This window comes from Nonomuraea sp. NPDC001636 (assembly GCF_040298265.1).
Classification (GTDB): Bacteria; Actinomycetota; Actinomycetes; order Streptosporangiales; family Streptosporangiaceae; genus Nonomuraea.
Genome location: NZ_JBEOZT010000003.1, coordinates 281,103 through 338,606 on the forward strand (window position 1 = coordinate 281,103; position 57,504 = coordinate 338,606).

48 protein-coding genes (2 of these 48 running past the window's edge) are annotated in these 57,504 nt (G+C 72.3%); 16 read left to right on the forward strand and 32 right to left on the reverse strand.

What is annotated here, in order from left to right:
- Positions 1 to 403, reverse strand: partial view of a LacI family DNA-binding transcriptional regulator gene (locus ABT158_RS08385; protein WP_352352106.1) — the start only. 581 nt of this gene lie to the left of the window's left edge; the window shows 403 of its 984 coding nt (coding positions 1-403); its start codon is at positions 401 to 403; its stop codon lies beyond the left edge, outside the window.
- A 241-nt stretch (positions 404 to 644) separates the two neighbouring features.
- Here ABT158_RS08385 and ABT158_RS08390 point away from each other — a divergent pair, with 241 nt between their 5' ends.
- Positions 645 to 1,505: an amidohydrolase family protein gene (locus tag ABT158_RS08390; protein WP_352352107.1), complete on the forward strand. Its 861-nt coding sequence runs from the start codon at positions 645 to 647 to the stop codon at positions 1,503 to 1,505.
- Between the two features lie 276 nt (positions 1,506 to 1,781).
- Positions 1,782 to 2,318, forward strand: coding sequence for a cysteine dioxygenase (locus ABT158_RS08395; protein ID WP_352323951.1), 537 nt, complete (start codon positions 1,782 to 1,784; stop codon positions 2,316 to 2,318).
- Here ABT158_RS08395 and ABT158_RS08400 read toward each other — a convergent pair.
- Together ABT158_RS08400 and ABT158_RS08405 are read right to left on the reverse strand one after the other, a co-directional pair.
- Positions 2,290 to 2,955: a hypothetical protein gene (locus tag ABT158_RS08400; protein WP_352352108.1), complete on the reverse strand. Its 666-nt coding sequence runs from the start codon at positions 2,953 to 2,955 to the stop codon at positions 2,290 to 2,292. The two genes, ABT158_RS08395 and ABT158_RS08400, sit on opposite strands and share 29 nt — an antisense overlap.
- Before the next feature lie 14 nt (positions 2,956 to 2,969).
- The gene (locus ABT158_RS08405) at positions 2,970 to 4,142 is read right to left on the reverse strand and encodes a CynX/NimT family MFS transporter (protein WP_352352109.1); all 1,173 of its coding nucleotides are present in this window, start codon (positions 4,140 to 4,142) and stop codon (positions 2,970 to 2,972) included.
- 69 nt (positions 4,143 to 4,211) lie between these two features.
- Between ABT158_RS08405 and ABT158_RS08410 the strand changes: the two genes are divergently transcribed.
- On the forward strand, positions 4,212 to 5,195 hold the full coding sequence (locus ABT158_RS08410; protein ID WP_482943765.1) for a LacI family DNA-binding transcriptional regulator: 984 nt from the start codon (positions 4,212 to 4,214) through the stop codon (positions 5,193 to 5,195).
- Here ABT158_RS08410 and ABT158_RS08415 read toward each other — a convergent pair.
- Positions 5,158 to 6,420, reverse strand: a complete 1,263-nt coding sequence (locus ABT158_RS08415) for an MFS transporter (RefSeq protein WP_352352110.1) — start codon at positions 6,418 to 6,420, stop codon at positions 5,158 to 5,160. The two genes, ABT158_RS08410 and ABT158_RS08415, sit on opposite strands and share 38 nt — an antisense overlap.
- 59 nt (positions 6,421 to 6,479) lie before the next feature.
- Between ABT158_RS08415 and ABT158_RS08420 the strand changes: the two genes are divergently transcribed.
- The gene (locus ABT158_RS08420; protein ID WP_352352111.1) at positions 6,480 to 7,466 is read left to right on the forward strand and encodes an ArsR/SmtB family transcription factor; all 987 of its coding nucleotides are present in this window, start codon (positions 6,480 to 6,482) and stop codon (positions 7,464 to 7,466) included.
- Positions 7,467 to 7,480: 14 nt separating this feature from the next.
- On the opposite strand, the gene ABT158_RS08425 is transcribed toward ABT158_RS08420, so the two are convergent.
- The 7 genes from ABT158_RS08425 to ABT158_RS08455 all read right to left on the reverse strand — a co-directional run bounded on the left by ABT158_RS08425 (position 7,481) and on the right by ABT158_RS08455 (position 16,069).
- Positions 7,481 to 8,344, reverse strand: coding sequence for a carbohydrate ABC transporter permease (locus ABT158_RS08425; RefSeq protein ID WP_352352112.1), 864 nt, complete (start codon positions 8,342 to 8,344; stop codon positions 7,481 to 7,483).
- Positions 8,341 to 9,222 (reverse strand): carbohydrate ABC transporter permease, encoded by an 882-nt coding sequence (locus tag ABT158_RS08430; protein WP_352352113.1) that lies wholly within the window; start codon positions 9,220 to 9,222, stop codon positions 8,341 to 8,343. The genes ABT158_RS08425 and ABT158_RS08430 overlap by 4 nt, the downstream gene beginning before the upstream one ends.
- 54 nt (positions 9,223 to 9,276) lie before the next feature.
- Entirely contained in the window at positions 9,277 to 10,569 is a 1,293-nt protein-coding gene (locus ABT158_RS08435; RefSeq protein WP_352352114.1) for an ABC transporter substrate-binding protein, read from the reverse strand.
- A gap of 123 nt (positions 10,570 to 10,692) precedes the next feature.
- On the reverse strand, positions 10,693 to 11,466 hold the full coding sequence (locus ABT158_RS08440) for an AMP-binding protein (protein WP_352352115.1): 774 nt from the start codon (positions 11,464 to 11,466) through the stop codon (positions 10,693 to 10,695).
- A 358-nt stretch (positions 11,467 to 11,824) separates the two neighbouring features.
- Positions 11,825 to 14,179 (reverse strand): ATP-binding protein, encoded by a 2,355-nt coding sequence (locus ABT158_RS08445; protein ID WP_352352116.1) that lies wholly within the window; start codon positions 14,177 to 14,179, stop codon positions 11,825 to 11,827.
- Between the two features lie 69 nt (positions 14,180 to 14,248).
- Complete coding sequence (locus tag ABT158_RS08450; protein ID WP_352352117.1) at positions 14,249 to 15,673, reverse strand: penicillin-binding transpeptidase domain-containing protein; 1,425 nt, start codon at positions 15,671 to 15,673, stop codon at positions 14,249 to 14,251.
- A 36-nt stretch (positions 15,674 to 15,709) separates the two neighbouring features.
- A complete protein-coding gene (locus ABT158_RS08455) occupies positions 15,710 to 16,069 on the reverse strand; it encodes a MerR family transcriptional regulator (RefSeq protein WP_352352118.1) in 360 nt (119 codons plus the stop codon).
- Between the two features lie 79 nt (positions 16,070 to 16,148).
- On the opposite strand from ABT158_RS08455, the gene ABT158_RS08460 reads away from it, so the two are divergent.
- Positions 16,149 to 17,072: an aldo/keto reductase gene (locus ABT158_RS08460; RefSeq protein ID WP_352352119.1), complete on the forward strand. Its 924-nt coding sequence runs from the start codon at positions 16,149 to 16,151 to the stop codon at positions 17,070 to 17,072.
- Between the two features lie 3 nt (positions 17,073 to 17,075).
- On the opposite strand, the gene ABT158_RS08465 is transcribed toward ABT158_RS08460, so the two are convergent.
- Positions 17,076 to 17,714 (reverse strand): TetR/AcrR family transcriptional regulator, encoded by a 639-nt coding sequence (locus ABT158_RS08465; RefSeq protein ID WP_352352120.1) that lies wholly within the window; start codon positions 17,712 to 17,714, stop codon positions 17,076 to 17,078.
- Positions 17,715 to 17,802: 88 nt separating this feature from the next.
- On the opposite strand from ABT158_RS08465, the gene ABT158_RS08470 reads away from it, so the two are divergent.
- Positions 17,803 to 19,116, forward strand: a complete 1,314-nt coding sequence (locus tag ABT158_RS08470) for a GH1 family beta-glucosidase (protein ID WP_352352121.1) — start codon at positions 17,803 to 17,805, stop codon at positions 19,114 to 19,116.
- Here the strand turns inward: ABT158_RS08470 and ABT158_RS08475 are convergent.
- Positions 19,098 to 19,994, reverse strand: a complete 897-nt coding sequence (locus ABT158_RS08475; RefSeq protein WP_352352122.1) for a coiled-coil domain-containing protein — start codon at positions 19,992 to 19,994, stop codon at positions 19,098 to 19,100. The genes ABT158_RS08470 and ABT158_RS08475 overlap by 19 nt on opposite strands.
- Positions 19,995 to 20,197: 203 nt before the next feature.
- Between ABT158_RS08475 and ABT158_RS08480 the strand changes: the two genes are divergently transcribed.
- On the forward strand, positions 20,198 to 23,221 hold the full coding sequence (locus ABT158_RS08480; RefSeq protein WP_352352123.1) for a M14 family metallopeptidase: 3,024 nt from the start codon (positions 20,198 to 20,200) through the stop codon (positions 23,219 to 23,221).
- 126 nt (positions 23,222 to 23,347) lie between these two features.
- Positions 23,348 to 24,781, forward strand: coding sequence for an aldehyde dehydrogenase (locus tag ABT158_RS08485; RefSeq protein ID WP_352352124.1), 1,434 nt, complete (start codon positions 23,348 to 23,350; stop codon positions 24,779 to 24,781).
- 222 nt (positions 24,782 to 25,003) lie between these two features.
- On the opposite strand, the gene ABT158_RS08490 is transcribed toward ABT158_RS08485, so the two are convergent.
- From ABT158_RS08490 to ABT158_RS08525, 8 genes are read right to left on the reverse strand one after another with little or no spacing between them, the layout of a single operon-like run.
- A complete protein-coding gene (locus tag ABT158_RS08490) occupies positions 25,004 to 25,729 on the reverse strand; it encodes an alpha/beta hydrolase (protein WP_352352125.1) in 726 nt (241 codons plus the stop codon).
- Between the two features lie 37 nt (positions 25,730 to 25,766).
- Entirely contained in the window at positions 25,767 to 28,190 is a 2,424-nt protein-coding gene (locus ABT158_RS08495; RefSeq protein WP_352352126.1) for a LuxR C-terminal-related transcriptional regulator, read from the reverse strand.
- 37 nt (positions 28,191 to 28,227) lie between these two features.
- Positions 28,228 to 28,656, reverse strand: coding sequence for an AMP-binding protein (locus ABT158_RS08500; protein WP_352352127.1), 429 nt, complete (start codon positions 28,654 to 28,656; stop codon positions 28,228 to 28,230).
- Positions 28,657 to 28,712: 56 nt separating this feature from the next.
- Complete coding sequence (locus ABT158_RS08505) at positions 28,713 to 31,127, reverse strand: LuxR C-terminal-related transcriptional regulator (protein ID WP_352352128.1); 2,415 nt, start codon at positions 31,125 to 31,127, stop codon at positions 28,713 to 28,715.
- 52 nt (positions 31,128 to 31,179) lie between these two features.
- Complete coding sequence (locus tag ABT158_RS08510) at positions 31,180 to 31,926, reverse strand: AMP-binding protein (protein ID WP_352352129.1); 747 nt, start codon at positions 31,924 to 31,926, stop codon at positions 31,180 to 31,182.
- A gap of 55 nt (positions 31,927 to 31,981) precedes the next feature.
- The gene (locus tag ABT158_RS08515; RefSeq protein WP_352352130.1) at positions 31,982 to 32,776 is read right to left on the reverse strand and encodes a hypothetical protein; all 795 of its coding nucleotides are present in this window, start codon (positions 32,774 to 32,776) and stop codon (positions 31,982 to 31,984) included.
- Positions 32,773 to 33,996, reverse strand: a complete 1,224-nt coding sequence (locus ABT158_RS08520; RefSeq protein WP_352352131.1) for an NRAMP family divalent metal transporter — start codon at positions 33,994 to 33,996, stop codon at positions 32,773 to 32,775. Before ABT158_RS08520 ends, ABT158_RS08515 begins: the two co-directional genes overlap by 4 nt.
- Complete coding sequence (locus ABT158_RS08525; protein ID WP_352352132.1) at positions 33,993 to 34,400, reverse strand: hypothetical protein; 408 nt, start codon at positions 34,398 to 34,400, stop codon at positions 33,993 to 33,995. The genes ABT158_RS08520 and ABT158_RS08525 overlap by 4 nt, the downstream gene beginning before the upstream one ends.
- Positions 34,401 to 34,678: 278 nt before the next feature.
- On the opposite strand from ABT158_RS08525, the gene typA reads away from it, so the two are divergent.
- A complete protein-coding gene (gene typA, locus ABT158_RS08530) occupies positions 34,679 to 36,529 on the forward strand; it encodes a translational GTPase TypA (RefSeq protein WP_352352133.1) in 1,851 nt (616 codons plus the stop codon).
- A 299-nt stretch (positions 36,530 to 36,828) separates the two neighbouring features.
- Entirely contained in the window at positions 36,829 to 39,267 is a 2,439-nt protein-coding gene (locus ABT158_RS08535; RefSeq protein WP_352352134.1) for a hypothetical protein, read from the forward strand.
- A 3-nt stretch (positions 39,268 to 39,270) separates the two neighbouring features.
- On the opposite strand, the gene ABT158_RS08540 is transcribed toward ABT158_RS08535, so the two are convergent.
- From ABT158_RS08540 to ABT158_RS08550, 3 genes are all read right to left on the reverse strand, one after another.
- Positions 39,271 to 39,921: a DUF2461 domain-containing protein gene (locus ABT158_RS08540; protein ID WP_352352135.1), complete on the reverse strand. Its 651-nt coding sequence runs from the start codon at positions 39,919 to 39,921 to the stop codon at positions 39,271 to 39,273.
- A 21-nt stretch (positions 39,922 to 39,942) separates the two neighbouring features.
- Positions 39,943 to 40,635: a polysaccharide deacetylase family protein gene (locus tag ABT158_RS08545; RefSeq protein WP_352352136.1), complete on the reverse strand. Its 693-nt coding sequence runs from the start codon at positions 40,633 to 40,635 to the stop codon at positions 39,943 to 39,945.
- 112 nt (positions 40,636 to 40,747) lie between these two features.
- The gene (locus ABT158_RS08550; RefSeq protein ID WP_352324847.1) at positions 40,748 to 41,053 is read right to left on the reverse strand and encodes a hypothetical protein; all 306 of its coding nucleotides are present in this window, start codon (positions 41,051 to 41,053) and stop codon (positions 40,748 to 40,750) included.
- Between the two features lie 172 nt (positions 41,054 to 41,225).
- On the opposite strand from ABT158_RS08550, the gene ABT158_RS08555 reads away from it, so the two are divergent.
- Complete coding sequence (locus tag ABT158_RS08555; protein WP_352352137.1) at positions 41,226 to 42,161, forward strand: anti-sigma factor RsbA family regulatory protein; 936 nt, start codon at positions 41,226 to 41,228, stop codon at positions 42,159 to 42,161.
- Here ABT158_RS08555 and ABT158_RS08560 read toward each other — a convergent pair.
- A complete protein-coding gene (locus ABT158_RS08560) occupies positions 42,158 to 42,745 on the reverse strand; it encodes a sigma-70 family RNA polymerase sigma factor (RefSeq protein WP_352324845.1) in 588 nt (195 codons plus the stop codon). The genes ABT158_RS08555 and ABT158_RS08560 overlap by 4 nt on opposite strands.
- Before the next feature lie 248 nt (positions 42,746 to 42,993).
- Here ABT158_RS08560 and ABT158_RS08565 point away from each other — a divergent pair, with 248 nt between their 5' ends.
- Positions 42,994 to 44,067, forward strand: coding sequence for a PLP-dependent cysteine synthase family protein (locus tag ABT158_RS08565; RefSeq protein ID WP_352352138.1), 1,074 nt, complete (start codon positions 42,994 to 42,996; stop codon positions 44,065 to 44,067).
- Between the two features lie 10 nt (positions 44,068 to 44,077).
- Here the strand turns inward: ABT158_RS08565 and ABT158_RS08570 are convergent, their stop codons facing one another.
- The gene (locus tag ABT158_RS08570; protein ID WP_352352139.1) at positions 44,078 to 45,046 is read right to left on the reverse strand and encodes an ABC transporter substrate-binding protein; all 969 of its coding nucleotides are present in this window, start codon (positions 45,044 to 45,046) and stop codon (positions 44,078 to 44,080) included.
- Between the two features lie 97 nt (positions 45,047 to 45,143).
- Between ABT158_RS08570 and ABT158_RS08575 the strand changes: the two genes are divergently transcribed.
- From ABT158_RS08575 to ABT158_RS08585, 3 genes are read left to right on the forward strand one after another with little or no spacing between them, the layout of a single operon-like run.
- A complete protein-coding gene (locus tag ABT158_RS08575) occupies positions 45,144 to 46,172 on the forward strand; it encodes a FecCD family ABC transporter permease (RefSeq protein WP_352352140.1) in 1,029 nt (342 codons plus the stop codon).
- Positions 46,169 to 47,212, forward strand: coding sequence for a FecCD family ABC transporter permease (locus tag ABT158_RS08580; protein WP_352352141.1), 1,044 nt, complete (start codon positions 46,169 to 46,171; stop codon positions 47,210 to 47,212). Before ABT158_RS08575 ends, ABT158_RS08580 begins: the two co-directional genes overlap by 4 nt.
- A complete protein-coding gene (locus ABT158_RS08585; protein ID WP_352352142.1) occupies positions 47,209 to 48,003 on the forward strand; it encodes an ABC transporter ATP-binding protein in 795 nt (264 codons plus the stop codon). The genes ABT158_RS08580 and ABT158_RS08585 overlap by 4 nt, the downstream gene beginning before the upstream one ends.
- Before the next feature lie 42 nt (positions 48,004 to 48,045).
- On the opposite strand, the gene ABT158_RS08590 is transcribed toward ABT158_RS08585, so the two are convergent.
- From ABT158_RS08590 to ABT158_RS08615, 6 genes are all read right to left on the reverse strand, one after another.
- Entirely contained in the window at positions 48,046 to 49,722 is a 1,677-nt protein-coding gene (locus tag ABT158_RS08590; protein ID WP_352352143.1) for a tetratricopeptide repeat protein, read from the reverse strand.
- Positions 49,723 to 49,975: 253 nt separating this feature from the next.
- Entirely contained in the window at positions 49,976 to 51,151 is a 1,176-nt protein-coding gene (ftsY, locus tag ABT158_RS08595; protein ID WP_352352144.1) for a signal recognition particle-docking protein FtsY, read from the reverse strand.
- A gap of 67 nt (positions 51,152 to 51,218) precedes the next feature.
- Complete coding sequence (gene smc / locus ABT158_RS08600; protein WP_352352145.1) at positions 51,219 to 54,920, reverse strand: chromosome segregation protein SMC; 3,702 nt, start codon at positions 54,918 to 54,920, stop codon at positions 51,219 to 51,221.
- Between the two features lie 161 nt (positions 54,921 to 55,081).
- The gene (locus ABT158_RS08605) at positions 55,082 to 55,276 is read right to left on the reverse strand and encodes a hypothetical protein (protein ID WP_026214481.1); all 195 of its coding nucleotides are present in this window, start codon (positions 55,274 to 55,276) and stop codon (positions 55,082 to 55,084) included.
- Between the two features lie 190 nt (positions 55,277 to 55,466).
- Positions 55,467 to 55,775, reverse strand: coding sequence for an acylphosphatase (locus ABT158_RS08610; RefSeq protein ID WP_352324815.1), 309 nt, complete (start codon positions 55,773 to 55,775; stop codon positions 55,467 to 55,469).
- A complete protein-coding gene (locus ABT158_RS08615) occupies positions 55,772 to 56,674 on the reverse strand; it encodes a LysR family transcriptional regulator (protein WP_352352146.1) in 903 nt (300 codons plus the stop codon). The genes ABT158_RS08610 and ABT158_RS08615 overlap by 4 nt, the downstream gene beginning before the upstream one ends.
- A gap of 93 nt (positions 56,675 to 56,767) precedes the next feature.
- Between ABT158_RS08615 and ABT158_RS08620 the strand changes: the two genes are divergently transcribed.
- A protein-coding gene (locus ABT158_RS08620; protein ID WP_352352147.1) for an MFS transporter crosses the window boundary here: on the forward strand, positions 56,768 to 57,504 show its 5' portion. Its footprint extends 418 nt past the window's final position; only the first 737 of its 1,155 coding nucleotides appear in the window; it begins with the start codon at positions 56,768 to 56,770; the stop codon falls past the right edge of the window.

The window sequence follows — 57,504 nt, forward strand, 5'->3', positions numbered from 1 at the left end:
CGACGACGGGCAGCGACTCGCACAGCTCGGCCCAGAACGGCGCGGCCGGGTCGACCGGCTGCACGATCATGCCGTCGACGCGCTGGTCGCGGAGCTGCTGGGCGAGCACGCGCTCGCGGTCGGGGTCGCCGACCGCGTCGAGGATCAGGGCATAGCGGTCTTTCTCCCGCAGGCCCCTGCTGATGCCGACCGCCAGCGACTGCTGCCACAGGTCTTCGAGCGAGCCGCAGAGCAGGCCGATCATGCCCGTGCGGCCGCTGGCCAGGGCCCTGGCGATGGGGTCGGCCTCGTAGCCGAGCTCGGCCGCGGCGGCGCGCACGCGCTCCATGGTCTCCTCCGAGACCTGCATGCCGCGCAGCGCATAGGAGACGGCCGCCGGAGACAGACCGGTCGCGCGGGCCACTTCCCGAATCGTCGCTCTCTTCCGCGGCATCCCGCCAGCCTATTGCCTGCCACCGACAGAAGCCGGATTCCCGCACGGGCTCGCGGGCTTCTTCGCGAACCGCCCCAGACTTGCCAACCGTTGACAAATAGGGCAGTGAAGCGTTTCACTGAACCGTATCAGTGAAACGGTTCACCTGCTTGATTTCGCAGTACAGTTCGTTTACCTGTAATCTCAGTAGGAAATAGAGGGAGGTGTGATCGTGAGCATCGACGTGCACCAGCACCTGTGGACGGGTTCGTTCGTCGCCGCGCTGCGCGCTCGCACCGTCCCGCCCCGGCTTGACGGCTGGACGCTGCTGCTCGACGGCGAGCCGCCGTACGAGGTGAACCCGGCCGACCACGAGCACCGGGACACGACCGGGCTCGACCTGGCGCTGGTGTCGATGTCGAGCCCGCTGGGCGTGGAGTTCCTGCCGCCGGAGGAGGCGTGGCCGCTGATCGACGCCTACCACGAGGGCGCGCTCGGGCTGGGCGAGCCGTTCGGGGTGTGGGCGGCGACCTGTCACAGCGAGCCCGATCCGGAGCGGCTGGCCAAGGACCTCGACCGGGGGCTGGCCGGGCTGCAGATCCCGGCCACCGCCGTCCCCGACGACCGGCTGCTCGACGTGCTCACCGAGCGGGACCTGCCGCTGTTCGTGCATCCGGGGCCGGCCGCCGTGCCGCCGCCGCCGGGGACGCCGCCGTGGTGGCCTGCGCTGGTGCCGTACGTGCAGCAGATGCACGCGGCCTGGCACCACTTCCACGCCGTGGTCCGGCCCCGGCATCCTCGGCTGCGGGTGTGCTTCGCGCTGCTGGCGGGGCTGGCGCCGCTGCACTCCGAACGGCTCATCGCCCGTGGCGGCACCGGGCGCGGCCTGGTCGATCCCGGTTTCTACGTGGAGACGTCCTCGTACGGGCCGCGTGCCATCGACGCGATCGTCCGCGAGCTGGGCGTGGACGTCGTCGTCAACGGCTCCGACGCGCCGTACGCCACGGCCCCCGACCCCGGCCTCGGCACCGCCGCCCACCACGCCATCCACTCCACCAACCCCCGCCGCCTCCTGGGCCTCCCCGCCCCATGACCCCGCGAGGGAGCGCCGGCGTCTGGAGGAGCGGCGGGAGCGCAGCGACCAGAGCGGAGGAAGACGCCGGCATATGGCGACCGAGCCCGCCTCACGCAGTGAGGCCATTAGACGCGCGAGGGAGCGCCGGCGTCTGGAGGAGCGGCGGGAGCGCAGCGACCAGAGCGGGGGAAGACGTCGGCATATGGCGACCGAGCCGCCTCACGCAGTGAGGCATTCAGATAGAGCGCCCGCCTCACGGAGTGAGGCCATGAGATACAGAAAGGAGACTCGTACGTGAGTGACATCCAGATCCAGGGCGGGGGCGTGTGTGCCGGGCTGCCGGAGCGGACGCTTGACCGGCGTGAGCTGCGCGACCTGGTCGACGAGCTGGCCGCCAACCCGCAGGAGTGGCGTGACATGGTCGACTTCCCGGCCGACGGCGGACGGCACTACGCCTCCCTGTACCGGGACGCCTATGTGGACGTCTGGGTGCTGTGCTGGCGTCCTGAGGACGACACGGGCTGGCACGACCACGACATCTCCTCGGGCGCGGTGCACGTCGTGCAGGGGGCGTTGCAGGAGTGCAACCCGCGCATCGGCGGCGAGCACCTGGAGACCGTGGTGCCGGCCGGGCAGTCGTTCTCGTTCGGGCCGGACCACATCCACCGGCTCGGCGGCGCGGAGGGCGAGAGCGTCTCGATCCACGCGTACTCGCCGCCGTTGTGGCGGCTCGGCCAGTACTCGATCGACGACAGCGGCGTCATGCGCCGGGTGTCGGTGAGCTACGCCGACGAGCTGCGTCCTATGGACGAGCCGGTGGCTGTGGCCTGAGCACGCAGCAGCTCCCGCACGCCTCGACGTCGGGCAGGGTGATCCAAAGGCAGCACGTCCTGCGGAAGTAGCCGTCGTCGGCGGGCTCGACCAGCCCGTCGACCGGGCTGCCGAGCTCGGCGAGCAGGGCCATGTAGTCGCCCTTGACGATGCAGGTCAGCGGGTGGGCGAACGCCTCGGCGGTCGAGCCCCACAAGGTGCGCTCGCCGACCTTGGCGAGCGCGCTGATGGCCTTGACCAGCGGCTGCTGCGCCTCGGCCAGCGACTCGCGGATGGGTTCGACGCCGGTGCCCCAGCTCACGCGGCTGGCGGCGATCGTCACGCCGGCGTCGGAGACCTTGAAGTAGGTGTCGGCCAGCCGCATGACGGGGATGCGGCCGTCGAGGGCCCAGCCGAGCGCCATGGGCAGGGTGTGCCAGTAGCCGTAGGTCTTCCAGAACAGCGCCGCGCCGACGTGCCGGGGCGCGTTCCAGCGTGCCGCCGTCTGCGCGACCAGGCTCTCCAGCAGCGTGTACGGCTCCCGCACCAGGTCGGCGGCGGCCGTCCAGCTCTCGTCGGGGTCGATGACGAGCTCCGGCTCGACCCCGATGACACCGCCCCGGCCGTCGGCCAGACGCTGGAGAGCCTCGGTCAGCACGCTGCGGATCCCTTCTACAGGTTAGCCTTACCTAAGGTAGCAGGGCGTCCGGCGAACCATCCAGCCACCAGCTGGGCTCCGAGGACCCCCAGGCCGACCGTGAGCGGCACGGTCCAGCCGCCCGAGACCTCCCTCAGGTAGCCGAACAGCAGCGGGCCCAGGGCGGCCACGACGTACCCCACCGACTGGGCCACGGCCGACAGCGCGGTCACGCCGGCCGGATCGGCCGGGCGCAGGGCGATGATCAGCAGCGCCAGCGCGAACGAGGCCCCCTGGCCGATGCCGAGCACGATCATCCACAACCACGGCACGGTGGCCGGGGCCAGCAGCACGCCGAGGTAGCCGAGCACGGTCAGCACGCCGGCGCCCACCACGTACGGCACCTGCGAGGCCCGGCGGCCGGCCAGCACCGGCACCGCGAGCGAGGTCGCGACCTGGACCAGGTTCGTCAGGCTGAGCAGGTAGCCGGCCTGGTCGGCGGGCAGGCCGGCGTCGAGGAAGATGGTCGGCAGCCAGGCCAGCATGACGTAGAAGGTGAGCGACTGCAGGCCCATGAGCGCGGTCACGTACCAGGTGACGCGGCTGCGCAGGACGGCGCCGAACGGTCTCGGGCCGCCCTGCTCGGCGGGCCCGCCCCGGACCGCCTGCGGCAGCCAGAGCAGTGCGGCGAGCACGGCGGGCACGGCGAGCAGCGCCGAGACGCCGCGCCAGTCGAAGCCGGTGGCCCGCTCCAGCGGGATCACCAGGGCCGAGGCCCCGGCCGCGCCGGCCACCACGGCCGCGACGTAGACGCCGGTGAGCAGGTTGACGCGGTCGGGGAAGTGCTGCTTGACGATGCCGGGCATGGAGACGTTCATGACGGCGATGGCGGTCGCGGCCAGCGCCGAGCCCAGGTAGAGCATGGGAACGCCGTCGAGCCCGCGCAGGCACTCGCCCGCCGCGACCACGAGCAGCCCGGCCAGCAGCGTCCTGTCCAGGCCGATGCGCCGCGCGAGCAGCGGGGCCACCGGGCCGAACACGCCCAGGCAGACCACCATGACGGTGGTGATCGCGCCGCCGCCCGACGGCGACAGCCCCAGGTCTTTCATGATCTCGTCGAGGAGCGGTGACAGGCCCGCGATGGCGGGCCTCAGGTTGAGCGCGGCCAGCACGAACCCGGCCACCAGCAAGGCGTGTCGCAACGGCATAGGGCACCTACTCTGGCACAGGCGTCTGACAACGTTGTCCGCCCGGGTGGAGTAGGACATGATCCATGCGTGAGACCGACGATGAAGGACGTCGCGTCGGCGGCGGGCGTGGCGCTCAAGACCGTCTCGCGCGTGGTCAACGGCGAGCCCGGCGTCCATCCGGCCACCGCCGAGCGGGTGCGGGCGGCCATCGACCGGCTGGGCTACAGCCGCAACGAGAGCGCCCGGGTCCTGCGCACGGGCATGACCGCCACCATCGGGCTGGTCATCGAGGACGTCGCCGACCCCTTCTACGCCGGTCTCAGCCGGGCCGTCGAGGACGTCGTCATCGACCACGGCTGCCTGCTGCTCAGCGGGTCCTCGGGCGAGGAGCCGGGCCGGGAGCGCGAGCTGGTCGAGACGTTCTGCGCGCGCAGGGTGGACGGGCTGATCGTCGTCCCGGCCGGCGACGACCACGCCTACCTGCGGGGCGAGCTGGAGGCCGGCACGCCCGTGGTGTTCGCCGACCGGCCGCCCGAGCCGGGGATCGACGTGGACACCGTGCTCGCCGACAACGCGGGCGGGGCCGAGCAGGCCGTCCGGCACCTGCTCACGCACGGGCACCACAGGATCGCCTTCCTGGGCGACGATCCGGCGATCTACACCGCGGCGCGGCGGCTGGCGGGTTACCGGCGGGCGCTCGGCGGGCTGTTCGACCCGCGGCTGGTGGCGATGCGCCCGCCGTCGCTCGACGACGTACGGGCCGACCTGCGGCGCATGCTCGCTCTGGACGCGCCGCCGACCGCGCTGTTCACCGGGAACGGGCGGCTCACGGTGACCGCGTTGCGGGCCCTGGAGGGGCGGCGGCTGGCGCTGGTGGGGTTCGACGACTTCGAGCTGGCCGACCTGCTGCGGCCGGGGGTGAGCGTGGTGGCGCAGGATCCGGCGTGGATGGGCCGGGTGGCGGCCGAGCTGCTGTTCCGCCGCCTGCGCGGTGACGGCGGGCCGCCGGAGCACGTCGAGCTGCCCGTGCGTCTCATCCCGCGGGGCTCCGGCGAGCTTCCGGCGACGTGACCGCGCCGGCGGAACCAGCGGCGCCGGAGGAACCGTCGGAAAGCCTGGAGGGGCGCAGAGGACCGATCAGGGCCAGGGCGACCAGGACGCCCGCCGCGCCCGCCGCGACGATCGCGCCCCCCGGCCCGATCGTCTCGCCCAGCACGCCGACCAGTGCCGCCCCGGCCGCCTGCCCCGTCATCAGCCCCGCCGACTGCAGCCCGAACGCCTGCCCGCGCCCCTCCTCGGGCACCGCGTCCACGAACCGCCGCTGCAACCCGAGCTGGTACGACAGCCCCGCCGCAGCGCACGCGGCCAGCACCGCGGCCCACCCCATGCCCGGCCCGAACGCGAACCCCAGCCACGGCACCCCGAGCAGCACGGAGAGCGGCGCCGACAGCCGCTCCCGCAGCGGCGGCGCGGCGAACCTGCCCACGGTGAACTCCCCCACCGCCATCCCGGCCGCCGCCGCGGCGAGCACCACGCCCGCCCGTCCCTCACCGCCCAGGTACGGCACGACCATCGCCTCCGCCCCGGCCAGGCACATCGTCGGCAGCCATCCGGCCAGCAGCAGCCCGCGCACCCGCCGGTCGGCCAGCAGCGACCGGTTCACCCGCAACGTCTGCCGCACGGCCCCCGTCCCGCCGCCGCGCGCGGCGGCGCGGGCGGGACGGTCGGGCAGGCCGAACCGCAGGACCACCGCGCCGAGTGCCGACAGCGCGGCGGTGGCGGCCAGCGCGCCGGGCGCCCCGGCGAAGGCCAGGAACGCGCCGCCGGCCGCGAGCCCGCCGACCTGGGAGGCCGCCGAGGTGACCCCGAGCACCGACCGGCCGAGCACGAACGCGTCCCCCGGCAGGACGTCCGGCAGCGCCGCCGACCTGGCCGCGCCGAACACCGGCGAGAACAGCCCGCTGACCAGCACCAGCGCCAGCATCCCCCACACCGGCAGCCCGGCGTGGGCGAGCAGCAGGCACACCGCCGCCCGGACCAGCTCGCCGGTCACCATCAGCGCCCGGGGCCGCAGCCGGTCGGCCAGCGACAGCAGGAACATCCCGCCCACGATGTACGGCAGCCACCCCGCCATGTACGCCGCCGCCGACAACCCCGGGGAGCCCGTCCGCGCGTACACCAGCACGGACAGGGCCAGCATCTTGATCGAGTCCCCGGTGACCAGCAGCGCGAAGCTGCCGAACAGCACCCGGAACTCCTTGACCGCGAACACGTCGCCGTACGTCGCCGCTCTCACGTCCCCGATGCTGCTGAACCGGCGTCCGGCCCGGCCATGGTTTCGGATATAACCGAAAGATGGCGTTGAAAATCCAGGTGACCCCGCAGGACCTGGTGGCCAGCAGGTTCGCGATCTCGCCGCTGATCGAGACCATGCACGCCCACTGGACGCTCGACGGCAGGAACGGGCCGGGCGTGCACCGCCGGTGGGTGGAGCGCTGGCGCGGCCCGTACCTCGACCTGGTGCGACGGCATCCGGCGCTGCGCGCGCTGGCGGCGATCAGCGGCAACAAGGGCTACGCGAACGTCGACTTCATCGCCCCGCCGCCGGCCGGGATGAGCGTGCCGTTCGAGACCGAGCTGGCCTCCATGCGCCGGACCCCGGTCGCCCAGGCGCACGAGGAGATCGCCCGGGTTCTGGCGGCGCTGCCGCCGGTGCCGGAGCCGATCCGGGACCTGCTGTTCTCGCCGCGGGTGGTGGAGGTGCTGGCCGACGCGTACGAGGCGCTGTGGCGGGAGATCATCTCGGTCGGCTGGCCGCGACTCCACACGATCCTCGAACGCGACGTGATCCAGCGGGCCGGACGCCTGGCCGCCTACGGCTGGGCCGCCGCGCTGGACGACCTGAGCGACCAGGTGCGCTGGCGTCCGGACGGGCACATCGAGGTGCGCCTGCACACCCGCCTCGGCTCGCACGTGCTGGGCGGCGGGGGCCTGCTGTTCGTGCCGACCGCCTTCTCCGGCTCGGTCGGCGTGTACCTGGAGGCGGCCTGGCCCAACGCGCTGGTCTACCCGGCGCGCGGCACCGGCGCCGCGGTCGGCGTGCCGGACGGCGACCTGGCGCCGCTGATCGGCCGCACCAGGGCGCGCCTGCTCACCGAGCTGGCCGTGCCCGCGACGACCACCCACCTGGCCGCCCTGCTCGGCCAGAGCCTCGGCGCGACCGGCGGGCACCTGGCCGTCCTGCGCAGGACGGGCCTGGTCGTCGGCACCCGCACCGGCCGTTCCGTCCTGTACGCCAGGACGCCGCTGGGGGACGCGCTGGCCGCCCGGTCACCGGCGTAGCGAGCCGTCCCGCGTCAGCCCTTCAGCGCGCCCGCCATCAGGCCGCGCATGAAGAACCGGCCGAGCAGCACGTAGATCAGCATGGTCGGGATCGAGGCCAGAACGGCCGCGGCCATCTGCTGGCTGTAGGGGGTGGCCTGGGCCCCGGCGATGTTGTTGAGCATGACGGTGGTCGGCCAGCTCTGCGGCCCGGTGATGAAGACGGCGAACAGGAAGTCGTTCCACAGGGAGGTGAACTGCCAGATGATCACCACCGCGATCGCGGGCCACGACACCGGCAGCACGACCGACCAGTACGCGCGCAGCATGCCCGCGCCGTCCACCCGCGAGGCCTCGATCAGCTCGTCGGGGATCGTGACGTAGTAGTTGCGGAAGATCAGCGTGCAGATGGGGATGCCGTACACGACGTGCGCGAGCACCAGGCCCGGGATGCCGCCGTAGAAGACGCCCTGCAGCCCGGTCTGCTCGTTCAGCCAGACCATGAGCTTGACCAGCGGGATCATCACGCCCTGGTAGGGGATGAACATGCCGAACAGGAACAGCGTGAACAGCACGTCCGCGCCGGGGAAGCGCCATTTGGACAGCACGTAGCCGTTCATCGACCCGAACGCGCACGACAGCAGCGAGCCGGGGACGGCCAGCAGCACGCTGTTCCACAGGCCGGGGGCCAGCTTCTCCCAGGCCACCCGCCACGCCTCGGTGGTCCACGTCCTGGGCAGGTTCCACGCCTGGCCGGGGTCGGCCTCGGTGAGCGGCTTGAAGCTGGTGGCCAGCAGCACGTAGATCGGGACGAGGACGACGACCACCAGGGCGAGCAGCAGGCAGAACCGCACGACCCGGCCGAACCCGGTCCTGCGCCGGGCCGCGACGGCCGTCATGGCCTGCGCTCCTTGCGCACCGACCAGATCAGGTACGGGATCACGAAGACCGCCACGCTGAGCACGATGTACGAGGCGATCGTGGCCCCCTTCGCCGGGTCGTGCGAGTCGTAGACCGCCACCCACATGAACACCGCGGGCACGTCGGTGATGATCTGCTTGCCGGACACCGCCACGATGAGGTCGAAGACCTTGAGCGAGATGTGTCCCAGGATGATCAGCGCCGACAGGGTGACCGGCCTGAGCATGGGCAGCACCACGTGCCGGTAGACGCCCCACTCGCCGGCGCCGTCCACCCGCGCGGCCTCGCGCAGCTCCTCGGGGACGCCGCGGAAGCCCGCCAGGAACAACGCCATGACATATCCGGACATCTGCCAGATCGCTGGGAGCGCCATCGCGGCCATCCCCCAGTCCGGATCCCTGAACCACTGCCACTGCGGCAGCCCGATCGCGTCGAACAGCCGGTTCAGGCCGACCGCCCGCTCACCCGTCCCCGAGTTCATCAGCCACCGCCACACGATGCCGGTCGCGACGAACGACACGGCCATCGGGAACAGGTAGATCGCCCGGAACGTGCCCTCCCCCCAGATCCCCTTCTCCATGAGGAACGCCAGGAACCAGCCCAGCACCAGCGCCCCCGCCACGAACACGATCGTGAACACGATCGCGTGGTCGACCGACAGACGCCAGCGCGCCTGGTCCCAGATGTCGACGAAGTTCTTCAGCCCCACGAACGTGCCCTCGGACACCTCATCGTGCTGGTCCGTCATGGCCAGGCGGAAGTTCCAGCCCAGCATGCCGTACACGAACACGCCGATCGCCACGATCGACGGCGCGACGAGGAGGAGTCCGGGCAGCCAGGTGCGTGCCCGCCTCACAACCGTTTCCCTTCGCGCGGGTACGGCGGGAGCGTCCCGCCGTACCCGCATGCGTCACTGAGCGTTGGCCTTGGCCGCGTCGGCCAGGCCCTGCTGCAGGCCCTTGACGTCCTTGCTGCCGATGAACAGCCCGACCGCCTCGTTGATCGAGGCCAGCCACGGCTGGCTCACCGAGACGCCGTGCTGGATGGAACCGGCCAGCTTGTCGCTCGACCAGTCCTTCAGCGCGTCGGCCAGGTAGTCGGTGTAGAGCGACTGGTCGGCGTCCTTGCGGGCGGGGATGGAGCCCTTCTTGGGGTTGAAGGCGTCCTGGCCCTCCTTGCTCGCCGCGACCTTCAGCCAGGCGACCGCCCCGTCCCGGTTCTTGGCGCCCTTGGGCAGCGTGAAGCTGTCCGACAGCCACATGTAGGTGCCCGCGGTGCCGGGCGCGGGCGCCCAGTCGAAGTCCGTCTTGGACGTCTTGCCGAGGCCGCCCTCCGGCGGGTTGTGGAAGTAGCCGTAGGCCCAGTCGCCCATGATGTTGAACGCCGCCTGGCCGTCGGCCACCTGCTTGGCGGCGGGCTGCCAGTCGTCCTGCGGGTCGCCCGCGTACGACATGATCTTGGCGTAGTTCTCCAGCGCCTTCGTCATCTGCGGGCCGCTCCAGTCGGCGCCCGGCTTGAACAGCGCGTTGTAGGCGTCGGTGCCGAGCGAGCCGAGCAGCACGTTCTCCAGCAGGTGGGTGGCGGTCCACTCCGAGCCGACGGAGATCGGGATCTTGCCCTTGGCCTTGACCTTCTCCAGGTCGGCGATGAACTCCTCGATCGTCTTGGGCGCGGCCGCGATGCCGGCGTCCTTGAGCACCTTGGGGTTGAACCACAGGACGTTGGACCGGTGGATGTTGACCGGCACCGAGTAGATCTTGCCCTCGACGCTGATCTGCTCGACGAGCTGGGCGGGGAAGACGTCCTTGAGCTTCAGCTCGTCGTACAGGAACGTCAGGTCCTCCAGGTTGCCCGCCTTGATGTAGCCCTGCAACTCGGCGCCGGCGTGCCCCTGGAACGTGTCGGGCGGCGTGCCGGCCTGCAACTTCGACTGCAACAACGCCTTGGCCTTGTCGCCGGAGCCGCCCGCCACGGCGGCGTCGAAGAACGTGTAGTTCGGGTTCTTGTCCTCGAATATCTTCTTCATCGCCGCGAGGCCGTCGGCCTCACCGGGGCCCGTCCACCAGGAGAAGACCTCCACCTGCTGCTTGCCGCCGCTCGACGAACCCGGCTCAGCAGCCTTGCCGCCGCTGCCTCCGCCGCAGCCCGCCAGGCCCAGAACGCCCGCCATCGTGATCGAGACGGCCGCTAACCACCGTCGCATCGCACACCATTCCCTTCGCGATCCCCCGAAGTTGGTGACCTTTGACAACGTTGTCAACAACGGCTATCAACCCACTTCGCGCGCGCCGACGTCAAGGGCGGAGCAGGTAACAGGTCCGCATACTCAGTGCACGCGCTCCAGCGTGCCGGCCGGCCCGGTGAGCACGGTGACACCCGCGTCGTAGCCGGATCCGGGCAGGTCACCGTGGCCCGCGGCCACGACGAGCGCGCCCTTGGACACGGCCAGGCCGACCAGGGCCGGCAGGTCGGCGCCGGCGCCGGGCGGCCACGTGCACAGCACGACGTCGGACTCCGTCAGGCCGACGGGCACGTCGAGCTCGGCCATCCTGGCCAGCAGGCCGGCATGGGTGAGCCGGGCGCCGCCGGGCAGCGCCAGCGCGTCCTGGCGCTTGGCGTCGAGGGCGGGCAGCGCGGTGGGCTCCAGCACGAGCAGGCCGCGGAAGTCGATCGTGTCGAGCGCCGGGCCGAGCGAGACCACCTGGCGCACGCGGGAGCCGTCGGCCGCCGCGATCGCCGTCTCCGCCAGGTCGGGGGTGGTGATCAGCATGCGGGCGTCGCACTCGCGCAGCAGCGCCGCCACCTCCTCGGCGCCGAGCCCTGGACCGATCGGCGCGGCCACCCCGCCCGCCGCCAGCACGGTGTGCAGGGCCACGGTCTGGGTGCCGGTCGTGGAGACGTGCACCCCTACCACCTGGTCGCGGCGCGCTCCCCTGCGCACCAGCCCGGACGCCGCCCTGGTCACCTCGGTCACCAGGGTGCGGTAGCCGTAGACGTGGCCGCCGCGCAGATCGATGAGCGCCGGCCGCTCGCCCCGCTCGTAGGCCCGGCGGAACACCTCGTGGATCACGGTGCCGGAGGACGAGGCGGACGGCGTCATGCCCGTCAACGTACGGTCGCCCGCGCGCCGGCCGCATCCACCGATCTATGTAGAGCGGTGTGCATTTCCCCAGCCCAGGGCCGAGGTGGGCGGGCCCGAGCCCTGCGCGACTCGAGCCCGCTGTCACGCGCCCTGGAACCGGGCCCCCACCCCTCCGAGAAGGCCCGGCTCCGTCGGGACGCGTGACGTCCCTCGGTCGATCGGCCGCCGCGGCCCCCGGTGCGAGGACGAGGAGCGCGGGGCGCGGTCGATCACATGCAGAACGGTAGGCGTTCGGACCGGGGCGGCACATGCGCTGACATGGCCATTCGACGATGTAAGCGGCGGGCGGCGGCGATGTGTAGAGAACCCGCCGGGATCAGCGTGCGCCGATCACCCATGCGGCAATCTGTGTACGTGTGGAGAAGCCCAGCTTGCCGAGGATGTTGGCGACGTGCCGCGCGGCGGTGGCCGGGCTGATCACCAGTTCGTCGGCGATGGCCCGGTTGCTCAGCCCGCGGGCGACCAGCTCGGCGATCTCGCGTTCCCTGGCCGTCAGCCTGCTGTCCTGGGCCGCCGGGGCGACCGGCGCGGCCGGCAGCTCGGGCAACGGGCCGCCGAGCGCGCACGAGACCGCCTGGTCGGCCGTCATCGCCAGGCCCTCGGCCCACAGCAGCGCCACCACGGCCTCGCCCAGCCGTTCGCGGACGGGGGCCAGCAGCTCCTCGGTGCGGGCGTCGGGGCGGCGGTCGCGCAGCCCCAGGGAGGCGGCGGCCAACAGGACCGCGCGCCGGTCGTCGCCCTCGGCCGCCACCAGGCGCGCCCAGGCCGCCAGCCGCCGGGCGATGCTGTCGCGCAGGCCCGCGTCGCGGCTGAGCACCAGCGCCTCGGTGAGCCGCGCGCGGGCCTCGGCCAGGTCGCCCTCCTCCAGCGCGACGCGGCCGAGCCCGGCCAGGCAGCTCACGATCTGCTGCCGGGCGTCGATGTGCCGCAGCAGGCGCAGGCCGGCCTCGTAGTGCCGCCGCGCGGCCGGCCGGTCGCCGGTGCGCCGGGCGATCTGGGCCAAGCCGACGTGCCCGTAGGACTGGCCGAGGTGGTTGTCCAGCCGTTCGCTCAGCGACAGGACCTCCTCGAACGCGCGCCGGGCCTCGTGCAGGCGGCCGGCCCGCAGGCCGAAGTCGGCCCGGGTGCCCTGGGCGAGCGACTCCAGGATCGGGTCGCCGCGCCGCCGCGCCGCCTCCAGGGCCGGGGCCAGGGACTCCTGGTCGCCGGTCGCCTGGGCCAGCATGATCAGGCCCACGGCCTCGCCGTAGGCGTCCTGGGCGTCGACGCAGAGCGCCAGCCCGATCTGTACGCACCGCGCCGCGAGACCCGTCTCTCCGGCCGCGAGCGCCAGCTCACCGCGCAGGATCATCGCCTGCCCGCGTAAGCCCTCGGGCACGTCGGGGGCGTCGAGCGCGAGCAGCCGGTCGAGCCGGTCGGCGATGTCCAGCCGCCGCCCGCTGGCCATGAGCAGGTAGCGCACGTCGGTCAGCAGCCGCAGGGCCGTCTGCGGCGACCCGCTCGCCGCGGCCCAGTCGCAGGCCGCGCCCACCTCGGCCTTGAGCCCGTCGAACAGGTTGACGAAGCGCTCGACCACGGGCCACGACGTGCGCGTGCCCGGCGCGAGGACGTCCTTGAACCGCCCGGCCAGCCCGGCGAGCGCGGCCAGGTGCGCGCGGCGCAGCGCCGCCTCCTCGCCGGACTCCGCGAGCCGCTCCAGCGCGTATTCGCGGACGGTCTCCAGCAGCCGGTAGCGGGCCTGGCCGGCGACCTCGCCGTCGAGCACCACCAGCGACTTGTCCACCAGGTCGCACAGGCGCGGCAGCACGTCCTCCTCGGGCAGGCCGGAGCCGGCGCACACCGCTTCGGCCAGGTCGAGCGTCCAGCAGGAGCGGAAGGCCGCCACGCGGCGCAGCAGCAGGCGTTCCTGGGGGCTGAGCAGCCGGTAGCTCCAGTCGACGGCGGCGCGCAGCGTACGGTGCCTGGCGTGGGCCGTACGGGCGCCGCCCGCCAGCACCCTGAACCGGTCGTCGAGCCGCTCGACCAGCTGCCTGACCGACAACACCCGCACCATGGCGGCGGCCAGCTCGATCGCCAGCGGCAGCCCGTCGAGCGCCTGGCACAGCTCGATCGCCAGCGGCAGCGTCTCCTCGGTCAGCTCGAAGCCGGGACGCGCGGCGGCGGCCCTGGTCACGAACAGGCGCACGGCCTCGCTCTCCTCGCCGACGAGCGAGAGCGGCGGCACCCGCCAGACCGTCTCGCCCGGCACCCGCAGCGGCTCGCGGCTGGTGGCCAGCACGGTGAGCCGCGGGCAGGCGCCGAGCAGGTCGCGGCAGAGCTCGGCGCACTCGCCGACCACCGGTTCGCAGTTGTCCAGGACGAGCAGCACCCGGCGGCCGCCGATGGTGTCCGCCAGGTCCTCGGCGACGCCGAGCGCGGCGCGGACCCGCTCCCGCAGCTCGCCCTTCTCCACGTCGGCCAGCTCGACCAGCCACACGCCGTCGGGGTGCTCGGCGGCGACCCTGGCGGCCAGGCGCAGGGCCAGGCGCGTCTTGCCGATGCCCCCCGCCCCGCACAGCGTCACCACGCGCGAGACGCGGCCGAGGTGGGCCAGCTCATCGAGATCGGACTCCCGGCCCACGAACAGGTTGGGCTCGGCCGGCAGGTTGCGGAAATCGGCGGTTCGCAGCATCACTGTGAGTGTGGCATCAACTACCGTTCGCGCCCAGAGTCAATCGGCGGCGAACTCGGCGGCCCGCGGTCAGGCCAGCGCGGCCTCCAGCACCGTGCGGGCCACCTGCGCCACCGCGCCGGCCCGGGGGCCGGGGTGCTCCAGCACCACGCCGACCGCCACCTCCGGGGCGGTCGCCGGGGCGAAGGCCGTGGCCAGCGCGTGCTCGCCGCCCGTCGCGGCGATCTTGGCGGCCACCTCGACGCCGGGGACGGCGACGGCCGCGCCCGGCCCGCCCGCGTGCGTCCCCGCGGTCATCATCGCGGCCAGGTAGCGGGCCTGGACGGTCGTCATGGTGGTGCGGTACGGCTGCGGCCCCGCCTGGCCGAGCAGCGTGCCGTCCGGCAGGCTCACCTCCTCCACCAGGTACGGCCGCATCAGCACGCCGTTGTTGGCCACGGCCGCCGACAACATCGCCACCATCAGCGGCGTCGCCCGGTCCTGGTCCCGGCCGACGGCCGACAGTGCGGTCCGCGCCCGGTCCATGCCCTGCGGGTACGTGCTGCGCGCCGGGGCCATCGGCACGCGCAGGTCGCCGTCGCCGAACCCGAACGCCTCGGCCTGATCCCTGAGGATGTCCTGGCCGAGCTGCACCCCGATGCCCGCGAACGCGGAGTCGCACGAGGTCTGGAAGGCGCGCAGCAGCGTGGGCCGGGACCTGCCGCACGAGCCGGCGATCGAGGCGGGCAGCCGCGGGCGGACGGCGGCGTCCACGGGGGCCGTGGGCGTGTATTCGCCCGAGGCCAGCGCCGCGGCCGTGGTCACCACCTTGAACGTGGCCCCCGGTGGATAGACCTGGTCCAGCGCCCGGTTCAGCAGGGGCCGGCCGGGGGCCTCGCGCAGCCGGTCGAGGGCGCCGTCGAGCCGGGCGGGGTCGAAGGTGGCCAGCGTGTTGGGGTCGTAGGACGGGTAGCTGGCCAGGGCGAGGATCGCGCCGGTGGCCGGGTCGATGGCCACGGCCGCGCCGGGCACGCCGGCGGCCTCCAGGGCGTGGTAGGCGGCCCACTGGGTGCGCTGGCCGATGGTCAGCCGCACGTCGGCGCCGGCCACGTCGCCGTCGCTGACCATCGAGCGCACCTTGACCTTGGCGTCGTCGCCGGACAGGACGCCGTCCTCGGCCTCCTCCACGCCCGTGGACCGGTAGAGGGACATGTAGCCGGTCACGGGGGCGTAGAGCTCGCCGTCGGTGTAGACCCGCTGGAACCGGTACGGGCCGCCGCCGGGCGTCGGGCGGCTCCTGGCCACGGTCGCGCCGTCGTAGGTCAGGATGTCGCCGCGCGGACGGGCGAACCGGGCGATGAGCGAGCGCTCGTTGCGGCGGTCGGCGTTGAGCCCCCGCGTCCCGAACCCCTGGACGACCGTGATGTGGGCCAGCAGGACGAACAGCAGGGCCGCGCAGAGCAAGGCCATGCGGCCCAGCGGGACGTCGATCTGCTTCGCCCTGGTTCCCGCCATGGTCCTTGGTCTAACAACCGGACCACCAAGGCAGGGCTACAGGACGCTGCGGTAGTAGGAAATCTTGCGGTGGATGTAGTTCTGGCGCTCGGCCAGGTTGGCGATCTGGGCCTGGACCTGCCGGTCGTGCTCCTCCAGGAGCCTGATGCGGTCGGGGATCGTGTCGTCGCCGCCGCGGACGAGCTCGGCGAAGCGCAGCAGCATGGCGATGGGCATGCCGGTGTCGCGCAGGCAGCGGATCATGCCGAGCCAGCCGACGTCCTCCTCGCTGAACCTGCGCTGGCCGGCCGCGTTGCGCTCCACGCGCTCCAGCAGGCCGATCTTCTCGTAGTAGCGGAGAGTGTCGAGGCTGAAGCCGGTCTCCTCGACGACCTCGGCGGGGGTGTACACGCTCACGCGCCCAGTCTTTCACCTGGAGCGCACTCCAGGTCAACGACTTGACATGGAGTGCGCTCCAGGTCCGAGGGTCTGCCCCATGAACATCGCACTCGGCACCATCCCGTTCGGCACCGGCGTCGGCCTGCGGGAGACCTTCGCCATCCTCGACCGTTTCCAGGACGCCGGCGGCACCATGCTGGACACCGCCAACAACTACCCCTTCTGGAACGAGGGCTGCACCGGCGACGAGAGCGAGGAGGCCATCGGCGCCTGGCTGGCCGCGCGCGGCAACCGGGACCGCATCTTCATCGGCACCAAGGGCGGGGCCCGGCCGACCGTGCCAGGCGACCGCACCCTCGACTCGGCCGAGGGCCTGTCGGCGGCGGCCGTCGCGCGGGCCACCGAGGGCAGCCTGCGCAGGCTCCGGACCGACTACGTGGACCTGTACTGGTCGCACATCGAAGACCGCTCCGTGCCGCTGGACGAGACGCTCGGCGCCTTGAACACGCTGGCCGAGCAGGGCAAGGTCCGCGCGCTGGGAGCGAGCAACATCGCCGCCTGGCGGCTGGAGCGGGCCAGGAACCTGTCGGGCGCGCACGGCTGGCTGCCGTACGGCCACCTCCAGCTCCGCCACACCTACCTGCGCCCGCGGCCCTTCACCCGGCTCCCGGAGGGCGGCCACACGCTGGCCTCGGACGACGCCCTCGACTACGTCGCCGCCGAGCCGGACGTGACGCTGTGGGCCTACAACACGCTGATGGCGGGGGCCTACACGCGGGCCGACCGGCCCATGCCGGAGATCTACGACCACCCGGGCACCGCCCGCCGCCTGGCCGTGCTGCGCGAGGTCGCCGGCGAGCTGGGCGCGACGCCCAACCAGGTGGTGCTGGCGTGGCTGATGGCCGACGGTCACGTGCCCGTGGTCGGCGTGTCCACGACGGCCCAGCTCGACGAGGTCGTCGGCGCGGCCGACGTCAAGCTGGACGCCGAGCTGCGCGCCCGCCTGGACGCCGTCGCCTAGGGATCAGGGCAGGTGGTCGGCGAGGTAGCGGCGGACGAGCTGCTTGCACTCGGCGATCAGGTCGGCGTCGCCGCCGGGATCGGCCCGGAAGGCGAGCTTGAGCACGGCGTCGGTGGCCTCGACGGCCACCACGAGCGCCCGGTCGAGCCCGGGGCCCGCGGGCGCGTCGAGCAGGGCGAGGGTGAGGGCGCGCAACCGGTCGGCCACGATGACGTTGTTGTCGAGGGCGCTGTCGAGCGTGCGTTTGGTGCCCTCCAGCGGCGGCCCGCCCGGGGTGGGCAGGACCTCGCCGAAGTCGACCACCGCGAACCCTGGGGTGGTGCGCTTCATGTCGACGAACTCGTCGATGGCCAGGTCGACCAGGTCGGTCCAGTGGCCGAGGTCGGCCTCGGCGATGCGCTGGGTGATCCGCTGGAGGAACGCCTCCAGGTTGCGCAGCGCGAGGGCGCGCACCAGGCCCTGCTTGTCGTGGAAGAACTGGTAGAAGGTGCCGATGGGGACCTCGGCGCGGCGCGCGACCTCCTTCGTGGTCAACGCCTCGTAGCCCACCTCGTCGAGCAGGAGCGCGCACTCGTCGAGCATCCGCTCCACCCGCTCCACGCTCCGGCGCTGGGCGGGACGGCGGCGCAAGGTACTCGTCATGCTCCCCATCCTGGCTTATTACCAGCAGGTACAGACCGGCCACTTTGCCGTCCGTTAACATGAGCCATACTCGCATAAAGGAGCCGAGATGTTCTTATGGGGTACGGCGACCGCCGCCTACCAGATCGAGGGCGCGGTGGCCGAGGACGGCCGGGGCGCGTCCATCTGGGACACCTTCGCCCACGAGCCCGGCCGGACCAGGGACGGCCACACCGGGGACGTGGCCTGCGACCACTACCACCGCTGGCGCGAGGACATCGCCCTCATGTCCGGCCTCGGCGTGAACGCCTACCGCTTCTCCGTCGCCTGGCCGCGGGTGCAGCCGCTGGGCGCCGGCGAGGTCAACCCCGCGGGCCTCGACTTCTACGAACGCCTCACCGACGGCCTGCTGGCGGCCGGCATCCAGCCCGTGCCGACGCTCTTCCACTGGGACCTGCCCCAGGCACTCCAGGACCGCGGCGGCTGGACCGACCGCGACACGGCCGGCCGCTTCGCCGACTACGCCGCGATCGTCGCCGAGCGCCTGGCCGACCGCATCCCGCTGTGGATCACCCTGAACGAGCCGTTCGTGCACATGGCCTTCGGCCACGCCATGGGCATCCACGCCCCCGGCCAGGCCCTGCTGCTCGACGCCCTCCCCGTCGCCCACCACCAGCTCCTCGGCCACGGCCTGGCGGTCGCGGCCCTGCGGGCGGCGGGCGCGCGGCAGGTGGCCATCACCAACAACTGCACGCCGGTCTGGCCCGCCTCGCGGGAGGAGGCGGACGTCAAGGCCGCCGACGCCTACGACGTCCTGCACAACCGGCTGTTCAACGACCCGGTGCTGCTCGGGAGGTATCCGGATCTCTCGGCCTACGCCGCCGACCTCGACTTCGTCCGCGAGGGCGACCTGGAGACCATCTCCGCCCCCCTGGACGCCCTCGGCATCAACTACTACAACCCCACCCGGATCGCCGCCCCGCCGCCCGGCGAGGTGCTCCCGTTCACCGACACCGGCGTCACGGGGTATCCCACGACCGCGTTCGGCTGGCCGGTCGTCCCCGACGGCCTGCGCGAGCTCCTGACCGGCCTCAAGGCCCGGTACGGCAGCGCGCTCCCGCCGATCCACGTCACCGAGAACGGCTGCTCCCAGCCCGACGAGCTCACCCCGCAGGGCACCGTCGAGGACCAGGCCCGCATCGACTACCTGCGCGGCCACATCGACGCCGTCATGGCCGCGCGGGCCGAGGGCGTGGACGTGCGCGGCTACTTCGTCTGGTCGCTGCTGGACAACTTCGAGTGGGCCGAGGGCTACCACCAGCGCTTCGGCCTGGTGCACGTGGACTTCGCCACGGGCCGCCGCACCCCGAAGGCGTCCTACGCGTGGTACCGGGAGCGGGTCGCTCAGAACACCGAGACGTGAACGTGGTCGTAGTGGTTGGCGGTCACGCCACCCCGGTCGGACATGGGGTCCCAGCCTCCGCCTGATCGGATGTCGTAGTAGCGCTGCTTCCAGATGATGTACATGACGCCGATCCGCGCGCCGTTCTTGATGAGCCATTCGGCCAGGGCGTCCCCGCGGTCGGCGTCGGCCCCGGTGGCCATGGTGCCGCCGCGGGACATCATGAAGTCGCAGGCCCGGCCCTTGCCGTGCTCGCCGGGGTCGCCGGGGCGCAGGCAGCCCACGCCGTACTTCATCGGGAAGTTCTGCATGATCTCGGCGCGTACCGTGATCATGCGCTGGGTCAGGCCCTCGGCGCCGCCGGGCTGCTGGAAGCCGTACTTGGCGAGCAGGCGCTCGATCTCGCGCCGCTTGCCCTGAAGGGTCTTGATCTCCTTCTTCAGCTTGTCGATCTTGTCGTTGGCGTTGAGCTTGGCCTCTTTGGACTTCGCGATGAGCTTCTGGATGCTCCGGACGCGCTCGGTCCGCTCGGCGGCCATGTACGACATGTTCGCGGCCTGCCCGAGCGCGATGGCCGGGTCGACGCTGAGGCCGAACAGCTGCATGCCGTCGAGGGGCCCGTTGACGTACGCCTGGCGCGCGATCTCGGCCACGCCGGCCTGGGCCGCGGCCAGGCGCGCCGCCAGGTCGCCGGAGGTGTCGGTGGCGTTCTTGGCCTGGATCCTGATCTCCTCCAGGCTCTGGATCTGGCCGCGGTAGAGGTCGTTGAGCCGGGACGCCTGCTTGGTGAGTCTGCGCAGCTCGTCGATGTTGGGATCGGCCGACGCCGGCTGCGGGGAGGCGAGCCCGAGCAGCCCGGAGAGGACGACGAAGACCGCGGCGAGCCGCCAGATCCTCACACCCGTCCCCTCCTCGCATAGACGGACCGAAACTATAGAAGATGATCTTGATGGCTGTCATCCGAACCAGCCAACTGACGCACCTTTGGCGAGGTACATGGTCCTTTGTCGGAAATAAGGAAGATCTAAAAGATTGGGCCTTGTGGAGGGCTTGATCCCGGTCTGAGATGGCGATCGAACTCGTCTCTGCGAAGGGGCAGATCGTGTCTCGAACCATGACCATCGCCGCGGCCGTGCTGCTCGGCCTGGGCACCTCCCTCGTCCCCCTTGCTGCCGAGGCGTCGGTCGATCCGCTGCCGCCCGGCGACCGCATCGACCTCTACCAGGTGGACGGCAAGCCGGGCACCGCCCAGTTCCTACGGGAGAAGGGCTTCGACGTCGTCCAGCACCAGAACGGCGGCGACAAGGAGCACGTCGAGCTGACCGCCGCCCAGGCCGACCTGGCCGGGCTGGCCAAGCTCGGCCTGCGGCCCGAGCCCGTGCGCAACCCGCAGGGCCAGAGCAACCTCCAGGCCGCCAAGGCCCAGGCGGCAGGCGGCTACACCGTGTGGCGGTCGTACTCCGAACGCGGCGGCATCGCCGACCAGCTCAGGGCGATCGCGAACGCCGACAGGGACATCGTGAAGCTGCAATCCATCGGCAGGACGCTCAAGGGCCAGGACATCCTGGCCGTCAAGGTCTCCACGGGCGCCCGGCTGCTGCCCGACGGCCTCAAGCCCGCCACGCTGTACTCGGCCACCCAGCACGCCCGCGAGTGGATCGCCGCCGAGGTGGACATGCGGCTGCTGAAGTACGTGATCGCCAACAGGTCGGCGCTGCGGGACCTGCTCGACCGGACCGAGCTGTGGTTCGTGCCGGTGGCCAACCCCGACGGCTACGACTTCACCTTCACCGAGGGCAACCGCCTGTGGCGCAAGAACCTGCGCGACAACGACGGCGACGGAAAGATCACCAACGGCGACGGCGTGGACCCGAACCGCAACTTCCCGACGAACTTCCGCTACGACGAGGAGGGCTCGTCGAGCATCCCGAGCAGCGAGACCTTCCGCGGGACCGGCCCGGCCAGCGAGCCGGAGACCAGGGCCATGGACGGCCTGCTCAACCGGGTCAGGTTCGAGATGAACCTGAACTACCACTCCTTCGGCCCGCTGCTGCTCTACCCCAGCGGGTTCCAGATCGCCACGAAGACCGCGGACAACCCGATCTACGAGGCCCTGACCGGCGACGACGACGCCCCGGCCGTCCCCGGGTTCGACCCCGACCTCGGCGCGGAGCTCTACACCACGAACGGCGACACCAACGACCACGCCCACGCCAGGTACGGCACCCTGTCCTGGACGCCGGAGCTCGACGAGGGCTGCGACGGCTGCGGGTTCGTCTTCCCCGACGACGAGGCGGCCGTGCAGGCGGAGTTCGAGAAGAACCTGCCGTTCGCGCTCGACGTCGCCAGGTCCGCGGCCGACCCGGTCGAGCCGGTCAGCCACCTGGGCAACAGGACGCCCGACTTCGTGCTCGACCCGTTCGAGTTCAGCTACGGCACCGACCAGGCCGTCCAGGTCACCGCCAAGCGGAGGATCGGCCCCGTCCTGCTCAACTACCAGGTCAACGGCGGCCGGACGAGGATCGCGCCGACCGGCGAGTGGAAGGGCGGCGAGCGGTACGGCAAGGGCTACGACCGCTACTACCACCGGCTGCGCGGAAAGATCACCGGCACCCGCCCGGGCGACAAGGTCAAGGTCTGGTTCAGCGCGATCGGCAGGAAGAGCGGCGACTTCACCTACACCGTGCAGGACGACATCGGCGGCAAGGTGCTCGTGCTGGCCACCGAGGACGTCACCGGCCTCAGCCCGGCCCAGGGCGGGACCGAGGCCAGGTACGCCGCCGACTACGTCAAGGCGCTCCAGGACGCCGGCTACCCGACCGACGTCTACGACATGGACAAGATGGGCCGCCGGGCCCCGCACCCGCTCGGCGTGCTCAGCCACTACAAGGCGGTGGTCTGGGAGACCGGCGACGACGTCATCCCCCGCTCCCCCGGGCAGGTCGCCGGCACCACGTCGAAGGGCGGCGTGGACACCGAGCTGGCGGTGCGCGACTACCTGAACGAGGGCGGCAAGCTGCTGCACGCCGGCAAGTACCCCTCGTACGCCGCCAACAACAACGGCGCCTACTACTACGAGCCCGACCAGCCCGGCCACCCCGAGTGCACGGTCCCCGACGACCCGCCGTGCATCCAGGTGTTCAACGACTTCCAGCAGTACTGGCTGGGCGCCTACGTCTTCTTCGACGACGGGGGCGCCGACCGGGCGAGCGGGCAGCCGTTCGCGCTGAAGGGCGACGGCGGCGCGTTCGAGGGCTTCGCCGGCACGCTGCAGCCGAGCCACACCAACTCGTTCGTGGCCACCTCGGCCATCCTGCCCCCGGCGCAGTTCCCGCTGTTCGCCAGCTCGGCCCAGGTCAAGTGGGTACGCCCCGGCGGCCCCTTCGACCCCCACACCGGCTCCTGGGACGTCTACAGCGGCATCGCCGACGTCTCCTGGAAACGGCTGACCACGACCGTGGACCTGACCGGCAGGAGCTCCGGCGACCTGTCGTTCTGGACCTCCTACGACACCGAGGCCGACTGGGACTTCCTGACGGTCGAGGCGCACACCGCGGGCGCCGACGACTGGACCACCCTCCCGGACGTCAACGGCCACACCTCGCAGAGCACCGGCGAGAGCTGCAAGGCCGACAACAGCGGCGGCTGGCGGGTGATCCATCCGTTCACCCGGCACTACCAGGGCGCGGCCTGCGAGCCGACCGGGTCCTCCGGCGCGTGGCACGCCGCCTCGGGCAACTCCGGCGGCTGGCAGCAGTGGAAGGTGGACCTGACCCCGTACGCGGGCAGGCGGGTCGAGCTGTCGATCTCCTACGTCAGCGACTGGTCCACCCAGGGCGCGGGCGTCTTCCTCGACGACGCCGAGGTCACCCTGGACGGCGCGGCGGCCGGTGGCACCTCCTTCGAGTCCGACCTCGGCGGCTGGGCCGTCGCCGCGCCGCCGGCCGGCTCGGCCCCCTCGATCAACAACTGGTTCCGCACCGACCAGGTCTTCGAGGAGGGCGGCGGCATCGTCACCGCGGACACCGTCTATCTGGGCTTCGGCGTGGAGAGCCTGACCGGGCAGGCCGCGCGTACGGACCTGGTCAAGCGGTCGATGCGGCACCTGCTGGGCGACCCCCGCTAGCGACGCCCCGAGGGGCGCGGCACACCGCTGCCGCGCCCCTCTTGCGCGCCCGGACAGAACATGGTTCGGTCGCCTTGAGGCGTACGCCCAGCAAGCAAGCATTCGGTCAAGCAGGAGGCTCACGACATGCGCCAGCACGACAAGCTGTTCATCGGGGGCGAATGGGTGACCCCGGCGGGCACCGGGACGATCGACGTCATCTCCCCCCACACCGAGGAGGTCGTGGGCCGCGTCCCCGACGCCGCCGCCGAGGACGTGGAACGCGCGGTGGCCGCCGCCCGCCAGGCGTTCGACCACGGGCCGTGGCCGCGCATGACGTTCGCCGAGCGGGCCGCCGTGATCGAGCGGCTGGCCGCGATCTACAACGAGCGCCAGGGCGAGATGGCCGCCCTGATCACCGAGGAGATGGGCTCGCCGATCACCTTCTCCAACCTCGCGCAGGCGCCGCAGCCGCTCGGCATGCTGCAGTTCTACGCCGGGCTGGGCAAGGAGTTCGCCCAGGAGGAGGAGCGTCCCGGGCTGTTCGGGCCGATCACCGTGCGGCGCGAGCCGGTCGGCGTCGTCGCGGCCGTCGTCCCGTGGAACGTGCCCCAGTTCGTGACCATGACCAAGGTCGCGCCCGCGCTGCTGGCCGGGTGCACGATCGTGCTCAAGCCCGCGCCCGAGACGCCGCTGGACGCGTACCTGCTGGCCGAGTGGGCGGCCGAGGCCGGGATCCCGGCGGGCGTGCTCAACATCGTGCCCGCCGGGCGCGAGGTGAGCGAGCACCTGATCTCCCACCCCGGCGTCGACAAGGTGGCCTTCACCGGCTCCACCGCCGCCGGCCGCCGCATCGCCTCCATCTGCGGCGAGCAGCTCAAGCGGGTCAGCCTGGAGCTCGGCGGCAAGTCCGCCGCCATCATCCTGGACGACGCCGACCTGCAGGCCAGCATGGGCTTCCTGGCCATGGCCACGCTGATGAACAACGGCCAGGCGTGCGTCGCCCAGACCCGCATCCTGGCCTCCCGCAGCCGGTACGACGAGGTCGTGGACGCCGTGGCGAACATGGTCAACTCCCAGCCCGTCGGCGACCCGGCCGACCCGGCGACCGGCATCGGCCCGCTGGTGGCCAAGCGCCAGCAGGAGCGCGTCGAGGGCTACATCAAGATCGGCATGGACGAGGGCGCCAAGGTCGTCGTCGGCGGCCTCGACCGTCCGCGCGACCGCGGCTGGTACGTCGCCCCCACGGTCTTCGCCAACGTCAGCAACGACATGCGCATCGCCCGCGAGGAGATCTTCGGCCCGGTCCTGGCGGTGATCCCGTACGAGGACGAGGCCGACGCCCTGCGCATCGCCAACGACAGCGACTACGGCCTGGCCGGCACGGTCTGGACGGCCGACGCCGAGCGCGGCATGAACGTCGCCCGCCAGGTGCGCACCGGGACCTACGGCGTCAACTGCTTCATGCTGGAGTCGAACGCGCCCTTCGGCGGCTTCAAGGCCAGCGGCATCGGCCGCGAGCTCGGCCCCGAGGGCCTGAACGGCTACCTGGAGTACAAGACGATCGCCCGGCTGGGCTAGCGGCGGGCGAAGAGGGGCCCCGCGCGCCGCGGGGCCCCTCTCGCGGGCCGGGGAAGGCACCCAGCGTGCCCCCGCGACGCTAGGTGCCGGATCCGCCGCCTACAGTCGGCGACTGCCCGGCTACTGAAGTATGTCCCACGGTCACCGCGAAGGCGGTTTCCTTCCCCGAGGACTTTTCTCCTGGCGGATCCTTTCCATCCGTCTTAGATAGACGGGTATTACTCACGAAAGGTTCGAGGAGATCCATTTACCGATACGCCGGATGAGTTCGGGGCTGGCGGCCGACTCCGCGTGCCCGTAGCCCGGCTCGATCCACAGCTCCTTGGGCTCGCGGGCGCCGTCGTAGAGCTGGTGGGCGTGGTCCAGCGGGAAGAAGGCGTCGGCGTCGCCGTGCACGACCAGCAGCGGGGCGGGCGAGACCAGGGCGGCGGCCTCGTGCGGCGGCATCGGGATCGGGTCCCACTGGCCGCCGGCGATCCTGGTGCGCTTGGCCAGCCGGGCGGCGAACCTGCCGAACGGCTGCTCGATGGCCCAGTGGACCTGGCGCATGGGCTTGGTGCCCCGGTAGTACCAGCGCGCCGGGCCGCTGACCGCCGCCACCGCGTCCACGCCCCGGCGCAGCGCCGCGTGCCGGACGGCCACCGCCGCGCCCATGGAGAAGCCCACGACCGCGATCCGCCGGTAGCCGACCACGCGGGCATGCCGTACGGCGGCCTCCACGTCGAGGATCTCCAGGTCGCCGACCGTCGTCTCGCCGCCCGAGCGCCCGTGGCCGCGGAAGTCGAACGCGAGCACGCCGCCGTAGCCGCTGAGCACGTGCGCGATGCGGCGGGCGGTGCGCTCGCGCCAGGATCCGGTGAAGCCGTGCGCCATGACGATCCCGATGTCCCCGGCCGCCGAGGGGGTGTGGGCGGCGTCGATGCGGACACCGTCCTCTGTCCTGAGCATCACCGGGAAATGTGGCGCGAAAGGCATGAATACCAGCTTATTCGTGGTCCCTTTCCAGGCCGTGCCCGGTGGCCCACACCGCGATCTGGGCCCGAGAGGCGAAGCCCAGCTTCTCCATGATGTTGGCGACGTGCCGGGCCACCGTGGCCGGGCTGATCACCAGCTTCAGCGCGATGGCCCGGTTACTCAGCCCGCCCGTGAGCAGCGCGGCGATCTCCAGCTCCCGGCCGGTCAGCCCGCCCTGCCAGGCCCCCGGCGGCGGCCCGGACGGCCCCGCGGGAACGGCCTGGCCGGGATCGAGCACGCGCCTGGCGACCTCGTCGGGCGACTGCCGGGCCCCCTTGGCCCACAGCAGCGAGACCCGGCCCTCGCCGAACCCGGCCCTGGCCCGCGTGAGCAGCTCCTGCACCGGGCCGGGGACGCCGTACTGGCCGATGGCCTCGCGCAGCGCGGTCGCGGCGGCGGCGGCCAGCACCGCGCCCTCCAGGTCGTCCTGCTCGGCCGCCAGCGCCGACATGGCCGTCAGCGCCCGCACCACGCCCCTGCGCTGGCCGGTACGGGTGCTCAGGGCCAGGCTGGCCGCCAGGTGCAGCCGGGCGGCCGGGTAGTCGTGCATGCGGGCCGCCACCCGGCCCAGCTTGGCCTGGCAGCGGGCCAGCTCGACCCGGTTGCCCATGTCCTCCAGCAGCGGCAGGGCCGAGGAGTGGCAGGTCATGGCGGCCTCCAGGTCGCCCGCCGCCTCGGCCACCGCGCCCAGGTGGGTCAGCGCCCTGGCCAGCGTCCAGTGGTGGCCGGCCTCCCTGGCCAGGGCCAGCGCCTGCTCGCCGCGCCGGCGGGCCTGGCGGAGCTGACCGCGGAACAGCGCCAGGTTGAGCTGGGCGATGCGGACCGTGGCCAGGTTGAACAGGTCGTCGTGGCCGGTGGCCGCCGCCTCCAGCTCCTCCAGGTAGCGCAGCGCCCGCTCGCTCTGGCCGGTGCGGAAGAACACGGCCAGCGCCACGCTGTAGGTGACGCCCAGCCAGTGGGTGTACGGGTGCCGCTTCTGCTCCTCCACCCCCTGCACGACCAGCTCCTCGGCGCGGGCCAGCTCGTCGCAGATCTCCAGCCCGTACGCCAGGCCGCCCTTGGCCACGGCGAGCACGTCGGAGGGCACCCGGGACAGGTCGAGGGCCAGCAGCCGCTGGTGCCAGCCGACGGTCTCGCCCAGCTCGCCGCGTACGGCCAGGATGGCCAGGGCGGCGCGGGCCAGGCGCAGCCCGAGCACCGGCTCGGCCGACTCCACCGCCCGCTCCACCGCCGCCCGGCAGTCGTCCATCAGCGCGCGGCCCCTGACGAAGTGCGGGACGCGGGCGGACCAGGGCATGCGCGGGTCGAGCGTGCCGGCCTGGTAGCAGTGCTCCATCTCCTCGCAGATCACCCGCAGGTGCCGGTCGCGCAGCCGGGTCAGCTCGCCCGCCTCGGCCAGCCGCTCGGCGGCGTACTGCCTGATGGTCTCCAGCAGGCGGTAGCGCCCGTCGTGGTGCAGCACCAGCGACTTGTCGACCAGGCCGTTGAGCAGGTCGAGCAGCTCGGCCCTCGGCACGATGCCGCCGTCGGCGCACACCCGTTCGGCCACGGTCAGGTCGAACAGCCCGGCGAAGACCGACAGCCGGCGCAGCAGCACGCGCTCCTTGGGCCGCAGCAGGTCGTGGCTCCACTCGACGGTGGCCAGCAGGGTGCGCTGGCGGGCGGGCGCGGTCCGGTCGCCCCTGGTCAGCAGGGTGAACCGGTCGCCGATGCGGTCGGCGATGCGCCCCGGGCTCATCAGGCTCGTGCGGGCCGCGGCCAGCTCCAGCGCCAGCGGCAGGCCGTCGAGCGCCCGGCACAGGCGGACGACGTCGTCCATGCTGCCGGTCACCGACCGGGCCCCCGCCGCCAGCGCCCGCTCGACGAACAGCAGCACGGACTCGGCGTCGGGATGGTGGTCGTCGGGCAGTTCCAGCGGCGGCACCCGCCAGACCAGCTCGCCGGGGATGCGCAGCGGCTCGCGGCTGGTGAGCAGGAAACGCAGCTGGGGGCAGTCGGCGATCAGTCCGGCGACCAGCTCGGCGCAGCGGTCGACCAGATGCTCGCAGTTGTCGAGCACGATCAGCGCCCTGGCCTCGCGCAGCCGTACGCGCAGGCCGTCGAGCAGCCGCCCCGGCGCCTCGTCGCGGACGCCGAGCACCCCGGCCATCTCGTTGACGATCAGCGCGGGGTCGGCCAGGCGGGCCAGCTCCACCAGCCAGACGCCGTCGGCGAAGCCCGGCGCGGCCCTGGCCGCCACCCGCAGCGACAGGCGGGTCTTGCCGATGCCGCCGACGCCGCTCAGCGTGACCACGCGTTCGTCGTGGACCAGCGTGCTCAGCTCGGTCAGGTCGCGCCCGCGGCCGACGAAACGGTTGGGCTCTGCGGGCAGGTTGTGCGGAACTGGCGGAGTCATGTCGGTGCCCAGGGTCAGCGGAGGATCACAGGTGCGCTCAGTCTCCACCTCCGGCCGACCGCGTGCGATCACTTTCCGTGGACTGTCGGCGACTGCGCGGATACGGATGCCGCCCGCCCAGCTCGGCCACGCTCATCACGATCCGCACCCGCGACTCCTCGGCCGCCTCCACCGCCTCCGGCACGTCGGAGATCATCACCCGGGCGCCGCTGGCCCGGATGCGCTCGCCCAGCCCGGCCCGGTCCAGGTCGGCGGGCACCGGCCAGACGACGCCGCCCGCCGCCATCACCGCGTCCGCCGCCACCAGCAGGTCGGGCCCCACGGGCAGGCAGACGAGCACCGTGTCGCCCGCGCGCACCCCTCTGCGCCGCAACTGGGCGGTCGCGATCGCCGACCGCTCGTCCAGTTGCTTCTCGGTGAGCTCCACGCCCGTGCCGGAGTCCACCATGACGATGTGCTCATCCATGGCGTCCACGGTAGGGAGGGGGTCACGTGCCTACATGGGGCGGAATATGCAGATCCCTATGCAGAAGCGCTGGGGTGCTCGGCGGCCCACACCGCGATCTGCGCGCGTGAGGTGTACCCCAGCTTCTCCATGATGTTGGCGATGTGCCGGGCGACCGTGGCCGGGCTGATCACCAGCTCCTCGGCGATGGCCCGGTTGGACAGCCCGCGGGTGAGCAGGCCGGCGATCTCCAGCTCGCGCACGGTCAGCAGCGAGTGCCTGACCGGCTCGGCCGGCACGGGCGGCGGCGCCGCGGGCCGCTCCCCCGCCAGCACCTGGCGGGCGGCGGCGTCGGGGCTCATCGCCCGGCCGCGCGACCACAGGGAGGCCGTGCGGCCCTCGCCGAGCTTGGCGCGGGCGCGCGAGAGCAGCTCCTCGATCCGGATCGTGGCCGAGTGCTGGCCGATCGACTCGCGCAGCGTGGCCGCGGCGGCGGCGGCCAGCACCGCGCCGTCGAGGTCGCCCTCGTGCTCGGCCAGCACCGACAGGCCGGCCAGGCACCGGGCCACCCCCTGCCGCTGGCCGGTCTGCCGGCTCAGCGCGAGGCTGTCGGCCAGCCGCTCCCTGGCCGCGGCGAACTCGCCCAGCATGGCCGCGACCCGGCCCACCCTGGCCAGGCAGCGCGCCAGGTCCGAGTCGCTGCCCAGCTCGCACAACCACGGGACGGCCAGCTCGTAGCGGGACTTGGCGGTCTCCAGGTCGCCGCGGGCCTCGGCCACCGCGCCGAGCTGGGCGGCCATCCTGGCCATGAGCCAGCGGTGGCCGTGCTCGCGCGCCCGCGCCAGGGCCTCGTCGCCCAGCCGCTGGGCCTCGCGCAGCCGGCCCCTGGTCAGCGCCACCGCCGACAGCCCGGCCAGCCCCGCCGCCTGGTTCCAGGCGTCGCCCGACGCGGTGGCCTCGGCCAGGCCGCGCTCGGCGTGGTGCAGCGCCTCGTCGATGCGGCCCATGCGGAGCAGGACGACGACCACGAGGCTGTGCATGACGCAGCGGGTGAACACGTTCTCCTCGCCCAGGCCCGCCAGGCTCTCCGTGGCCACCTCCAGCGACCGGCTGAGCTCGTCGCGGGCCTCCAGCCCGTAGGCGAGGTACGCCTTGCCCTGCGCGACCTGCCCGTCGGGCACCGGTTCGAGGTCGAGCGAGAGCAGCCGCTCGATCCAGCCGACGATCTCGGTCAGGTTGCCGGAGATGGGCAGCAGGGCGGTGCTGGCGGCGCACAGGCGCAGGCCCAGCCGCGCGTTGCCGGACTCGGCGGCCCAGTCGAGGGCGGCCCGCTGGTCGTCGAGGAGCTGCTTGCTGGCCGTCAGGCACTCCAGCCGCTCCGGCCAGGGCACGCCCGGCCGGACCATCTCGGTCGTGAAGTGGCGTTCCTGCAGGTCGCACAGGACGGTGAGGTGCCGCTCGCGGACGTCCTCGCGCTCGCCGGCCCGCTCCAGCCGCTTCATCGCGTACCGCTTTATCGTCTCCAGCATGCGGTAGCGCCTGCGTTCCTCGTCGCACAGCACGAGGGACTTGTCGACCAGGCCGCCGAGGAGGTCGACGATCTCGTCCCGGGCGATGGGCCGCTCGGCGCAGACCTGCTCGGCCAGGTCGAGGTCGAAGTCGCGGGCGAAGACAGACAGCCGGCGCAGCAGCACCTGCTCCTTGGCCGACAGCAGGTCGTAGCTCCAGTCGACGGTGGCCAGCAGCGTGCGCTGCCGCGCCGGGGCGGTACGGCCGCCCGTGGTCAGCAGCGAGAAGCGGTCGTCGAGCCGGTCGGCGATCTGCCCGGGGCTGAGCAGGCTCGTACGGGCCGCCGCCAGCTCCAGGGCCAGGGGCAGCCCGTCGAGCGCCTGGCACAGGCGGACCACGTCGGGCAGGCTGTCGGGGCCGAGCCGGGTGCCGGCGGCGGCGGCCCGGTCCATGAACAGCTGCACCGACTCGGCGTCGGCGTATCCCATCTCGGGCAGGTCGAGCGGCGGCACCCGCCAGATCAGCTCGCTGGCGATGCGCAGCGGCTCCCGGCTGGTGGCCAGGATGTCCAGCCGGGGGCAGCAGGCGACCAGCTCGGCGGCCAGCTCGGCGCACCCGTCGACCAGGTGCTCGCAGTTGTCGAGCAGCAGCAGGCAGCGCAGCTCGCGCAGCCGGGCGGTGACGGTGTCGAGCAGCGGGCGCCCGCTCTCCTCGCGCACCCGCAGCACCCGGGCGATCTCCTGGACGATCTGCTCCGGACGGCTGATGCGGGCCAGCTCGACCAGCCACACCCCGCCCGGATAGCCACCCACCAGCCCGGCGGCCACCCGCAGGGCCAGCCGGGTCTTGCCGATGCCGCCGACGCCGCACAACGTGACCACGCGCGTCTCGCCGAACAGCCCGCGCAGGTCGTCGAGGTCGCGTTCGCGGCCCACGAACCGATTGGGCTCTGCTGGAAGATTGTGCCGGGGGGCCTCTGGCATGTGTTCACCCTGCGTCGCCGAAGGATCACACTCTTCCACAGTGTCGCACTTTTCACAGGCCAAGCGAGCTGACGATCGCCCTTTCGTCCACAACGCGCAGAATGGGGTTTCCCAGCAGCCGCCTGGCGACGTCGTACGGCGCCACGACCATGGTGGCCCTGCGCTCGGCGGCCAGCACCCGGCAGCCGATGACGGTCGGCTCGTTGGCGGCGATCACCACGTGGGCGCCGGACATCAGGGCCAGGTCGAGCACCCGCAGCCCCTTGAGCAGGTCGCCGGCCGCGTTGACGACGACGTCGTCCTTGCCGACCACCAGGCGGGCGGCCAGGTTGCGCAGGTCGGCGGCGAGCTCGTCGTGGTCGAGCACGCGGCCGCCGCCCGGCGCCAGCGCCGCTCCCGCCAGCGGGCCGAACTCCAGCGGGCTCGCGTTGAGCAGCCCGGCGAACGGCAGCGCGCCGGGCGAGGGGCGGAAGGCGTAGACCCGGTCCGCGGCGGGGCCGCCGGGCTCGCGGGGACCGCGGGTGATCACCATGCGGACCGGGCCGGGGCCGCCCAGCACGGCGACGCCGCCCGCCCAGGCCACCGCGTGGACCGCCACCACCAGCGACGCGCCGAGCGGCAGGTCGATGAGGACGCGGTCGCCGTAGGCCAGCCCGTCGCGCCGCAGCCCGCCCGCCGCGCGGGTGACCCGCCTGGCGAACTGCGCGTACGACAGCACCTCGCCGGTCCTGACGTCGCTCACCGCCGGCTGGTCGCCCTTGCTCGGTGCCGAGCCCATAACCAGCTCTGTCCACGTCATGACGACAATGTAGGGACCGCGACGGCTCCTGCCATGCACACAAATGTGCAACCTGCTATGTACGTCCCGGCTCGCGCTCGTACAGCTCGGTGAGGGGGGCGAGCCGGTCGGCGGGCACGTTCAGGCGCAGGCCGGCGCCGGGCTCCTGCGACCAGGAGCCGCCCTCCCACGCGAGCTGCTCCCAGGTCACCAGTGTGCTGCCCTTGAGCCGGCGCCTGATCAGGGCCTGGACCAGCCAGGGGGCCCGGCCGCCCGGGCCGCGCTCGTACCCGAAGAGCTTGCCGGTGCGGCGCGGCACGACGATGAGGCCGCTGACCCGGAACGCGTTCTGCACGCCCATCAGCAGCGGGCCGTCCTGGCACAGGCACACGTCGGCGACCCTGCCGACCACCTCGCCGGCCGCGTCGGTCACCGTGCGGCCCTTGAACCAGCTGATCCTGGGGGCCGGTCCGGCGGCGTGCACGACCTCTCCGCCGGGCCGGCGCCCGCCGCCGCTGCCGGGGATCCGGGCGATCACGTTCTCCCGCGTCCAGCGTTCGAGTGCGGGCTCGGCGAGCTCGCCGCTCACCTTGATCGCGCTGCCGATCTCGGTGACCAGGTGCATGGGGACGCGCCGGGGCTGCGGGTGCTCCTCGGGCCGGAACAGCGTGGTCACCGAGCTCATCAGCCAGCCGGGCAGGCCGCCGATGCGGGGGGCGAGCGCGAGCGGCCCGGCGAGCAGGGCCGCCACGTACGGCGGGTCGCCGGCCAGCTCCAGGTCGTCCACCTTGCACACGGGCTCGCCGTCGTCCGCGCCGACCACCTGCCGGTCGAGCAGGTGCAGGTCGGCGTGGAGCTCCCGGGCCCTCATTGGCCCGCCTTCGTGGCCAGCAGCAGCGGGATCGCCGCCACCGCGACCACCGACAGCAGGATCATGTACGCGGTGCCGACGGCGTTGGTGAACCGGCTGTTGACCCGGTCGTTCATGTAGTCGGGATCGTTGGCGATCATCAGCACGGGCAGGTACGTCAACGGCAGCGCGGCGGCCGAGAACACCAGCGAGTACTCCGTCACCATGACCGGGTCGACGGTCGTCAGGATGAGCGCCGCGGCCAGCACGACCGCGACCAGCACCACGACGTGGAACCTGGCGGCGTCCCTCGGCCGCACCCGCTTGCCCCACCGCCAGCCGAAGTACTGGCTGAGCGTGTACCCCGACGACAGCGCGGTCTCCAGCGTCGCGCCGAACGTGGCCGCGAACACCCCGATGATCGCCATCGCCAGCCCGACCTTGCCCAGCCCGACGCCCACCGGCAGCACCATCTGCGCCAGCGACTCCACCTGGATCTGCGCCGGCAGGAACACCGCGGCGGCGCAGACCATGATGGTCAGCGACAACAGGCCGCCGAGCGGGAAGCCGACGAACACGTTGGCGCGGGCGGTCACCAGGTCTGCGCGCGTCCACCGCTCCTCGACGCCGCCGGAGGAGAAGAAGAACACCTCGTACGGGGTCATCGCGCCGCCGAGCAGCGCGACCGCGTAGTACCAGTAGGTCGCCGCGCCCTCGGCCTGGGGTGGCGCGGCGAGCTGGCTGCCCAGCTGCCCCCAGTCGGGGCCGAGCTGCCACGCCGCCACCCCGAACACCACCAGCGCGAGCCCGGCCAGCCCGAACACCCGTTCCATGGTCTCGAACTTGACCCGCCACATCACCAGCCAGGCGACCAGCGCCACCCCCGGCACCCACAGCAGGTAGTTGACGCCGGTGGCCAGCTCCAGGGCGAGCGACGCGCCGCCGATCTCCGCGGCCAGCGTGAGCAGGTTGATCAGGAACGACGCCCCCAGGTTGAGCAGGCCCGCCCGCGGCCCGAGCCGTTCACGGACGAGGTCGAAGACCGGCCGGCCGGAGACCGCGGCGATCCTGCCGGACATCTCGGCGAACAGGCAGATGCCCACCACGCCGACCACCACGACCCACGCCAGCGACATCCCGAACCGGGCTCCGACCAGCGAGTTGGCCACGAGGTCGCCGATGTCCACGAAGCCGCCGACGGCGCTGAGGATGCCGAGCGTGACGGCGAAGAGCTTCTTCACCCCAGCGCCTCCAGCTCCCGCACCGCCCGGGCGGGGTCCTTGATGCGGTCCCGGCGTACCTGGATGAGCAGGTCGTCCACCAGCGCCTCGGCCCGCTGGATCCGGTCGAGCAGCCGCTCGCGCACCTGGTCGGACCGCTCGGACGGCGGCTGGACGCCGCCGAACTGGTCGCCGACCGCGTCGAGCTCGCCGGCCGCGTCGGTGAGCACGACCTTGAGGTACGGCCTGGTCAGCCGGTGGGAGTTCTGGACGGCCAGGCGGACGATCCGGATGACGGAGGAGACGCTCTCGTCGGACTGCTCGGCCTTGAGCGCGTAGTCGTGGTCGTCCCAGGCGGGGCTCACGCAGCCGGCCGCGGCGACGAGCAGCGCGAGCAGCGCGAGCAGGGCCGCCACCCGCCTCACGTACGGCCTCGCAACAGGAAGTAGGCCAGCAGCCCGAGCAGCGCCGCGAACTGCCCCCACGCGGCGAGCAGCACCAGCCCTTCGTCCCTCGCGGTCGCTCCCTGCCCTGCCCCAAGTGATCCATGCGGGAGGCCGGGAATCAGACGCGCCGGCCGATGCGTTCACCCCTACAGCGCCGCAGACGCCTTGTCCCGCTCTTGTCACGAGAGGGGATCAACTAGACTTGGTGGGTCGCGACTTCGCGCGGCCGCCCCCACGACACAGAGCGAGAAGTCATCATGCCTTTGAACAGCCGCGACGACCTGCGGAACATCGCGATCATCGCGCACGTCGACCATGGCAAGACCACACTGGTCGACGCCATGCTCTGGCAGTCCGGGGCCTTCCGCGCGAACCAGGACGTCGACGACCGGGTCATGGACTCCAACGACCTGGAGCGCGAGAAGGGCATCACCATTCTCGCCAAGAACACCGCCGTCCAGCACGGCGGCATGACCCTGAACATCATCGACACCCCCGGCCACGCCGACTTCGGCGGCGAGGTCGAGCGCGGCCTGTCCATGGTCGACGGTGTGGTGCTGCTGGTCGACGCCTCCGAGGGCCCGCTGCCGCAGACCCGGTTCGTGCTGCGCAAGGCGTTCGCCGCCAAGATGCCGGTCATCCTGTGCATCAACAAGGTCGACCGCCCCGACGCCCGCATCAAGGAGGTCGTCGACGAGGTCTACGAGCTCTTCATGGACCTCGACGCCACCGAGGAGCAGATCGACTTCCCGATCGTCTACGCCTCGGCCAAGGCCGGCCGCGCCTCCTTGAACCGTCCCGACGACGGCGGCATGCCCGACTCGGAAGACCTGGAGCCGCTGTTCGACATCATCAAGTCGACGATCCCGGCGCCCACGTACGACCCCAGCGCCCCGCTGCAGGCGCACGTCACCAACCTCGACGCCTCCTCCTACCTGGGCCGTATCGCGCTGTGCCGGATCCACCAGGGCGTCATGCGCAAGGGCCAGCAGGTCGCCTGGTGCCGTACCGACGGCACGATCCAGAAGGTGAAGATCACCGAGCTGCTGATGACGGAGGCGCTGGAGCGCAAGCCGGCCGAGGAGGCCGGCCCCGGCGACATCATCGCCATCGCGGGCATCCCCGAGATCATGATCGGCGAGACGCTGGCCGACCCTGAGGACCCGCGCCCGCTGCCGCTGATCACGGTCGACGAGCCGGCGATCTCGATGACGATCGGCACCAACACCTCGCCGCTGGTCGGCAAGGTCAAGGGCTCGAAGGTCACCGCCCGCATGGTCAAGGACCGGCTCGACAAGGAGCTGGTCGGCAACGTGTCGCTGCGCGTGCTGCCCACCGACCGTCCCGACGCCTGGGAGGTGCAGGGCCGCGGTGAGCTGGCGCTGGCCATCCTGGTCGAGCAGATGCGCCGCGAGGGCTACGAGCTGACCGTCGGCAAGCCGCAGGTGGTCACCAAGACCATCGACGGCAAGGTGCACGAGCCGGTCGAGCGCCTGACGGTCGACTGCCCGGAGGAGTACCTCGGCGCGGTCACCCAGCTCCTGGCCGTCCGCAAGGGCCGCATGGAGCACATGACCAACCACGGCACCGGCTGGATCCGCATGGAGTTCGTGGTCCCGGCCCGCGGCCTGATCGGCTTCCGCACCGAGTTCCTGACCGAGACCCGCGGCACCGGCCTGGTCCACCACGTCTTCGACTCCTACGAGCCGTGGTTCGGCGAGCTGCGCACCCGCAACAACGGCTCGCTGGTGGCCGACCGCTCGGGCCCGGTGACCGCGTTCGCCATGCTCAACCTCCAGGAGCGCGGCACGCTGTTCGTCTCGCCGACCACCGAGGTCTACGAGGGCATGATCATCGGTGAGAACTCGCGTTCCGACGACATGGACGTGAACATCACCAAGGAGAAGAAGCTCACGAACATGCGCTCGTCCACGAGCGAGGAGACCGAGAAGGTCATCCCGCCGCGGACGCTCTCGCTGGAGCAGGCGCTGGAGTTCATCCGCGAGGACGAGTGCGTGGAGATCACGCCCGACGCGGTCCGCATCCGCAAGGTCGTGCTCGACGCCGCCGCCCGCGGCCGCGCCGCGGCCCGCGCCAAGCGCGCCTGATTCGTTCTCCCCGCACCACGGCCGCGTGTCACCTTTCCCGGTGGCACGCGGTTTTCGTGTCAGAAGGGTCTGTCAACGGGCGGCCCGAGCACGCGCGATGGAACGCCTCTCCCGGGTCGTGGTGTAAAGAAACGTGGTCATGAGACCATCTGTGATAACACCGTGACCCTATGCCATAGAACATTTCGGCATGCCGGAGAATCATCCCAATTGTGGGAAAGCTCCGGATGGCACTTTCATTCGGGCTGGCTCTGGTGTCGTTCGGGGCGATTGTTTGGTGCACCATCGCAGCCAGACCCGTGACCGGGTCCGACAGGCCCAAGAGCACCGTCGTGACCGATCCGTGGGCGGCCGCCGCCGCCCGCGCCGACCCGGCCGCCGGATGGGCCCGTACGGCCGCCACCGAGGTCTCCGTCGCCCGGGCCCGCGCGGCCGACCTCGACGCCGTCCCCGAGGGGCGGATCGACCCCCGGCAGCGTCAGGTCAGGATCACCGTCAGGCACCGGCTGGGCCTGCGTCCCGACGACCCGCTGGCCGAGGCGCTGCGCCAGGGCGGCGGCTTCCCCGGGACGCTGCCGCAGGTGACCGACTCCGGGTTCGGCGCGCTCAAGGTGGACGGCCAGAGCCTGGCGCCCACCACCCGGCTCGCGCCGCTCATCGTCTCCTCGCCGGGGCACGTCACGGCCGAGTTCACGGTGACGCTGCTGCGCCAGGTCAGGGTCGACGGGCTGCTCCGGCTCGACTTCGCCGCGCCGACCGCGCTCCCGCTGATCGTCGTGGAGCGCGCGGTCACCGTGCTGCCCGGCGAGTGGACCGTGCTGCGCGTCGAGGGCATCCAGCCGGAACGGCAGGAGCGCGGGCTGCTGCGCTTCTCCGTCGGCGCCTACCCGGTGAGCCTGACGCTGGCCCCCGGCTCCTACGGCTTCCCCGACGTCGCCGAGGAGGACGACTTCTCCTGGGCCACCGCGCTCGGCGTGCTCACGGCGTGCGCGCTGGCGGTGTTCCTGGTGCGCTCGCTCGGCCGGCGGTGGTGGCAGCGGGTGCCCAACAGGGAGCTGGTCGTCGGCCTGGCCATCGCCGCACCGGCCCTGCTGGCCCCGCTGGTCGCCGCGGAGTGGTCGCCGGTCGGGTACGTGATCCTGTTCGTCGCCGTGCCGGTGATGGCCCTGCGGCACGCCGGGCGGGTGCTGCCCACCAGCCCGCCGTGGACCGGCCGCGACCTGCTCACGGTGACCGGGCTCGGCCTGCTGGTCGGGCTCGGCATGCTGAGCTGGTCGTGGCTGCACGGCCAGCTCCCCGGCCGCGTGCTGCTGACCGGCGGCGCCGTCGCGGCCCTGGCGGCGGCGGGCGCGGCGGTCGGCTTCAGCGTGGACCTCGGGGTCAGGCCGGTGGTCGTCCGCCTGGCCGCGCTGTGGGCCGAGGCCGCGGTCGGGCTGCTGGCGCTGGCCCTGTGGCTGCGGGCGCTGCTGGACGGCGTCTACCCGCCCGACAGCGTCCGGCTGCTGCTGGCGCTGAGCTGGGCGATGATCCCCGTGGCGGCGGTGACCGTGGCGACCAGGCGGTGGAGCCGGGGCGCGGTGGTGGGCGCGGTCGTGGTGAGCCTGCTCGTGCAGGGCTGGCCCACCGAATGGCTGGACGCGGGGTCGTGGAGCCTGGCCGTGCCCCGCGCGGCCGTCCCGACGATCGGCAGCCTGCCGCTGGACCCGCTGGTCCGCGGGGTGCTCGGGCTGCTGCTGCTCGGGTTCGTGATGCTGGTGCTGCGGCTGTGGCGGCTGGGCTGCCGGCCCGCGGCCGTGCGCGACCCGGCCGCCGAGTCGACGATGGTCGTGGTGCTGATGGTGCTCTACATCACGCCCGGCGGCAGCACGACGCTGGCCGACATCGACGTGCCGCTGCCGCTGCTGGCGATCACCTCGCTCGTGGCCTGGCTGACCGCGCGCTGGCTGCTCGCCGGGCCGCCCGCGGCCGTCGTGGAGCCGGACACGCAGGAGGAGCACCGGCAGTTCGTCCGCGCGGCCCTGCACCGGCGCCTGCTGCTGCTCGCCGAGCAGGAGCTGTACCGCGCGGGACGGACCAGGCTGGCCGCGGACCTGTCGATGGCCGAGTTCGACCAGCGGCGGCAGGCTCTGGAGTCGGCGCTGCGCGAGCACGGCCGCCGTCCCGAGACCGCCTTCGCCACGGCGGCCGGCTGCACGCCCTGGCACAACGGCGTGTCGGCGTTCACCGTCAGCCTGCTGCTGAGCCTGCCCTTCGCGCTGGTCCACGGCCGGCCGGAGGGCGCGGACCTGACCAGCTTCCTGTTCGACGGCCGCTACCTGCTCACCCTGCCCGCGTTCGGCTTCCTGTTCGGCTACTTCTACCCGTGCGTCCGGGGCACCCAGCCGATGACCAAGGCGCTGCACCTGGCCGTCGCGGCCCTGCTGACCAGCCTGGCCGGCTACCTGTCGACGCTGGTCGAGCCGGACATCGGCGCCCTCGACAAGGCGCAGGTCGTGGCCATCGTGGTGGGGCAGGTGATGATGGTCTGCGTCGGGCTCGGGCTGTTCTGGGAGTGGCGGATCATGCACCTGGCCGGCGAGCCGTGGGCCAGGGTGCGGAACCTGCGCAGCGTGCGCAGCCTGGCCGCGCCGACCCTGGCCCTGGCGCTGGCCGTGGGCACGACGGCGGCCAGCTCGGCGGCCGGGCAGACGGTCGACCGCATCCTGAAGGGCGACCAGGTCACGACGGGCCAGCGGTGACGCTCAGCGGCGCGGCAGCTCGCTGCCCCTGACGTGCGCGCACTGCCAGTCGACCAGCGCGGCGAAGTCGCGCCAGGCCCGCTCGACGCGCCCGCGCACCTCGGCCGTGTGCACCCACGGCTCCGGCTCGTGGCGGACGCCCGCGAACAGGGACCTGTGGCGCAGCAGCTCGATGCGCGGATGGTCCTCGTCGAGGCCGCGTGGCCTGGTCTTCAGCCGGTCGCCGCCGATCGTGTAGCCGGCCTCGGCGAGCCGGGCGATGATCGACTCCAGCGGTTTGCCGGTGACGTCCTCGTCCACGGCCGCGCGGTAGCGGGCGATCTGGTCGGGGGCCTGGGTGTAGCGGCCGCCGGCGACGTACAGGCCGGCGGCGCTGATCTCGACGTAGTAACCGATGCCCGGCATCAGGTCGACGAAGGCGCCCTGATGGGTCTTGTACGGCCTCTTGTCCTTGGAGAAGCGCACGTCACGGTAGGGCCGGAAGAGCTGGGCCGGGCCGAACTCGGCGGCCAGCTCGTCGGTGAGCTCCGTCATGGGCGCGCGGACCGCGTCCTCGTAGAGGTGCTTGTGGCGGGTGAAGTAGTGCTTGGAGTTGTCCGCCTCAAGGCCCTCGTAGAAGATGAACGCCTCGTCGGGGAAGCCGGTGAAAGCCATGGCCCAAGGGTGCCATGCCGCTCACCGTGCGGTGTACGTGCGGCCCGGCGTGGGCGGGCGGCCGTACAGTTCCGAGATCGTGACGAACGTGTAGCCCTTCTTGGCGAGGGTGTCGACCACCTTCGGCACGGCCTCGACCGTGGTGGGGTGGATGTCGTGCATGAGCACGATCGACCCGGCTTTGGCGGTGTCGGCCCGCCTGACCACGGCGGCGGGCTGGCGGTGCAGCCAGTCGAGGGTGTCGACGTCCCACAGGATCTGGGCCAGGCCCTCGCGGCGGGTCTCGGCGGCGACGGCGTCGTCGGTGCTGCCGTACGGCGGGCGCATCACCTGCATCTTGACCCCGGTCAGCCGGTGGACGAGCTCGTTGGTGTGCCCCAGCTCGTTGCGCACCCCCTCGCGGGACAGGCCGGTCAGCGACGGATGGGACCAGGAGTGGTTGCCGATCTCGTGGCCCTCGTCCACGATGCGGCGGGTGATCCGGCCGCCGCTGTCGGCGGCCACCATCTCCCCCAGCACGAAGAACGTGGCCCTGACGTGGCGCTGGCGCAGCAGGTCGAGCAGCTTGCCGGTGTAGGGCCCTGGACCGTCGTCGAAGGTCAGGGCCACACACTTGATCTTGCCGCAGTCGAACCGGCGGCTGCGCGGCCAGTCGGCCTGCTGCGCGATCAGCCGCTTGGCCAGGACCTCAGGACTGACCTGCGGCCGGATCATGGCGGAATGTCGGCGCGGCACCGGCTGGGCGGCGCAGCCCACGAGAACGATCAGGACGAATGGCAAAGCCCAAATGCGCATGTTTTCCCCCGAAACACCGCACGCGGGGGCCTTACGGATAGTCCTGGACCGGTCTCCCCCGTAGTTCCCTGGCCAGGTCGTCCCACCAGAGTGGGATATCCGCGTGCAGCTCCTTGTAGCGGCGCGCCACGCGCATGGCACATCCAACCGGATCCGTACCCAGATGACGACGTTTAACCGGACCTTCCTGCCAACGGTAAAAACCGTCCCTGTAGTGCACGACGAGACCTATCCAGACCGAGATGGTCGCTCCGTCCCCCACCTCGTACGCGCTGGTGACTCCCAGCCCGTGCAGCTCCGCCTGGAGTTTCTCCGCCGCCGCGCGGGCTTCGGTCACACGCCACCCCCTGCCGACGTTTCCGTACACAACAGATGTACCCAGCAACGGGCATCAGCCGTCCAAGACATGGAGTAATCATCAAACTCCGGGGAGTCACGCGCAGGCCGTTCGACGTTATTGGTCGACTTCCGCCGTTGCGCGGCCGGGCCGCCCTTGTTACGTTTCGGCCGTGCGCCGTGAGCGGGCACAATCGCTGAAGCACGTCGCGGTACCGTACGACTCCGATCGGGCCTTCCTCGACCTCGTCGTGCCGCGCGTGCGAACCGCGCTGGACGAAGACCGGCGCGTGCTGGTCGTCAACCGTCCCGACCGGCTGGCGCTGCTGGCGGAGGCCCTCGACGGCGACGCCCGGCGCATCGACAGCCGCCCGGCCGGCGCCTGGTACGGCCACCCCCACCGGATGCTGGCCGCCTACCACGAGTACACGCGCGACCGGCCCACCCTGGTAGTCGGCGAGCCCGTCTGGACCGGGCTGAGCGAGCCGCGGATCCAGGACCTCATCCGCTACGACTCGGTCGTCAACGCCGCCCTGGCCGCGGCCCCGTCCGTCATGCTGTGCCTGTACGACCTGCGCGACGTGCCCGAGCCCGTGCGCGAGCTCACCCCGGTCGTCCATCCCCTGGTGCTGGGGTCGGGGGGCGAGGCGGCCAGCGGGCGGTTCGTGCAGCCCCAGGAGCTGGTGCTCGACGGCGACGACGCGCCGTTCCCCGAGCCGGGCCCCGGGGCCTGCCTGGTGCGGTTCACCGCCCGCGAGCTCAAGCGCCTGCGCCAGACCGTCGGCGACTACGCCAGGACGGCCGGCATGGACCGCAACCTCATCTCCTCGCTGGTGCTCAGCGTCTCGGAGATCGCCGCGAACTGCGTGGAGCACGGCGCCGGGTTCGGCACGATCACGATGTGGGTGGAGGAGCGCGACCTCGTCTGCGAGGTCGCCGATCCCGGCGGGGCGCTCGACGACCCCCTGCCGGGCTACATACCGCCGGAGCCCGAGTCCCCGCGGGGGTACGGGCTCTGGATCAGCCGGCAGCTCTGCGACCGGGTGCAGCTGCGCGACGAAGGCGGCCTGTTACGCGTCCGCCTTCGCCTGTCCCTGGACTCTCCCTAGGCCGCGGCTCGGGGGGCGGGAAGGCGCACGGCGCCCTCCTCCCGCGCGTAGTCCTCCAGCATGCCGCGGAGCTGGCGGCGGCCACGGTGCAGACGGGACATCACGGTGCCGATGGGCGTCCCCATGCGCTCGGCGATCTCCTTGTACGCGAACCCCTCGACGTCGGCCAGGTAGACGGCCACGCGGAAGTCCTCGGGCAGGGAGCGCAGGGCGTTCATCACGACGCTGTCGGGCAGCCGGTCGAGCGCCTCGGTCTCGGCCGAGCGCAGGCCCGTCGAGGTGTGGGACTCGGCGGCGTGCAGCTGCCAGTCCTCGATGTCCTCGGCGGCCGACAACTTCGGCGAGCGCTGCTTCTTGCGGTAGTCGTTGATGAAGTTGTTGGTGAGGATGCGGTGCAGCCACGCCTTGAGGTTGGTGCCCTCACGGAACTGGTGATAGGACGTGTATGCCTTGGCGACCGTCTCCTGCACCAGGTCCTCGGCGTCGGCGGCGTTACGGGTCAGGCGCATGGCGGAAGCGAACAGCTGCGACGTCACGGGCACGACATCGCGCTCGAACCAGTCCTGACGCTGCTCATCGGTCATAGTGATCAATTCATTCCCCCTTGCGCTATCCCCCGTTCGGCACAAGCCGCCTGACAGCGTTCCTCATCCTCGCAACTCCCAGGTAAGGGACGCGTTAGGAGAGTCCGCATAGGTCAGAAGGGGTTTGTCGTCCATCTGCTCGCGGCGTGCGTGGTCACGTCCACGGCCGGACAAGTCTCATTATCATAACACTACCCACCCAATATCGTAGGAATAGTGGTCAGAGTCACAGGGGATAGCGTATGGACATGGAATCTGTGGACCGTCACGACACGGGGACACGTCGGTGGGTGGCGGAGGCCATCCGCAAGGTGGAGGCCGACGCCAACCGGAGTTGTGACACTCACCTGCACGTCTTTCCGCTTCCCTCGCACTGGGGCGTAAACCTCTACCTGAAAGACGAATCGGTGCACCCGACCGGTTCGCTCAAGCACCGGCTCGCACGGTCCCTGTTCCTGTACGGCCTCGCCAACGGCTGGATCGGCCCGGCCACCACGATCGTGGAGGCGTCCAGCGGCTCGACCGCGGTCAGCGAGGCGTATTTCGCCCGGCTGCTCGGCCTGCCGTTCATCGCCGTCATGCCCGCGTCCACGTCGCCCGAGAAGTGCCACCTCATCGAGTTCTACGGCGGGAAATGTCACCTCGTCGCCGACCCCGGGGCGATCTATGACGAATCTCACCGGCTGGCCGCCGAGACCGGGGGCCACTTTATGGACCAGTTCACCTACGCCGAACGCGCGACCGACTGGCGTGGCAACAACAACATCGCCGAGTCGATCTATTCCCAGATGTCCATGGAGCCGCACCCCGAGCCCGCCTGGATCGTCGTGGGCGCCGGCACCGGCGGCACGTCGTCCACGATCGGCCGCTACATCCGCTACCGCCGCCACCCCACCCGCCTGGCCGTGGTCGATCCGGAGGGCTCGGCGTTCTACCCGGGCTGGGTCTCCGGCGACCCCACGGTGACGGCCTCGGGGTCGCGGATCGAGGGCATCGGGCGTCCCCGGGTGGAGCCGTCGTTCCTGCCCAGCGTGATCGACCGCATGATCGCCGTCCCCGACGCCCGCTCGATCGCCGCCATGCACTGGACCCGCGAGGTCACCGGCCTGGACATCGGCGGCTCCACGGGGACGAACATGGCCGCGTGCGTGGAGCTCGTCGGGGAGATGCGCGAAGCGGGCGTCCAGGGCAGCGTCGTCACCCTGATCTGCGACCGCGGCGACCGCTACAAGGGCACCTACGACAACCCGGAATGGCTGGCCGGCCAGGGGCTCGACCTCCAGCCCCACCTGGCCGGCCTGCGGGCGTTCCTGCCGCGCTGAGCGCCGGAGCCTAGGCGGCCTTGGCGGGGTCGACCGCGAAGGTCCTGGCCAGGTCGTCCAGGATGGCGTGGGCACCCTGGATGCCCACGGCGCTCATCCAGGTCAGGTCGCTGACCTCGTGCTTGTCCCCCTTGAGCCGGCCCCACAGCGGGTTGCCGACGAACTTCTCCTTGGGTCCGTCGCTGGCCGGGTCCGGGTAGGTGGCGACGAAGATGTGGTCGGCGTCGAGGTCGGCGATGCGCTCCTGGCTGACGTCCACGGCGATGGCGTCGTCCTTGGTCGGCTGGCCCTCGGGGCGGGGGAAGCCGACGTCCTTCAGCACCACCCCGGAGTACGACTTCTCGACGTAGAGCCGGACAGTGGGCTCACCGGCGAAGCGCACGATCGAGACGGTCGGCAGCTTCCCGCCCGCCTTCTCCTTGATCGCGGCCCCGATCGTGCCCGCGCGCTGCTCGAACGCCTTGATCCGGGCGTCGGCCAGGTCCTCCTTGCCCAGGGCGCGGCCCATGAGCCGCAGGTTCTCCTTCCAGATGGCGCCGGTCGTCTCGCTGAAGACGGTCGGCGCGATCTTCGACAGCTTGTCGTACAGGGCCTCGTGCCGGACCTTGGCCGAGACGATCAGGTCGGGCTTGAGCGCGGCGATCTTCTCCAGGCTGGGCTGCTCCAGGGTGCCGACCGGGGTGGCCTCCTTGCCGTACCGGGCGACGAGCGGGCCGAGGTAGTCGGGCAGCTTGGTGTCGATCGAGCGGTAGGTGGTGTAGCCGATCACCGGGGTCTCCAGGGTGAGCACCGCGTCCACGAAGCTCTGGTCGAGCGCGACGACCCGCTTGGGCTGCCCGGAGATCCTGGTCGAGCCCATCGCGTGCTCGATCGTCCTGGCCGCCGGGTCGGCCGAGGACGTGGCCGCCGGCTCCGTCGAGCCGCACGCGGCCACCCCCGCCACCAGCAGCACACCGGCCAGCACCCGCCACGCTCTCATCGGAACCCCTTCTCGAAGTAAGGCGAACCTAAATTAGGTTAGCCCTGCCTAACCTGGCATACTTCACCACGATCGGGCAAACAAGGGGAGGAAACTGGTGACCGCGCTCGCGCCCCGCCTCCACGGCATCCGGCGCCGGCGGCTCGTCCTCCTGCTCCTCCTCCTCGCCGCCGTCGCGGCCGGGGTGGTGCTGAGCATCACGGTCGGCTCGAAGTCCGTGCCGCCGGGCGACGCCTGGCAGGCTCTCACCGCGCCCACGGGCAGCGAGAACGACATCATCATCCGCTCGCTGCGGGTGCCGCGTACCGTGCTCGGGGTGCTGGCCGGGATCGCGCTCGGCGTCGCGGGCGCCCTCATGCAGGGCCACACGCGCAACCCGCTCGCCGACCCCGGCCTGCTGGGCGTCACGCAGGGCGCGGCGTTCGCCATGGTGGCCTCGATCATCCTGCTCGGCGCCTCCAGCCTGCTCGCCTACATCTGGTTCGGCCTGGCGGGCGCGCTGGTGGCCAGCGTGGCGGTGTTCGCGCTCGGCATGACGGGCGGCAGGGGCGGCCCCACCCCGGTCACGCTGGCCCTGGCCGGCACCGCGGTCAGCGCCCTGCTGTACGCCATGACCTCGGCCATCGTGCTCCTCGACGAGCAGGCCATGGACGTCTTCCGCTTCTGGCAGTCCGGCTCCATCGCCGCCAGGGGCCCGGACGTGGTCTGGCAGGTGCTCCCGTTCGTCCTCGCCGGCCTGCTGCTCGCCCTGGTCAACGCCCCGGGCCTGAACGCCCTGTCGCTCGGCGAGGACGTCGCCCGCTCGCTCGGCCAGAACATCGCCCTCACCAGGACGGTCGGCGTCGCCGCCGTCACCCTGCTGTCGGGCGCGGCGGTGGCGGCCTGCGGCTCGCTGGCGTTCGTGGGCCTGATCGTGCCGCACCTGGCCAGGCCGCTGTCGGGCACCGACCACCGGTGGCTGCTGCCGTACTCGGGGCTGGTCGGGGCGGCGTTGCTGCTGGTCGCCGACGTGATCGGCCGCGTGGTCGCCCCTCCGGGCGAGCTGGAGGTCGGCGTGGTCCTCGCGCTGATCGGCGCGCCCTTCTTCGTCGCCCTGGTCCGCCGCAGAAAGCCGGTACGGCTATGACCACGCTCCCCCTGCGCCTCGGCGCCCTGTCCTGGCGGCTGCGCCCGCGCGCCGTCGCCGTCGGCGTGACCGGCCTGGCGCTGCTGGTCGTGCTCATGGCGCTGAACATGCGCATCGGCGACCTCCCGATGAGCCTGGCGGAGGTGCTCCAGGGCACCTTCGACGTCAACAGCCCGGCCCACTTCGTCATCATGGAGCTGCGCCTGCCGCGCGCCCTGACCGGCGCCCTGGTCGGCGCCGCGCTCGCGCTGTCCGGCGCGATCATCCAGTCCATCGCCCGCAACCCGCTGGCCAGCCCCGAGATCCTCGGCGTCACGACCGGCGCCTCGGTCACCGTCGTGGCCGGCGTGGTGGCCAGCGGCAGCGTCTACGGCGGCACCAGCGGCCTGCTGGCCGACCTGGGCATCCCCGCGCTCGCCCTGCTCGGCGGCCTGCTCGGCGCGTCCGTCGTCTACGGCCTGGCCTGGCGGCGCGGCCTGGACGGCTACCGCCTGGTCCTGGTCGGCATCGGCGTGGCCGCCGTGTTCACGAACGTGAAGTTCTGGCTGCTGACCGTCGGCGACGTCAACGACACCGGCCGGGCAATGGTCTGGATCAGCGGCTCGCTCAACGGCCGCGGCTGGGAGCACGTCGTGCCCGTGGCGCTCGCGCTGGCGGTGCTCGTCCCGGCCACCCTGCTCGGCACCCGCTCGCTCGACGCGCTGCGCTTCGGCGACGACGTGGTCACCGCCCTCGGCGTGCGCGTGAACGCGGCCCGCGCCCTGCTGATCCTGGCCGCCGTGCTGCTGGCCGCGGTGGCCACCGCCTCGGCCGGGCCGATCGCGTTCGTGGCCCTGGCCGCGCCGCAGATCGCGCTCCGGCTGGCCCGCTCGGCCCGGCCGCCGCTGCTGTGCTCGGCGGTCACCGGGGCCGTGCTCACCGCGGGCGCCGACCTGATCGCCCGGACCGTCTTCTCCCCGATCGAGCTGCCCGTCGGCATCGTCACGGCCGTGCTGGGCGCACCGTACCTGATCCACCTGATCTGGAGGGCACGCAAATGAGGCTGCAGGCCGCGGGCGTCAAGCTCGGCTACGGCGACCGGACCATCGTGGACGGCCTCGACCTGGGCGTCGAGGCGGGCACGGTGACCACCATCATCGGCCCGAACGGCTGCGGCAAGTCCACCCTCCTGCGCGCGCTCGGCCGCCTGCTCAAGCCCCAGGGCGGCCAGGTGCTGCTGGACGGCAAGCGCATCGACGCCATCCCCACCCGCGAGGTGGCCAAGGTCCTCGGCGTGCTGCCGCAGGCGCCGTCCGCCCCCGAAGGGCTCACCGTGGCCGACCTGGTCGCCAGAGGACGCCATCCGCACCAGACGTGGTACCGGCAGTGGTCCTCCGACGACGAGTCGGCCGTCGCCGCGGCGCTGACCATGACCGGCCTGGCCGACCTCGCCGAACGCCCGCTCGACGAGCTGTCGGGCGGCCAGCGGCAGCGGGCGTGGATCTCCATGGCCCTGGCCCAGGGCACCGACCTGCTGCTGCTCGACGAGCCCACCACGTTCCTCGACCTGGCCCACCAGGTGGAGGTGCTGGAGCTCGTCCGGCACCTGCACGAGCAGGCCGGCCGCACGGTCGTCATGGTCCTGCACGACCTCAACCTGGCCGCGCGCTACGCCGACCGGCTGGTGGCCATGCGCGCCGGCAAGGTCGTGGCCGCCGGCGCCCCGCACGAGGTGCTGACCGAGGAGCTGCTGCGCGAGGTGTTCGAGCTGGACGCGAAGGTCATCGAGGATCCGGTCGCGGGGACCCCGCTCGTGGTGCCGATCGGGCCGCTCGCGGCTTCCCAAGCCTGACGGCACCTGCGGCCCCGTCTCCTCACCCCTCGGCCCGTCTCCTCACCCCTCGGCCAGCGCCCGCCCGACGTCCGGATCGCCGGGGGCCAGCTCGGCGGCTCTGAGCAGGTCCTGTCTGGCCTCCTTCGCCCGTCCCAGCTCCCGGTGGACCATCGCCCGGTTGAACAGCAGCTCGGCCGTCTCGGTCAGCTTCAGCGCGCGGGTCAGGTCGGACAGCGCGCCATCGGGGTCGCCGCGTTCGAAGGCGAGCACGGCCCGGTTCCCCCACGCGGCGGCCAGGTCGGGATCGATCTCCAGCGCGGCGTCGAAGGCCGCGTACGCCTCCGGGTGGCGGCCCTGGGCCGTCTCCACCTGGCCGAGCACGCAGAGCAGGTGGGCGTCGCGCGGCCGGAGCGCGAGGCCGCGCTCCACGTCCCGCCTGGCCTGCTCGTACTCGCCGTGGAGGGCGAGCAGGCCGCACCTGTTCACGTACGCGGGGGCGAAGTCGGGGTCGAGCTCCAGCGTGCGGTCGAGGTCGGCGCGGGCGCCGTCCAGGTCGCCGGCCGCGAACCGCAGCTCCGAGCGGTTGTAGTACGCCTCAGGGAAGGGCGGGCTGAGCCGCATGACGGCCTCGTAGTCGGCCAGGGCCTCCTGCGGTCTGCCCAGCTTGTTCAGCAGGTTGCCCCGGTCGAGGTAGTAGTCCGGATAGCCGGGGTCGGCGTCGATCGCCGCCGTGTAGTCGGCCAGCGCCTCCTCGTGCCGGCCGGCCCCGGCCAGCAACTGGGCCCGGTTGGCGCGCAGCACGAGCCGGTGGACCGGGTGCTCGTCCGCCAGGTGCTCGTCGGCCAGGGCGATGGCCTGCTCGACCAGCCGCAGCGCGGCGTCCGGACGGCCGGCGCGCAGCTCCACCAGCGCCTTGCCGTTGAGGTCGAAGCCGAGGTGGAAGGCGCGTTCGCGGGGGTCGGGCAGCAACGACGTGATCGTGACGGCCTCGTTGATCCACGCCATCGCCTCGCCGGGGTCGCGGCGGGCGGGGTCGTGGTGGCGTACCAGGATCATCGCGGTGGCGTAGGCGATGGTGGCCCGGTGCTTGGGGTCGGTGCTGAGGCGCCTGGCCCGGTCGTAGAGCTCGCGGGCCTCCTCCTCGCGTTCCACCGCCTCCAGGGCCGCGGCGACGCGCTGCACGAGGGTCCGCCACCCTTCAGGGTCGTCCTCGTACGCCATGCCGCGCAGCGCCTCCGTGCCCGACTCCACCATCGCGTGGTGGAAGCCCTCGTCGCGGTAGCGGTCGAAGTCGGCGCACAGTGGGCCCTCACCGGGCGACGACGGGCCCTCCTCGACGCGCAGCAGCCCCGGGTCGAGCCGGCGGCGCAGCACCTCGACCAGCTCGCGGTCGGTGTGGTCGGCCTCGCCCAGGTTCGACACGACGAGCGTGAGCGGCCCGGTGACGGCCAGCAGCTCACGGACGAACTCGGCCAGCCCGTTGGCGATCCTGAGGCTGCGCCGCGCCCCCGGGATGAGGATGCGCTGCCCCCTCGGCAGGTCGTCGGCCAGCGAGCGCCTGCGCACCGGCACGAGCGGCCGCAGGCGGGGCGCCGCGACCCGGAGCTCCACGTCATGGGCGGCGACCAGTTCGGGCCGCCGGTCGAGCGCCTCGGGGACCAGAAGGTCGAGCAGCGCCGCGGCCAGCGTGTACGGCCCGGCTGCCCGTCGGTCGGCGTCCAGGGCGATCGTCCTCACGACCGCCCCCTTCCCAACGGTCGGCGTTCCCGTGTGGAAACGCCGACCCAGAGACAGGTCAAACGCTGTGTCGCGGCGAGGCGAGCGTGGAGGGCCTGACAGTCCCGGGGCGATGGACGACGATCTTCTTCATGGGCATCCCTTACGTGATCGCGGATAACCCGAACATGTCAGCACAAAGCTAACTAACGACTCAAGACTTTTCTGGTAATGGCCATTTCGGCATGAATTAGGACATGGCCGATAAACGGGGTTAGTCGCCCAGGATCGCGTCCACGAAGACATCCGGGTCGAAAGGCGCCAGATCGTCGGGCCCCTCGCCGAGCCCCACGAGCTTGACCGGCACGCCCAGCTCGCGCTGCACGGAGATCACGATGCCGCCCTTGGCGGTGCCGTCAAGCTTGGTGAGCGCGATGCCGGTGATGTTGACCACCTCGGCGAACACCTGGGCCTGGCGCATGCCATTCTGGCCGGTGGTGGCGTCGAGAACGAGCAGCACCTCGTCGACCGTGGCCTTCTTCTCGATGACCCGCTTGACCTTGCCCAGCTCGTCCATCAGGCCGGTCTTGGTGTGCAGGCGGCCCGCGGTGTCGACGATGACGACGTCGACCTTGTCCTCGATGCCCTTGGCCGTGGCGTCGAAGGCCACCGAGGCCGGGTCGCCACCCTCCGGCCCGCGCACGGTCTCGGCGCCGACCCGCTCACCCCACGTCTGGAGCTGGTCGGCCGCCGCCGCGCGGAAGGTGTCGGCCGCGCCGAGCACGACCGTCTTGCCGTCGCCGATGAGCGAGCGGGCGAGCTTGCCGGTGGTGGTGGTCTTGCCCGTGCCGTTGACGCCCACGACCAGGACCACGGCGGGCCGCTCGCCGTGCTTCTGCACGTGCAGACTGCGGTCGAGGTCGGGGTTGACCTGGGCGAGAAGCTGCTCGCGCAGCAGGCCCCTGACCTCGGCGGGCGTGCGGCTGCCCAGCACCTTGACCTTGGTGCGCAGCTCCTCGACCATCGCGCGGGTCGGGGCGACGCCCACGTCGGCGGTGATCAGGCTCTCCTCGATCTCGTCCCAGACCTCGTCGTCGAGCCGGTCGCGGGACAGCAGCTCCAGCAGGCCGCGGCCGAGCGCGCTCTGCGAACGCGCCAGACGCGAGCGCAGCCGCACCATCCGCCCCGCGGACGGCGGCGGCACCTCGACCTCGGGGGCGATGACCATCGGCTCGGCCGGCTGGACCGGCGGCGGCACCGTGGTGACCGCGCCGTCGGCCTCCTCGACCGGGCCGGCGGGCCGCTTCTCCTCCTCGGGAAGCGGCGGCGCCTCCGGCGGCGGCACGGGCGGCGCCGCCTTGCCACCCGGCCTGAACAGCAGGAAGAGGCCGCCGGCCGCCAGCAGGGCGACGACGGCCACGATCACTATGACGCCGAGGTAACCATCCACAAGATGTCAGTTTTCCAGATCGACCGGCATGGTCATGCCCAAGGCACACGGATGATGACAGGCCGGATCAGGCGGATTCGCGCTCCCGCAGGCGCTGGCTGACCACCTGCGTCACGCCGTCGCCGCGCATCGACACGCCGTAGAGGGCGTCGGCGATCTCCATCGTGCGCTTGTTGTGGGTGATGACGATGAGCTGGGAACTCTGCCGCAACTCCTCGAACAGGGTCAGCAGCCGCTGGGTGTTGGTGTCGTCGAGGGCGGCCTCGACCTCGTCCATCACGTAGAAGGGCGAGGGCCGCGCCTTGAAGATGGAGATCAGGAACGCCACCGCGGTCAGCGAGCGCTCGCCGCCCGACAGCAGGGACAGCCGCTTGACCTTCTTGCCCGGCGGCCTGGCCTCGACCTCGATGCCCGTGGTGAGCATGTCGGTGGGGTCGGTGAGCACGAGCCGCCCGTCGCCGCCGGGGAAGACCCGGGTGAAGATCTGCTCGAACTCGCGGGCGACGTCCTCGTAGGCCGAGGCGAACATCTGCTCGACGCGGTCGTCGACCTCCTTGACCACGGTCAGCAGGTCGCGCCGGGTCTTCTTGAGGTCCTCCAGCTGCGAGGTCAGGAAGGCGTGGCGCTCCTCCAGCGCGGCGAACTCCTCCAGCGCCAGCGGGTTGACCTTGCCGAGCTGGGTCATCTGCCGCTCGGCGGCCCTGGCCCGCTTCTCCTGCTCCTCCCGGACGTACGGGACCGGCGGGTCGCCCGGGACGGGCGCGTCGGGGCCGTACTCGGAGACCAGCGCCTCGACCTCGACGCCGAACTCCTCCATCGCCCGCTCCTGCAGCTGCTCCAGCCGCAGGCGCTGCTCGGTGCGGGCCACCTCGCTCCCGTGGACCCGGTTGACCAGCTTGTCGAGCTCCTGGCCCAGCTCACGGACGCGCACCCGGACCTGCTTCAGCTCGGCGTCGACGGCGACGCGGGCGAGGTCGGCGTCGTCGCGCTCGCGGGAGGCCAGCTGGATCGACGAGGCGAGCGCCCCGAGCACCTGCCTGGCGCCCTTGCTGACCGCCTCGGCCAGCACGGCCTGCCGCCTGCGCCTGGCCCGCTGAGCGGCGGCCTGGGCGCGTTCCTGGCGCTCGCGCTGGGCGGCCCGCAGCAGGCCGTCGGCGCGGCCCTCGATGCCCTTGACGCGCTCCTCGGCGGTGCGCACCTGCAGCCGGGTGTCCATCTCGCGCTGCCGGGTCGTCTCGCACGTGGCGGCCAGGTCGTCGCGCAGGTCGGTGGTCGGCTCGGTCTCCAGCTCCTGGGCGTATTCGGCCTCGGCCAGCCGGATCTCCAGCTCGGCCAGCTCCGCCAGCCCCTCGGTGCGGGAGTCTTGAGCCGCGGTGACGCTGCGGGCCAGGCGTTCGGCCTCGGCGTGCGCGGCGTGCGCGGCGGCCTCCAGCTGGGCCAGCCGCCTGGCCGCCGCCGCGTTGCGCTGGTCGGCCTCCCGCTGACGGGCCCTGACCTGGTCGAGGACGCCCTGCGCGGCGCTCACCCCGGCCTGGGCGGCGGTCACCGCGCTCTGGGCCTCGTTGACGTGCGCCTGGGCCGCCTCGACGGCCGTCTGGGCCGCCTGCTCGGCCTCGATCGCCTGGTCGAGCGCCTCGGCCGTCGCCTCCGCCGTGGCCTCGGCCACCCGCAGGTCGTGGACGGCCTCGTCGAGCGCCGCCCGCACCTGCAGGACGGAGGTGCCGCCGGCCGACCCGCCACCGGCCAGATGGGCCCCGAGCACGTCGCCGCCCTCGGTCACCACCCGCAGCTCGGGACGCCGCCCCACCAGCTCGCGGGCCGCTTCGAGATCGGCGACCACGACGACCTTCGCCAGGACGTGGTCGAGCGCCGGCCGCAGCTCGTCGGGCACGGTGACCAGATCGGCGGCCCACCGCCCGCCCTCGGGCGGGGCGGGCCGGGATCGCGCAACCTGGGAGTGGTGCGCGGTGTCCGAAACTCCGGTCTCGGCCACCAGCAGCGTGACCTGCCCCGCGTCGGTGCTGCGCAGCAGGCCGAGCGCCTCGACGGCGGTGTCGAGCGTCTTGACCGCGACGGACTCGGCGACCGGGCCGAGCACGGCGGCGACGGCCAGCTCAGCGCCCGGCGTGACCTGCATCGAGGCGGCCAGCGGGCCCAGCACCCCGGCCAGGTCGGCGTCGAGCAGCGCGGCGCCGCCGTCGCCCTTGGCCAGGCCCAGCTCCAGGGCGTCGCGACGGGCCCGCAGCGCGGCCACCGAGCGCTGGGCCTCCTGGTCGGCGGCGCGGGCCGTGGCGACCCCCGCCTTGGCGGCCTGGACGGCGGCCCGCGGCGCGCCGAGCCCGGCCTTGGCCTCGTCGGCGGCCACGCGGGCCGCGTCGGCCGCGGCCCTGGCCTCCTCGACGGCGGCCTGCGCGGTGGTCAGCTCCTCGGCCAGCGCCGGATCGGCCGCCGGCTCCTCGGCCTGCTCGTTCTCCAGGTCGGCCAGGGCCTGCCGTTCGCGCTCGGCGGCGTCGGCCACGGCCTTCTCCAGCCGGCCGATCTCCTCCTCGGCCGCGCGCGCCCTGCTGCGCACGGAGTCGACCTGGCCGCGCAGCTTGGCCAGGCCCTCACGGCGGTCGGCGGCGGCACGGGCGGCCATCGCCAGGCGCCGCTCCTCCGCGCCCAGCTCGGCCTCGGCCGCGGCCCGCCGCTCGACGGCCTCCGCCAGCAGCTCCTGGGCGTGTTCGAGCTCGGCCCGCAGGATCTGTTCCTGCTCGCGCGCCTCGCCCGCCTCGCGTTCGAGGTCTTCGGGGTCGCGGCCGCGGCGTTCGATGGCGGCGGCGTCGAGGGCGTGGCGGTGGCGTTCGGCGGCGAGCTGCTCCAGGCCGGTGATGCGCTCGCGCAGGGAGGAGAGCCTGAAGAAGGTCTCCTGGGCGGCGCTCAGCCGGGGCTGGGTCTCGGCCTCGGCGGCCTCCAGGGCGGCCTCGCGCTGCTGGCCCTCGGCCAGCTCGGCCTCGACCTGGTTGCGCCGGGCGGTGACGGCGGCCTCGTCGGCGGCCTCGCGTTCGAGCGTGGCGCGCAGGATGCACAGGTCGTCGGCGAGCAGCCGCAGCCGGGCGTCGCGCAGGTCGGCCTGGATGACGGCGGCCTTGCGGGCGATCTCCGCCTGGCGGCCGAGCGGCTTGAGCTGGCGGCGCAGCTCGGTGGCCAGATCCTGCACCCGGGTGAGGTTGGCCTGCATGGAGTCGAGCTTGCGCAGCGCCTTTTCCTTGCGCTTGCGGTGTTTGAGCACGCCCGCGGCCTCTTCGATGAAGGCCCGGCGGTCTTCCGGCCCGGCGTGCAGCACGGCGTCGAGCTGGCCCTGGCCGACGATGACGTGCATCTCGCGGCCGATGCCCGAGTCGGACAGCAGCTCCTGGATGTCGAGCAATCGGCAGGTGTCGCCGTTGATGGCGTATTCGCTCTGCCCCGACCGGAACATCAGCCGGCTGATCGTGACCTCGGTGTAGTCGATCGGCAGCGCGCCGTCGGAGTTGTCGATGGTCAGCGTCACCTCGGCCCGGCCGAGCGGCGGCCTGGAGGAGGTGCCGGCGAAGATGACGTCCTCCATCTTGCCGCCGCGCAGCGACTTGGCGCTGTGCTCGCCCATGACCCAGGCCAGGGCGTCGACGACGTTGGACTTGCCCGAGCCGTTGGGGCCGACGACGCACGTGATGCCGGGTTCGAGGCGCAGGGCGGTCGCGGAGGCGAAGGACTTGAAGCCGCGCAGGGTGAGGGTCTTCAGGTACAAACGCCGACCCTCCTCCCCGGCCTCGGCTGAACGGGCTTCGGAAAAGCCTACTGGTCTCGGCCGCCACTCGTGGGCATGTCGATGACCAGCGCTTTTTCACCAGGGAAAATAACAAGGGACGCCTCTTCGAGACGTCCCTGGGTCTTGCGCTCCGATCACTCTCAGGTGAGTGCCGGCTCGCGCTCCTGCAAGCGACTGAGCGCTTCGTCGCGGGTTTGCGCCGCAAGAGCGTCATTCGTGGCCTGAAGTCGGATGAGTTCTGCCTCCAGATCCCGGATACGCTGCTGCAAGCGGCGCATCTCCGAGACCATCCGAGGGTCAGGACCGCCGACGTGGCCGAGTAGAGCCTTCGCCATGGTAAAGGGTCCTCCACGCTGAGTGACCAGACTGGTTCGCGCACTTCTATTCCGCGGGAGGGGTGCGCGTGGTACTTAACAAGAGTCGCACCGGCAGTGTGGGCGGTCAAGTCGATCCAACCGCAACGCCCTACTGATAGGCACTCCCGACATACAACTATACCCCATTTGGGCCGTTTAGCAAAAGCGACTACCGCTCTACAAAACCGCCCAAACTACCTCGGGGTTCGCTCCATCGTTCCACTACTCCATCGACCCTTCCCGGCGTGTCGCAACCTTTGAGCAGCTCCAACAGCTTGACGCACGCCTCCCGTGGGCCCTCGGCGACGACCTCGACCCGGCCGTCGTCGGTGTTCCGCGCCCAGCCGGTCAGGCCGAGTTCCAACGCCCTCGCGCGCGTCCACCACCGGAAGCCCACCCCCTGGACCCTCCCCCGCACCCAGGCGGTTACTCGGACGTTTTCCGAACCTTTGTCGCCATTACTCTTCGTATCCGTCATGCCGCCACCGTCTCATGCCGCCGTACGACTTCCATGGCCAACTCGTTGAAGGCCAGGATCGAGGCCGTGCGTCCGGCGCGCAGCCAGGCCAGGCCCAGGATCGACGGAGGCAGGCCGTCGACCGGCACGAACGCGATGTCGGGACGGCGATGGTGGTCGGCGCTCGGCTTGCAGAAGAGCATGCCGCCGCGGTTCAGCGCGACCTGCGTCAGGCCCTCCTGGGTGGTGGCCACCGAGCCCGCCCGCGCGATCGGCCGCCCGGACGGGGTGAGGGTGGGGGCGATGTGCTCCTGCCAGCGGCGCGGCGCCGGGTCGTCGAGGCCGAACAGCGCGACCGAGGCCAGCTCCTCGGCGTCGAGGACGGCGCGGGCGGCCAGCGGGTGGCGTACCGACAGCCCCAGCTCGACCGGGCAGTGGTTCAGCTCGGCGCCGCCCTCCAGGTCGGGCTCCTCCAGCGGCAGCAGCGTGAACGTCAGATCCACCCGCCCCTCGCGCAGCTTGCTGAACGGGTCGGAGAGCGGCACCTCGACCAGCTCGACCATGCAGCCGGGATACCGCCGCTCGAACGCCGCCACGCTGCCGGTGACGATCTCGGTCGGCGTGGCCAGGAACCCCACCCGCAGCAGGCCCGCCACCTCCCGCGCCGAGGCCGTCGCTCGCGACACGGCCGCCGCCATGCCGTCGTAGGCGGGCCGCAGGTCGGCCAGGAAACGCCGGCCGAGCGGCGTCAGGCGCACCCGCCTGCTGGTGCGGTCGAACAGGCGGCCGCCGATCCGGGTCTCCAGCGACCCGATGAGCTGGCTCACCCGGCCGGGCGACAGATACAGGCGCTCGGCCGTACGCGCGAAGTGCAGCTCCTCGCTCAGCACGACGAAGCACTCCAGTTCCCTGAACTCCATGCCACTCCCCGGACGCGATCGCTTAGCCTGCCTAAAGCAAGGCTTCGAGCTTCGTCATTGTTCCGCCCCCGGCCGATGAGGAGGCTGAACGGCATGACGACTCTTGAGACCTCCACTGTCGCGCGGGCCCGCTGGCTCGCCGTCCTCGCGGTCGCGGTGGGCACCTTCACCATCGTGACCAGCGAGATGTTGCCCGTCGGCCTGTTGACCTCGATCGCCGCCGACTTGGGCGTGTCCGACGGCACCGCCGGGCTGATGGTGTCGCTGCCGGGGCTGGTCGCGGCCGTCTCGGCCCCCGTGCTGGCCCTGGCCACCCGGCGGCTGGACCGGCGCGTCCCCCTGCTCGGCCTGATGGCGTTGCTCGCGGTGGCCAACCTGGCGGCGGCGTTCGCGACGAGCTTCCCCGTCATGCTGGGCGCGCGGGTGCTGACCGGGATCAGCATCGGCGGCTTCTGGGCCTTCGCCGCCGGGCTGGGCCTGCGGCTGGTGCCCGAGCGCTCGGTGGGCAGGGCCACGTCGGTGATCCTCGGCGGCGTGTCGGTGGCCTCGGTGCTCGGCGTGCCGGCGGGCACGCTCGTCGCCTCGGCGGCGGGGTGGCGCACGTCGTTCGCGGTGATGGGCGGGCTGGCGCTGGTGCTGCTCGGGCTGCTGGCCGCCGTGCTGCCGCCGATGCCCGGCGAGGACGCCTCGGGCGGCTCCCGCGCGCCGCTGCCGGGGGCGCTGCGGGTCGTGCTGGCGGCGACCGTGCTGATCATCACCGGGCACTTCGCGGCCTACACCTACGTCCGGCCGTTCCTGGAGCAGGTCGCGGACGCCGGCCCCGGCCTGGT

Excerpts from the sequence above, each read along its gene's own strand:
- ABT158_RS08405 (WP_352352109.1), bottom strand. The coding sequence starts at position 4,142 with ATGCCGTTGCGACACGCCTTGCTGGTGGCCGGGTTCGTGCTGGCCGCG.
- ABT158_RS08585 (WP_352352142.1), top strand. The coding sequence starts at position 47,209 with ATGAGGCTGCAGGCCGCGGGCGTCAAGCTCGGCTACGGCGACCGGACC.
- ABT158_RS08465 (WP_352352120.1), bottom strand. The coding sequence starts at position 17,714 with ATGACGAGTACCTTGCGCCGCCGTCCCGCCCAGCGCCGGAGCGTGGAG.
- ABT158_RS08490 (WP_352352125.1), bottom strand. The coding sequence starts at position 25,729 with ATGCTCAGGACAGAGGACGGTGTCCGCATCGACGCCGCCCACACCCCC.
- ABT158_RS08460 (WP_352352119.1), top strand. The coding sequence starts at position 16,149 with ATGAACATCGCACTCGGCACCATCCCGTTCGGCACCGGCGTCGGCCTG.
- ABT158_RS08515 (WP_352352130.1), bottom strand. The coding sequence starts at position 32,776 with ATGAGGGCCCGGGAGCTCCACGCCGACCTGCACCTGCTCGACCGGCAG.
- ABT158_RS08510 (WP_352352129.1), bottom strand. The coding sequence starts at position 31,926 with ATGACGTGGACAGAGCTGGTTATGGGCTCGGCACCGAGCAAGGGCGAC.
- ABT158_RS08580 (WP_352352141.1), top strand. The coding sequence starts at position 46,169 with ATGACCACGCTCCCCCTGCGCCTCGGCGCCCTGTCCTGGCGGCTGCGC.
- typA (WP_352352133.1), top strand. The coding sequence starts at position 34,679 with ATGCCTTTGAACAGCCGCGACGACCTGCGGAACATCGCGATCATCGCG.
- ABT158_RS08470 (WP_352352121.1), top strand. The coding sequence starts at position 17,803 with ATGTTCTTATGGGGTACGGCGACCGCCGCCTACCAGATCGAGGGCGCG.
- ABT158_RS08420 (WP_352352111.1), top strand. The coding sequence starts at position 6,480 with ATGGCGTTGAAAATCCAGGTGACCCCGCAGGACCTGGTGGCCAGCAGG.
- ABT158_RS08450 (WP_352352117.1), bottom strand. The coding sequence starts at position 15,673 with ATGGCGGGAACCAGGGCGAAGCAGATCGACGTCCCGCTGGGCCGCATG.
- ABT158_RS08495 (WP_352352126.1), bottom strand. The coding sequence starts at position 28,190 with ATGACTCCGCCAGTTCCGCACAACCTGCCCGCAGAGCCCAACCGTTTC.
- ABT158_RS08545 (WP_352352136.1), bottom strand. The coding sequence starts at position 40,635 with ATGATCCGGCCGCAGGTCAGTCCTGAGGTCCTGGCCAAGCGGCTGATC.
- ABT158_RS08440 (WP_352352115.1), bottom strand. The coding sequence starts at position 11,466 with ATGACGCCGTCCGCCTCGTCCTCCGGCACCGTGATCCACGAGGTGTTC.
- ABT158_RS08425 (WP_352352112.1), bottom strand. The coding sequence starts at position 8,344 with ATGACGGCCGTCGCGGCCCGGCGCAGGACCGGGTTCGGCCGGGTCGTG.
- ABT158_RS08605 (WP_026214481.1), bottom strand. The coding sequence starts at position 55,276 with ATGGCGAAGGCTCTACTCGGCCACGTCGGCGGTCCTGACCCTCGGATG.
- ABT158_RS08445 (WP_352352116.1), bottom strand. The coding sequence starts at position 14,179 with ATGCTGCGAACCGCCGATTTCCGCAACCTGCCGGCCGAGCCCAACCTG.
- ABT158_RS08610 (WP_352324815.1), bottom strand. The coding sequence starts at position 55,775 with ATGACGGATACGAAGAGTAATGGCGACAAAGGTTCGGAAAACGTCCGA.
- ABT158_RS08540 (WP_352352135.1), bottom strand. The coding sequence starts at position 39,921 with ATGGCTTTCACCGGCTTCCCCGACGAGGCGTTCATCTTCTACGAGGGC.
- ABT158_RS08500 (WP_352352127.1), bottom strand. The coding sequence starts at position 28,656 with ATGGATGAGCACATCGTCATGGTGGACTCCGGCACGGGCGTGGAGCTC.
- ABT158_RS08570 (WP_352352139.1), bottom strand. The coding sequence starts at position 45,046 with ATGAGAGCGTGGCGGGTGCTGGCCGGTGTGCTGCTGGTGGCGGGGGTG.
- ABT158_RS08615 (WP_352352146.1), bottom strand. The coding sequence starts at position 56,674 with ATGGAGTTCAGGGAACTGGAGTGCTTCGTCGTGCTGAGCGAGGAGCTG.
- ABT158_RS08505 (WP_352352128.1), bottom strand. The coding sequence starts at position 31,127 with ATGCCAGAGGCCCCCCGGCACAATCTTCCAGCAGAGCCCAATCGGTTC.
- ABT158_RS08560 (WP_352324845.1), bottom strand. The coding sequence starts at position 42,745 with ATGACCGATGAGCAGCGTCAGGACTGGTTCGAGCGCGATGTCGTGCCC.
- ABT158_RS08435 (WP_352352114.1), bottom strand. The coding sequence starts at position 10,569 with ATGCGACGGTGGTTAGCGGCCGTCTCGATCACGATGGCGGGCGTTCTG.
- ABT158_RS08565 (WP_352352138.1), top strand. The coding sequence starts at position 42,994 with ATGGAATCTGTGGACCGTCACGACACGGGGACACGTCGGTGGGTGGCG.
- ABT158_RS08485 (WP_352352124.1), top strand. The coding sequence starts at position 23,348 with ATGCGCCAGCACGACAAGCTGTTCATCGGGGGCGAATGGGTGACCCCG.